General features: G+C 62.5%; 77 protein-coding genes and 2 tRNA genes (2 of these 79 running past the window's edge). 32 read left to right on the top strand and 47 right to left on the bottom strand.

The features are described 5' to 3' along the window. From L6D75_RS12515 to L6D75_RS12615, 22 genes are all read right to left on the bottom strand, one after another. Positions 1-427: the start of a terminase large subunit domain-containing protein gene (locus L6D75_RS12515; protein ID WP_176514381.1), read on the bottom strand. Its footprint begins 860 nt before the window's first position; only the first 427 of its 1,287 coding nucleotides appear in the window; it begins with the start codon at positions 425-427; the stop codon falls past the left edge of the window. Continuing rightward, positions 414-875 (bottom strand): DUF2280 domain-containing protein, encoded by a 462-nt coding sequence (locus tag L6D75_RS12520; protein ID WP_176514379.1) that lies wholly within the window; start codon positions 873-875, stop codon positions 414-416. The genes L6D75_RS12515 and L6D75_RS12520 overlap by 14 nt, the downstream gene beginning before the upstream one ends. Before the next feature lie 31 nt (positions 876-906). Next, positions 907-1,503, bottom strand: coding sequence for a putative metallopeptidase (locus L6D75_RS12525; RefSeq protein WP_176514377.1), 597 nt, complete (start codon positions 1,501-1,503; stop codon positions 907-909). Between the two features lie 8 nt (positions 1,504-1,511). Further along, positions 1,512-1,724: a hypothetical protein gene (locus L6D75_RS12530; protein ID WP_176514375.1), complete on the bottom strand. Its 213-nt coding sequence runs from the start codon at positions 1,722-1,724 to the stop codon at positions 1,512-1,514. Between the two features lie 49 nt (positions 1,725-1,773). Next, positions 1,774-2,085 carry a hypothetical protein gene (locus L6D75_RS12535; RefSeq protein WP_176514373.1) on the bottom strand — a complete coding sequence of 104 codons (312 nt, stop codon included), beginning with the start codon at positions 2,083-2,085 and terminating at the stop codon, positions 1,774-1,776. Beyond that, a complete protein-coding gene (locus L6D75_RS12540) occupies positions 2,082-2,408 on the bottom strand; it encodes an MFS transporter (protein ID WP_176514371.1) in 327 nt (108 codons plus the stop codon). The genes L6D75_RS12535 and L6D75_RS12540 overlap by 4 nt, the downstream gene beginning before the upstream one ends. A 166-nt stretch (positions 2,409-2,574) precedes the next feature. After that, complete coding sequence (locus tag L6D75_RS12545) at positions 2,575-3,165, bottom strand: hypothetical protein (protein WP_176514368.1); 591 nt, start codon at positions 3,163-3,165, stop codon at positions 2,575-2,577. After that, on the bottom strand, positions 3,156-3,287 hold the full coding sequence (locus tag L6D75_RS27315) for a hypothetical protein (protein WP_256671856.1): 132 nt from the start codon (positions 3,285-3,287) through the stop codon (positions 3,156-3,158). Before L6D75_RS27315 ends, L6D75_RS12545 begins: the two co-directional genes overlap by 10 nt. Continuing rightward, positions 3,284-3,643: a RusA family crossover junction endodeoxyribonuclease gene (locus L6D75_RS12550; RefSeq protein ID WP_176514366.1), complete on the bottom strand. Its 360-nt coding sequence runs from the start codon at positions 3,641-3,643 to the stop codon at positions 3,284-3,286. Before L6D75_RS12550 ends, L6D75_RS27315 begins: the two co-directional genes overlap by 4 nt. Next, entirely contained in the window at positions 3,640-3,942 is a 303-nt protein-coding gene (locus L6D75_RS12555; RefSeq protein WP_176514364.1) for a nuclease domain-containing protein, read from the bottom strand. The genes L6D75_RS12550 and L6D75_RS12555 overlap by 4 nt, the downstream gene beginning before the upstream one ends. After that, positions 3,942-4,340, bottom strand: coding sequence for a recombination protein NinB (locus L6D75_RS12560; protein ID WP_176514362.1), 399 nt, complete (start codon positions 4,338-4,340; stop codon positions 3,942-3,944). The genes L6D75_RS12555 and L6D75_RS12560 overlap by 1 nt, the downstream gene beginning before the upstream one ends. Before the next feature lie 99 nt (positions 4,341-4,439). Further along, a complete protein-coding gene (locus L6D75_RS12565) occupies positions 4,440-4,634 on the bottom strand; it encodes a hypothetical protein (protein ID WP_176514360.1) in 195 nt (64 codons plus the stop codon). Next, a complete protein-coding gene (locus tag L6D75_RS12570; RefSeq protein WP_236193555.1) occupies positions 4,634-4,858 on the bottom strand; it encodes a hypothetical protein in 225 nt (74 codons plus the stop codon). Before L6D75_RS12570 ends, L6D75_RS12565 begins: the two co-directional genes overlap by 1 nt. 29 nt (positions 4,859-4,887) lie before the next feature. Next, complete coding sequence (locus tag L6D75_RS12575; protein ID WP_053870490.1) at positions 4,888-5,079, bottom strand: hypothetical protein; 192 nt, start codon at positions 5,077-5,079, stop codon at positions 4,888-4,890. Continuing rightward, positions 5,076-5,321, bottom strand: a complete 246-nt coding sequence (locus tag L6D75_RS12580) for a hypothetical protein (protein WP_176514357.1) — start codon at positions 5,319-5,321, stop codon at positions 5,076-5,078. The genes L6D75_RS12575 and L6D75_RS12580 overlap by 4 nt, the downstream gene beginning before the upstream one ends. Next, on the bottom strand, positions 5,322-6,128 hold the full coding sequence (locus tag L6D75_RS12585) for an ATP-binding protein (protein WP_176514355.1): 807 nt from the start codon (positions 6,126-6,128) through the stop codon (positions 5,322-5,324). Further along, a complete protein-coding gene (locus tag L6D75_RS12590) occupies positions 6,118-6,918 on the bottom strand; it encodes a helix-turn-helix domain-containing protein (RefSeq protein WP_176514352.1) in 801 nt (266 codons plus the stop codon). The genes L6D75_RS12585 and L6D75_RS12590 overlap by 11 nt, the downstream gene beginning before the upstream one ends. Continuing rightward, positions 6,915-7,088, bottom strand: a complete 174-nt coding sequence (locus tag L6D75_RS12595; RefSeq protein WP_176514350.1) for a DUF1382 family protein — start codon at positions 7,086-7,088, stop codon at positions 6,915-6,917. Before L6D75_RS12595 ends, L6D75_RS12590 begins: the two co-directional genes overlap by 4 nt. Further along, positions 7,085-7,495 (bottom strand): DNA translocase FtsK, encoded by a 411-nt coding sequence (locus L6D75_RS12600; RefSeq protein ID WP_176514348.1) that lies wholly within the window; start codon positions 7,493-7,495, stop codon positions 7,085-7,087. Before L6D75_RS12600 ends, L6D75_RS12595 begins: the two co-directional genes overlap by 4 nt. Next, positions 7,492-8,292: a Rha family transcriptional regulator gene (locus L6D75_RS12605; RefSeq protein ID WP_176514346.1), complete on the bottom strand. Its 801-nt coding sequence runs from the start codon at positions 8,290-8,292 to the stop codon at positions 7,492-7,494. The genes L6D75_RS12600 and L6D75_RS12605 overlap by 4 nt, the downstream gene beginning before the upstream one ends. A gap of 285 nt (positions 8,293-8,577) precedes the next feature. Next, positions 8,578-8,766 (bottom strand): hypothetical protein, encoded by a 189-nt coding sequence (locus L6D75_RS12610; protein ID WP_070086158.1) that lies wholly within the window; start codon positions 8,764-8,766, stop codon positions 8,578-8,580. Between the two features lie 33 nt (positions 8,767-8,799). Beyond that, positions 8,800-8,994 carry a Cro/CI family transcriptional regulator gene (locus L6D75_RS12615; protein WP_176514496.1) on the bottom strand — a complete coding sequence of 65 codons (195 nt, stop codon included), beginning with the start codon at positions 8,992-8,994 and terminating at the stop codon, positions 8,800-8,802. A gap of 111 nt (positions 8,995-9,105) precedes the next feature. On the opposite strand from L6D75_RS12615, the gene L6D75_RS12620 reads away from it, so the two are divergent. Together L6D75_RS12620 and L6D75_RS12625 are read left to right on the top strand one after the other, a co-directional pair. Beyond that, complete coding sequence (locus L6D75_RS12620; protein ID WP_176514343.1) at positions 9,106-9,951, top strand: LexA family transcriptional regulator; 846 nt, start codon at positions 9,106-9,108, stop codon at positions 9,949-9,951. A gap of 97 nt (positions 9,952-10,048) precedes the next feature. Further along, entirely contained in the window at positions 10,049-10,450 is a 402-nt protein-coding gene (locus L6D75_RS12625; RefSeq protein WP_176514341.1) for a hypothetical protein, read from the top strand. Positions 10,451-10,502: 52 nt separating this feature from the next. Here L6D75_RS12625 and L6D75_RS12630 read toward each other — a convergent pair whose 3' ends face one another. Continuing rightward, entirely contained in the window at positions 10,503-11,111 is a 609-nt protein-coding gene (locus tag L6D75_RS12630; protein ID WP_176514339.1) for a hypothetical protein, read from the bottom strand. A gap of 477 nt (positions 11,112-11,588) precedes the next feature. Between L6D75_RS12630 and L6D75_RS12635 the strand changes: the two genes are divergently transcribed. The 13 genes from L6D75_RS12635 to L6D75_RS12695 all read left to right on the top strand — a co-directional run bounded on the left by L6D75_RS12635 (position 11,589) and on the right by L6D75_RS12695 (position 18,414). Beyond that, the gene (locus L6D75_RS12635; RefSeq protein WP_176514337.1) at positions 11,589-11,768 is read left to right on the top strand and encodes a hypothetical protein; all 180 of its coding nucleotides are present in this window, start codon (positions 11,589-11,591) and stop codon (positions 11,766-11,768) included. 231 nt (positions 11,769-11,999) lie between these two features. Next, the gene (locus L6D75_RS12640; RefSeq protein ID WP_176509786.1) at positions 12,000-12,203 is read left to right on the top strand and encodes a hypothetical protein; all 204 of its coding nucleotides are present in this window, start codon (positions 12,000-12,002) and stop codon (positions 12,201-12,203) included. A gap of 373 nt (positions 12,204-12,576) precedes the next feature. Further along, a complete protein-coding gene (locus L6D75_RS12645) occupies positions 12,577-12,996 on the top strand; it encodes a hypothetical protein (protein ID WP_176514335.1) in 420 nt (139 codons plus the stop codon). Then, entirely contained in the window at positions 12,993-13,187 is a 195-nt protein-coding gene (locus tag L6D75_RS12650) for a hypothetical protein (RefSeq protein WP_176514333.1), read from the top strand. The genes L6D75_RS12645 and L6D75_RS12650 overlap by 4 nt, the downstream gene beginning before the upstream one ends. After that, positions 13,184-13,354, top strand: a complete 171-nt coding sequence (locus L6D75_RS12655; RefSeq protein ID WP_176514331.1) for a hypothetical protein — start codon at positions 13,184-13,186, stop codon at positions 13,352-13,354. The genes L6D75_RS12650 and L6D75_RS12655 overlap by 4 nt, the downstream gene beginning before the upstream one ends. Before the next feature lie 290 nt (positions 13,355-13,644). Next, positions 13,645-14,769 carry a coiled-coil domain-containing protein gene (locus tag L6D75_RS12660; protein ID WP_176514329.1) on the top strand — a complete coding sequence of 375 codons (1,125 nt, stop codon included), beginning with the start codon at positions 13,645-13,647 and terminating at the stop codon, positions 14,767-14,769. Positions 14,770-14,779: 10 nt separating this feature from the next. Continuing rightward, on the top strand, positions 14,780-15,541 hold the full coding sequence (locus L6D75_RS12665) for an ERF family protein (protein ID WP_176514326.1): 762 nt from the start codon (positions 14,780-14,782) through the stop codon (positions 15,539-15,541). Continuing rightward, the gene (locus L6D75_RS12670; RefSeq protein ID WP_176514324.1) at positions 15,538-16,305 is read left to right on the top strand and encodes a lambda exonuclease family protein; all 768 of its coding nucleotides are present in this window, start codon (positions 15,538-15,540) and stop codon (positions 16,303-16,305) included. Before L6D75_RS12665 ends, L6D75_RS12670 begins: the two co-directional genes overlap by 4 nt. Beyond that, on the top strand, positions 16,302-16,796 hold the full coding sequence (locus tag L6D75_RS12675; protein WP_176514322.1) for a single-stranded DNA-binding protein: 495 nt from the start codon (positions 16,302-16,304) through the stop codon (positions 16,794-16,796). Before L6D75_RS12670 ends, L6D75_RS12675 begins: the two co-directional genes overlap by 4 nt. A 2-nt stretch (positions 16,797-16,798) precedes the next feature. Then, positions 16,799-16,987, top strand: a complete 189-nt coding sequence (locus L6D75_RS12680) for a hypothetical protein (protein WP_176514320.1) — start codon at positions 16,799-16,801, stop codon at positions 16,985-16,987. Between the two features lie 81 nt (positions 16,988-17,068). After that, positions 17,069-17,434, top strand: coding sequence for a DUF7740 domain-containing protein (locus tag L6D75_RS12685; RefSeq protein ID WP_176514318.1), 366 nt, complete (start codon positions 17,069-17,071; stop codon positions 17,432-17,434). Further along, positions 17,409-17,747 (top strand): hypothetical protein, encoded by a 339-nt coding sequence (locus L6D75_RS12690; protein WP_176514316.1) that lies wholly within the window; start codon positions 17,409-17,411, stop codon positions 17,745-17,747. The genes L6D75_RS12685 and L6D75_RS12690 overlap by 26 nt, the downstream gene beginning before the upstream one ends. Positions 17,748-17,808: 61 nt before the next feature. Further along, positions 17,809-18,414 (top strand): hypothetical protein, encoded by a 606-nt coding sequence (locus L6D75_RS12695; RefSeq protein ID WP_236193556.1) that lies wholly within the window; start codon positions 17,809-17,811, stop codon positions 18,412-18,414. 447 nt (positions 18,415-18,861) lie between these two features. Here the strand turns inward: L6D75_RS12695 and L6D75_RS12700 are convergent, their stop codons facing one another. Next, positions 18,862-19,170, bottom strand: coding sequence for a hypothetical protein (locus L6D75_RS12700; protein ID WP_176514312.1), 309 nt, complete (start codon positions 19,168-19,170; stop codon positions 18,862-18,864). A 55-nt stretch (positions 19,171-19,225) separates the two neighbouring features. Here L6D75_RS12700 and L6D75_RS12705 point away from each other — a divergent pair, with 55 nt between their 5' ends. Both L6D75_RS12705 and L6D75_RS12710 read left to right on the top strand, forming a co-directional pair. Continuing rightward, entirely contained in the window at positions 19,226-19,837 is a 612-nt protein-coding gene (locus tag L6D75_RS12705) for a hypothetical protein (RefSeq protein ID WP_236193557.1), read from the top strand. Continuing rightward, positions 19,834-20,211, top strand: a complete 378-nt coding sequence (locus L6D75_RS12710; protein WP_176514310.1) for a hypothetical protein — start codon at positions 19,834-19,836, stop codon at positions 20,209-20,211. The genes L6D75_RS12705 and L6D75_RS12710 overlap by 4 nt, the downstream gene beginning before the upstream one ends. Before the next feature lie 45 nt (positions 20,212-20,256). On the opposite strand, the gene L6D75_RS12715 is transcribed toward L6D75_RS12710, so the two are convergent. After that, entirely contained in the window at positions 20,257-20,556 is a 300-nt protein-coding gene (locus L6D75_RS12715) for a hypothetical protein (RefSeq protein ID WP_176514308.1), read from the bottom strand. 176 nt (positions 20,557-20,732) lie between these two features. Between L6D75_RS12715 and L6D75_RS12720 the strand changes: the two genes are divergently transcribed. The 9 genes from L6D75_RS12720 to L6D75_RS12760 are packed head-to-tail and all read left to right on the top strand — an operon-like array spanning position 20,733 to position 25,158. Further along, positions 20,733-21,062 carry a hypothetical protein gene (locus L6D75_RS12720; RefSeq protein ID WP_176514306.1) on the top strand — a complete coding sequence of 110 codons (330 nt, stop codon included), beginning with the start codon at positions 20,733-20,735 and terminating at the stop codon, positions 21,060-21,062. Further along, on the top strand, positions 21,059-21,412 hold the full coding sequence (locus L6D75_RS12725; protein WP_176514304.1) for a DUF4884 domain-containing protein: 354 nt from the start codon (positions 21,059-21,061) through the stop codon (positions 21,410-21,412). Before L6D75_RS12720 ends, L6D75_RS12725 begins: the two co-directional genes overlap by 4 nt. Further along, entirely contained in the window at positions 21,409-21,804 is a 396-nt protein-coding gene (locus L6D75_RS12730; protein ID WP_176514302.1) for a hypothetical protein, read from the top strand. Before L6D75_RS12725 ends, L6D75_RS12730 begins: the two co-directional genes overlap by 4 nt. After that, complete coding sequence (locus L6D75_RS12735; protein ID WP_176514300.1) at positions 21,801-22,202, top strand: phage protein NinX family protein; 402 nt, start codon at positions 21,801-21,803, stop codon at positions 22,200-22,202. Before L6D75_RS12730 ends, L6D75_RS12735 begins: the two co-directional genes overlap by 4 nt. Beyond that, a complete protein-coding gene (locus L6D75_RS12740) occupies positions 22,192-22,674 on the top strand; it encodes a hypothetical protein (protein WP_236193558.1) in 483 nt (160 codons plus the stop codon). Before L6D75_RS12735 ends, L6D75_RS12740 begins: the two co-directional genes overlap by 11 nt. A 46-nt stretch (positions 22,675-22,720) precedes the next feature. Further along, on the top strand, positions 22,721-23,182 hold the full coding sequence (locus L6D75_RS12745; RefSeq protein WP_176514298.1) for a hypothetical protein: 462 nt from the start codon (positions 22,721-22,723) through the stop codon (positions 23,180-23,182). A 56-nt stretch (positions 23,183-23,238) separates the two neighbouring features. Further along, positions 23,239-23,655 (top strand): hypothetical protein, encoded by a 417-nt coding sequence (locus L6D75_RS12750; RefSeq protein WP_176514296.1) that lies wholly within the window; start codon positions 23,239-23,241, stop codon positions 23,653-23,655. A 37-nt stretch (positions 23,656-23,692) separates the two neighbouring features. Further along, on the top strand, positions 23,693-24,109 hold the full coding sequence (locus L6D75_RS12755) for a hypothetical protein (protein WP_236193561.1): 417 nt from the start codon (positions 23,693-23,695) through the stop codon (positions 24,107-24,109). Then, positions 24,010-25,158 (top strand): tyrosine-type recombinase/integrase, encoded by a 1,149-nt coding sequence (locus tag L6D75_RS12760; protein ID WP_236193570.1) that lies wholly within the window; start codon positions 24,010-24,012, stop codon positions 25,156-25,158. Before L6D75_RS12755 ends, L6D75_RS12760 begins: the two co-directional genes overlap by 100 nt. A gap of 82 nt (positions 25,159-25,240) precedes the next feature. Here the strand turns inward: L6D75_RS12760 and L6D75_RS12765 are convergent. The 9 genes from L6D75_RS12765 to thrS all read right to left on the bottom strand — a co-directional run bounded on the left by L6D75_RS12765 (position 25,241) and on the right by thrS (position 32,727). Beyond that, positions 25,241-25,317 (bottom strand) — tRNA-Pro (locus L6D75_RS12765). A 110-nt stretch (positions 25,318-25,427) separates the two neighbouring features. After that, complete coding sequence (locus tag L6D75_RS12770; protein ID WP_008100384.1) at positions 25,428-25,784, bottom strand: MerR family transcriptional regulator; 357 nt, start codon at positions 25,782-25,784, stop codon at positions 25,428-25,430. Then, entirely contained in the window at positions 25,765-26,067 is a 303-nt protein-coding gene (ihfA, locus tag L6D75_RS12775) for an integration host factor subunit alpha (RefSeq protein WP_003250679.1), read from the bottom strand. Before ihfA ends, L6D75_RS12770 begins: the two co-directional genes overlap by 20 nt. Before the next feature lie 4 nt (positions 26,068-26,071). Continuing rightward, positions 26,072-28,453 carry a phenylalanine--tRNA ligase subunit beta gene (gene pheT / locus L6D75_RS12780; protein ID WP_176514292.1) on the bottom strand — a complete coding sequence of 794 codons (2,382 nt, stop codon included), beginning with the start codon at positions 28,451-28,453 and terminating at the stop codon, positions 26,072-26,074. Positions 28,454-28,486: 33 nt separating this feature from the next. Continuing rightward, positions 28,487-29,503 (bottom strand): phenylalanine--tRNA ligase subunit alpha, encoded by a 1,017-nt coding sequence (gene pheS / locus L6D75_RS12785; RefSeq protein ID WP_176514290.1) that lies wholly within the window; start codon positions 29,501-29,503, stop codon positions 28,487-28,489. 110 nt (positions 29,504-29,613) lie between these two features. Then, the gene (gene rplT / locus L6D75_RS12790; RefSeq protein ID WP_003250671.1) at positions 29,614-29,970 is read right to left on the bottom strand and encodes a 50S ribosomal protein L20; all 357 of its coding nucleotides are present in this window, start codon (positions 29,968-29,970) and stop codon (positions 29,614-29,616) included. A gap of 28 nt (positions 29,971-29,998) precedes the next feature. Continuing rightward, a complete protein-coding gene (gene rpmI / locus L6D75_RS12795; protein ID WP_008100408.1) occupies positions 29,999-30,193 on the bottom strand; it encodes a 50S ribosomal protein L35 in 195 nt (64 codons plus the stop codon). A gap of 60 nt (positions 30,194-30,253) precedes the next feature. Further along, positions 30,254-30,805: a translation initiation factor IF-3 gene (gene infC / locus L6D75_RS12800; RefSeq protein ID WP_012052879.1), complete on the bottom strand. Its 552-nt coding sequence runs from the start codon at positions 30,803-30,805 to the stop codon at positions 30,254-30,256. Continuing rightward, positions 30,805-32,727 carry a threonine--tRNA ligase gene (thrS, locus tag L6D75_RS12805; RefSeq protein ID WP_176514288.1) on the bottom strand — a complete coding sequence of 641 codons (1,923 nt, stop codon included), beginning with the start codon at positions 32,725-32,727 and terminating at the stop codon, positions 30,805-30,807. The genes infC and thrS overlap by 1 nt, the downstream gene beginning before the upstream one ends. 328 nt (positions 32,728-33,055) lie before the next feature. Here thrS and L6D75_RS12810 point away from each other — a divergent pair, with 328 nt between their 5' ends. After that, the gene (locus L6D75_RS12810) at positions 33,056-33,358 is read left to right on the top strand and encodes a hypothetical protein (RefSeq protein ID WP_176514286.1); all 303 of its coding nucleotides are present in this window, start codon (positions 33,056-33,058) and stop codon (positions 33,356-33,358) included. Between the two features lie 162 nt (positions 33,359-33,520). Then, positions 33,521-33,733 (top strand): cold-shock protein, encoded by a 213-nt coding sequence (locus L6D75_RS12815; protein WP_159411216.1) that lies wholly within the window; start codon positions 33,521-33,523, stop codon positions 33,731-33,733. Between the two features lie 57 nt (positions 33,734-33,790). On the opposite strand, the gene L6D75_RS12820 is transcribed toward L6D75_RS12815, so the two are convergent. Next, positions 33,791-34,111: an I78 family peptidase inhibitor gene (locus L6D75_RS12820; RefSeq protein WP_176514284.1), complete on the bottom strand. Its 321-nt coding sequence runs from the start codon at positions 34,109-34,111 to the stop codon at positions 33,791-33,793. Positions 34,112-34,408: 297 nt separating this feature from the next. Here L6D75_RS12820 and L6D75_RS12825 point away from each other — a divergent pair, with 297 nt between their 5' ends. Continuing rightward, complete coding sequence (locus tag L6D75_RS12825) at positions 34,409-34,621, top strand: hypothetical protein (RefSeq protein ID WP_103446789.1); 213 nt, start codon at positions 34,409-34,411, stop codon at positions 34,619-34,621. Here the strand turns inward: L6D75_RS12825 and L6D75_RS12830 are convergent. The 7 genes from L6D75_RS12830 to L6D75_RS12860 form a co-directional block, all read right to left on the bottom strand. Further along, positions 34,593-35,600: a nucleoside hydrolase gene (locus L6D75_RS12830; protein ID WP_176514282.1), complete on the bottom strand. Its 1,008-nt coding sequence runs from the start codon at positions 35,598-35,600 to the stop codon at positions 34,593-34,595. The two genes, L6D75_RS12825 and L6D75_RS12830, sit on opposite strands and share 29 nt — an antisense overlap. A gap of 81 nt (positions 35,601-35,681) precedes the next feature. After that, positions 35,682-36,080, bottom strand: coding sequence for a D-ribose pyranase (gene rbsD / locus L6D75_RS12835; protein ID WP_176514279.1), 399 nt, complete (start codon positions 36,078-36,080; stop codon positions 35,682-35,684). Continuing rightward, positions 36,077-36,985 (bottom strand): ribokinase, encoded by a 909-nt coding sequence (gene rbsK, locus L6D75_RS12840; RefSeq protein ID WP_176514277.1) that lies wholly within the window; start codon positions 36,983-36,985, stop codon positions 36,077-36,079. Before rbsK ends, rbsD begins: the two co-directional genes overlap by 4 nt. Positions 36,986-36,994: 9 nt before the next feature. Next, positions 36,995-38,017, bottom strand: coding sequence for a LacI family DNA-binding transcriptional regulator (locus L6D75_RS12845; protein ID WP_176514275.1), 1,023 nt, complete (start codon positions 38,015-38,017; stop codon positions 36,995-36,997). A gap of 6 nt (positions 38,018-38,023) precedes the next feature. Beyond that, positions 38,024-39,019: an ABC transporter permease gene (locus tag L6D75_RS12850; RefSeq protein ID WP_176514273.1), complete on the bottom strand. Its 996-nt coding sequence runs from the start codon at positions 39,017-39,019 to the stop codon at positions 38,024-38,026. Next, positions 39,016-40,569, bottom strand: a complete 1,554-nt coding sequence (locus L6D75_RS12855) for a sugar ABC transporter ATP-binding protein (RefSeq protein WP_176514271.1) — start codon at positions 40,567-40,569, stop codon at positions 39,016-39,018. The genes L6D75_RS12850 and L6D75_RS12855 overlap by 4 nt, the downstream gene beginning before the upstream one ends. Positions 40,570-40,587: 18 nt before the next feature. Beyond that, positions 40,588-41,544 (bottom strand): sugar ABC transporter substrate-binding protein, encoded by a 957-nt coding sequence (locus L6D75_RS12860; protein WP_176514269.1) that lies wholly within the window; start codon positions 41,542-41,544, stop codon positions 40,588-40,590. A gap of 323 nt (positions 41,545-41,867) precedes the next feature. Here L6D75_RS12860 and L6D75_RS12865 point away from each other — a divergent pair, with 323 nt between their 5' ends. The 3 genes from L6D75_RS12865 (at position 41,868) to L6D75_RS12875 (ending at position 44,008) form a co-directional block, all read left to right on the top strand. Then, positions 41,868-42,956 carry an asparaginase gene (locus L6D75_RS12865; protein WP_176514267.1) on the top strand — a complete coding sequence of 363 codons (1,089 nt, stop codon included), beginning with the start codon at positions 41,868-41,870 and terminating at the stop codon, positions 42,954-42,956. Between the two features lie 110 nt (positions 42,957-43,066). Continuing rightward, positions 43,067-43,309 (top strand): DUF1654 domain-containing protein, encoded by a 243-nt coding sequence (locus L6D75_RS12870; RefSeq protein WP_176514264.1) that lies wholly within the window; start codon positions 43,067-43,069, stop codon positions 43,307-43,309. Between the two features lie 6 nt (positions 43,310-43,315). After that, positions 43,316-44,008, top strand: a complete 693-nt coding sequence (locus L6D75_RS12875) for an endonuclease (RefSeq protein WP_176514263.1) — start codon at positions 43,316-43,318, stop codon at positions 44,006-44,008. Positions 44,009-44,025: 17 nt separating this feature from the next. Here L6D75_RS12875 and L6D75_RS12880 read toward each other — a convergent pair whose 3' ends face one another. The 5 genes from L6D75_RS12880 to L6D75_RS12900 form a co-directional block, all read right to left on the bottom strand. Further along, positions 44,026-44,451: a GTP pyrophosphokinase gene (locus tag L6D75_RS12880; RefSeq protein ID WP_176514261.1), complete on the bottom strand. Its 426-nt coding sequence runs from the start codon at positions 44,449-44,451 to the stop codon at positions 44,026-44,028. A gap of 87 nt (positions 44,452-44,538) precedes the next feature. Then, positions 44,539-45,111 (bottom strand): SPOR domain-containing protein, encoded by a 573-nt coding sequence (locus L6D75_RS12885; protein WP_176514259.1) that lies wholly within the window; start codon positions 45,109-45,111, stop codon positions 44,539-44,541. Positions 45,112-45,254: 143 nt separating this feature from the next. Continuing rightward, a tRNA-Val gene (locus tag L6D75_RS12890) sits at positions 45,255-45,331 on the bottom strand. A gap of 78 nt (positions 45,332-45,409) precedes the next feature. Next, entirely contained in the window at positions 45,410-46,885 is a 1,476-nt protein-coding gene (locus tag L6D75_RS12895; protein WP_176514257.1) for a TolC family protein, read from the bottom strand. A 47-nt stretch (positions 46,886-46,932) separates the two neighbouring features. After that, on the bottom strand, positions 46,933-50,407 hold the 3' portion of the coding sequence (locus L6D75_RS12900; RefSeq protein WP_176514255.1) for a DUF4347 domain-containing protein. The gene runs 7,715 nt beyond the window's last position; the window shows 3,475 of its 11,190 coding nt (coding positions 7,716-11,190); its start codon lies off the right edge, out of view; the stop codon is at positions 46,933-46,935.

A 50,407-nucleotide genomic window follows, 5' to 3' on the forward strand; every position in this document is an offset into this window, starting at 1 on the left:
GCATCCGGGCAATGATCTTGCGCCAGGCGTGTTCGGCCTTGAGCTTGGGCAGTACGTCGAGTTCGTCGACCAGGCCGTGCCCGATCTTGAAGCCGACGATGGTCTGCGGCTTCTCCATCGAGCGGCAGATGGTCGTGCTGCGATACTGGCCACCGCTGTAGAACTCGACCTCTTTGTCGCTCTCCTTCGTCTTGACCTTCAGGCCCCAGTCGAAGGCGACCTCCTCGATGGTCGGGAAGAAGATGTCGCGGATCTGCGGGTAGGTCGGGGCGAAGTAGCCGGAGTTGATCCGGGGCCATTCCCACACATGCTTGCAGATGCCCGCGCAGCCTACCCAGGTCTTGCCAGAGCCGAACCCGGCCACGAAGCCGCGGAACTTGTGTTCCATCTGGAGGAAGCGCGCCTGCGGGACGTTAAGCGTCGGCATCTGGCTTCCTCGCATCTACTACTTCGACCCGGATGCGGGCCGGGATCACGTTGTCCTGCGGAACATCAGCCTTGGTCTGCCGGTTCACATAGACGTCACCGACTTCCTTGGCCGCCTGCTCAAGTAGCTGGGCAGTCAGGGCCATGTTCTTCATGGACTCGGCCTTCTCGGCCATCCTGCCCAGCGCACGGAGCCGGTACGCCCGGTTGGCGATAGGTATCTCGGCCGTCTCTTCGCGGAAGCGCTTGCGGGTGTCTTCGAACAGGGTCACCCAGCGTTTGGCCAGGCCCTTACTGCTTGCCTTGGTGGGGTCGTGACTTTCGACTTGCTGCCGGGTCACCACTTGGCCGAATTCACTCTTGACGGCCTCAACCACTTGAGTGGGTGTGTCGAAGCACGCCAGGGCCTGAACGATGAAGCCCTTCACCTCATTTGTCAGGGCTGCCATATGGTGTCATCCGTCTAGGGCCTGTCTGGAATCAGGCCGACCTCAGTAGACAGGTTCCGCAGGCCCTCGAAATGTTGATCTTGGCCACCTCAGGCGGCCGGCTTGCAGCGTCGATCAGCTGCTGTACGTCGTGGCTTGGGCCATACCGGCGAACCACCCCGACGAACTCTTCGACATCGTGACCGCGCATCTCAAGCTTTGGCATGCCGTCATCGCCGAACGCTGGGGCGCCGTACTTATCGATCTTGTGGCCGATGTGGTACAGCTCGTGTTCTACCAGGGCGCAGAACTCGGCTTCGCTGCACTGGGCGCAGTAGTCGCCAGCCAGCGTGATGAGGAACTCGGGCTCTTCGCCGAACCAGTCCCGCATCTGCTGTTCCTGGCGTGCCTTCTGCCACCCACCTGCGCGGATCATCAGCTGTTCGGTCTGCCCCAGTACTGAGCGCCCCTTCTTGCTGAAGGCAGACGAGGCCCACATCACGCCGACATTGGCGTCGATGAGGTGGGAGTGCTCAGGGTTGTGGATGCTGCCGGTTTCGGCCAGGACCTCTCGCTGTATCCACTCCCACAGTTCGGGAGCAGGCGTGAGGATCAGGAACGGCGATTCGAGCAGGTCGGCCGTCGGCATTGGCCGTGTCATGCCTGCTGCACCGTGACGACCCCGCGAAGCCTGCGGGTGTAGATCTCTTCACGCCCTGGGCGCTTTACCTTCACCGGCCGAGGCGCATACACACACACGCCAGCGGCGGTATCGCACCAGATCACGCAGTCGATCTCGTTGCCATTGACGAACACGAGACGCCGGCCACGGCCGTCACCGGCATGGTGGAAGCTTGATGGCGCAGGCATTTGAACTCCTCGCGCCACGAAACGGCGCATGTCGGTTTTGTGGCGCGGATCACTCGACCGGCTTGCAGCTGTCGCATTCCAGATGGCGGCAGATCCAGCGCTTCACGCGTGGCCAGTAGGTCAGCATGAACATGTGCCGCATACCCGCCAGGGCCAGCGATACCATCAGCGTGGCCCAGGCCGTGTTGGCGGTGATGAACATGCGCTCGGACCGGGCCAGGATGGCGTAGCCGCTGATGGCGATCACCGCGTACAGCACCTTGCCGATCACCCCGTCGCGCACCTTACCGCTCAGCACGCACCAGGTTGCCCAGATGGCGATGAGGCCGGCCGCGATGGCGTTGATGTATTCGTATGTCATGAGCTAGGCCCTCCGAACTTGGACCTGATGACAGACCATAGATCGGCGGCTTTGATCGCTCGGTTGATGGCGGCAATGAGAGAGCCGCCGAAGGTGCCGAGAAGAAAACCCACGCCCGCAACGCTGCGAGGCTCGGTAATACCGAAGTAATTGCTGACCATCCCGGTGAGGTAGTGGGCGCAAGCCATACCGGTGAACAGGAAGAGCAGCCAGGCCTTTCGGTCAGTCAGGTCGTCCTCGTGCCACCGGGTTGCGACCAGGGCCCCCAATAGGCCCGCAATCATCCAGTCGAACTTCTCGAGCAGCCGGTGGAAGAATTCCATGCTCGACCTCTCGCTGTGCATGAACAGAAAACCGACTCGCGGCCGGGACTCTTGAGGCCCTCTTGGGGCAATAAAAAACCCGGCTCATTGGCCGGGTTCAGAGAGATGTTTGCCAAAGGCAAAATTATCAGGATGGCGAAATAGTGCCACCAGCCGGACAATTCCGTCAAGCGGCAGATTTCATGATTTTTATAACCGATGAAACGGGTACAAGCGCAGCCTTGTCGAGATCGTTGCAGGCGTCGAAGCATGCCTGAATGAATCCCTCCCATTCTCTGGTCCATTGCTCCGATGACAGCTCAAGGCCCAGCACGTGCAGAAGCCATGCACGAAATCCTTCCGGCGTCGGGCAAGGGTCAATCCCTTCGCTCTGGCCGCCCTGGTGCATGCGGCGGTATCGGTGGAGCACGCCCTGGGCGACCATGCGGGCCTTGTCGAACTTCTTGGCGTACATCCGAGGGCCGGCGGCGTAGGCCACGCGGAACACCGCTTCGTGCGCCTCCTCGGCGTCGTCATCGGTGGCCAACGGGCTGTACATGTGGTTGCCGAATGCCTTGAGGTGCGCCGGCAGCGTGTCGATCGCCCGCTGGATGTGGGCGGCTACAGCCTGGTGGGCCTGGTGGCCGGCCTTCCGCTGCTGGTCGGTCTTCTGGATCATGCGGCCGAGCAGCCCCATTTCCTGCATCACGGCGCCCTGGCTGTCCCGTGGGGCGTAGAGGGCGTCGTGCCAGGCCTTCCTTGCGCTGCTCAGCTGCATGGGCCGCCCTCCTCGCGCTTGCGCTTGGCCTTGATGACCGCGCCGCGTGCAAGCGCATACCCGCCGAAGATGACCATGGCCAGGATGAGCAGCTGGCCGCTGTCGGTTGGTGTCCAGTTCATGCTGCTGTCTCCTGTGCCTGTATGCGGACGCGCACGGCGCCGCCCTTGATCGTTTCCTTGCTCACCCTGATCTGGGTGGCGAACACGTTGTCGTCGATGCCCAGGGCATCAGCCAGGCCGTCACGGCCGGCCTTGAACATCGCCAGCAGGTTGTCGTCGTCGCGCCGACGGCGATCTGGCGGCACGAACTCGAGCATGAGCAGCGCATCACCTTCCGGCGCCTGGATACCGGCCTGCTTCGCCAGCAGGTGGCAGGCTGCCCGGTAGGACTTGGCTGCCTTGCTCTTCCTGGTCCAATGCACCCGGGCGTTCGGGCTGCATGCGGCCGGTGGCCACGGTAGTGTAAGTTCCATCAAGCAGCCCCTTTCACGGTCAAGATGCCGGCCCGAATCAGGGCCTCATGAGTCTCAGCGATCGCCCGAGGCATGTCGGACCAGTCCACCTCGCCTTTCCCACGACCATCGAGGACGTCGTGGCAGGCGCTGCAGGCGTAGACCGCCACGGTGTCGAAGCCCTTCATGCCCATGCCCTTCTGCCCGCATGGCAGGTGGGCCAGTACGGTGGTCTCGGGGTTGAAATTGCAAACTCCAGGAATGCGGACGGTGCAGTCCTGGCCGCGGGCGCTTTCGCGCACTTTCTTGGATACGACGCGCATTAATACCGCCCTCCCCACCGATCCGGCTCAGTCCAGCGCACACCATGCTCGGCGCCGAAGGCGTGCATCACTTCGAACAGGTCGCTGAACCACTTCTGCGACTGCTTGCGGGTAGACACGCCCAAGACTACGAAGCCACCGTCGATCCCAGGCACCGCATCCTGCTTCTGCACCGCCGCGCTGAAGATGTGCTTCCAGTCCTCGTCGGTGAGCTTGCGGCCGTACCACTCCACCTGCTGGGATACGTCGCGGAGCATTGCCCACATCTTCCGGTTACATACGTCCGGGCGCTTCTCGTCGCGGATAACGATCAGCTTCGGCCTGGTGAAGTCCTGGGCCTGCAGGCGTCCCAGCAGCGCGTTGACGTCGCCCATGCTTCGCATCAGGAACTCAGTCATGGCCCACCTCACAGCGCGCCGCGCAGCTCTCGCCTTGGGCGTCACAGCAGACCTGGCAGCCGGACAGGGCCAGTAGCAGGATCAGGGTCATAGCGGTCTTCATGGCGCCACCTTCCAATAGGTGCCATCCGCAACAACCAGGCCTCGACGCTTAAGGCGCTGGAGTGACCGGCTGACTTCGGATCGCTCGACCTTCAGCGCGCTCGCGCAGTAATGAGCGCATGCGCCCACCCGGCCCTGGTAGTAGGCGAGTACTGCCTGATCGAACTGCTCGCGCATCTTGTTGGTGTCCATCAGTGCTTCTCCAGGTTCAGGCCGGTGCCGTCGCAGGTGTCGCATTTCTCGCTGTCGTAGCCGTCTGGCGTCAGGCCGCCTACTTGACCCTCGCCATGGCACTGCTCGCAGATCAGAGCTGTGCGGTCGTCGATTACGGCGATCCAGCCAGGAGAGATGAAGTCAGTGACCGCTGCGTCGCAGTCGCTGTAGAACTCCTTGAGGGAGTGGGCGATGTTGCGCATCGCGATTACTTGTCGAGTCGTCAAAGGCATCACACCCCCTCCCCGGCCGGCTGCCCGGCACGCTTGAACTCAACGTGATACCCGCGCTTCTGGCTGCCATCGGCCATCACGACGCGGCGGTCGGCGCCCTTGGTCATGCGGACGATTTCACGCCCTTCCACGACCTGCGCGAAGCCCTGGCTCTTGAGCTGGGCGACTGTGATTTCTTGTGCTGGGGTCATGGGCGGGCCTCCTGAATCAGGTAGTGATCGAAGGTGGTTTCACCCTCCTCCAGCCTGAAACCGAACTTCTTGCCAAAGGCTTCGGCATCGAAATCGCAGAGGCAGTCGTTTTCCTCCATGGCTGAACCGCTGATTGTCGGCAGGTCCGATACCTCGCACCCAGCGATGGCCGCCATCTGCGTGGCGTTGTCGACCTCTTCGGGATTCCCGTGGAGCGGTGTCACTTCAAACCAAATGCACATTCAGACGCCCTCCTTGCCGCGATGCGATTCCCATTCGAACGGGACCACGATCATCCCGCCCTCGCGCAGGCGGTCGACGCAGCGCTCGCCCATGGCCACCGGCAACTGCTCGGGCCCCAGGTTGGAGATCACCACCGTGGGCTTCACCTGCTCGTACCGGCCGTTGATGATCGCGAACAGGGTGGTCAGCTCGAAGTCGCTCGGCTGCTCCTTGCTCACGCCGACTTCGTCCAGCACCAGCAGGGAGGGTTCGATCAGGCTGGCCAGGATGCTCGCCTCGGTCGCCTCGCTGGAGCGGTCGTAGGTGGCGCGGATGGCTTGCAGGATCGACCCGACCGTCCGGTACACAGCCGAATGCGACGTGTTGCGCATCAGGTCGTTGGCCATGCCGGCGCCCAGGTGGGTCTTACCGGTGCCAGGCTTGCCCAGCAGCACCATGCAGCGCCCGTTCTCGGCGATCTGGTCGAAGGTCTTCACGTAGTGCCGGCAGAAGCGCAGGGCCTCGGCCTGGCCCTTGTGTTCGGCCTTGTAGTTCGCCAGTGATCGGTCCGCGAAGCGCTTCGGGATCAGCGAATCACCCAACTTGCGGGAGATCGCCAGACGCACGTTGAGGGCCTGCTCAGCCTCGGCGCGCGCCTTACGCTCCTCCTTGGCAATGCGGGCGCATTCAGGGCAGTGGCTGCGCAGTGCCTTGCCGAGCAGCATTGTGACCTTCTGCTCGAAGGGGCCGTGCTTCTCGCACTCGGCTGGCTGGATGCGATCAACAAGGGATGACTGGTTGATCGGGGTGACTTTCTCAGAGCGCATAGCTGCCATCCTCCCGGCGCTTGAGGCCGCTGGTGTAGTCTTTGTCGTTGAAGCCGTGGTGGCGGCTACTGCCGTTCGACTGGGCGCCTGGCAACACCTTCTCAGGGAACAGGCCGGTCCAGCCGTTGCTGATCGACTGGTTGATCACGGCGTCGGGGGCGTGGTGGCCGGCCAGGGTCTTGGCTTGGCGGTCACAGGTGGTCTTGGTCAGGCGCTTGCCGATCTCGCGACGGTGCTGGCACCAGTCCGCCCAAACGGAGGCGCTGACGTTGGCCGGCTTCGCAGTCAACGGGTCGAACTTGGGAGCCTTCTTCGAAGCCGCAGGAGCGTCAGCGACTGGCCCCTTCGGTTCTTTGATGGTTCCTTGATGGTTAATTGATGGATTGGGTGCAGCTCCTGCACCCCGTTCAGTCGTGGTTTGCACCCCGTTGTGTCGTGAGCTGCACCCCGTTGTGTCGTCATTTGCACCCCGTGACGAACCGGGTGCAGCTGGTGCACCCCGTTCTACGCAAAGGTCATAGACGGTCGGGCGACGGTCGTGACGGTCGATGTAGGCACCGGCAATGGCCTGATTCCCAAGGCGAATCACCCCGATCTCCAGCAGGTGGTCGAGCTTGTACTTCACCGTGCGGATGGACAGGCCGGTGTCATCACTGATGCTGGAGGAGGACGGAAAAGCCCCTCGGCCGTTCTTGTCGGCGTAGTTGGCCAGGACCAGCAGCACGTAGCGCGCAGTGGCGTCTACGATGTCGCGCTGCTCCAGGGCCCAGGACATGGATTGGACGCTCATCGCTCGAGCTCCTTGGCCATTCGCTCTAGACGCTCATCCACCTGACGAACCAGGTCGGCCTGATCGGCTTCGTTGAACACAGGCATCGGCACAAACAGAATTCCGTGCTCGGCATAGGTGCGCGCAGCTTCTAGAGCTCGGCGCATTGATACTGGGGTCGCGCGCATCATGGCTTCACCTTCGGCAAGACATGGCGACGACCTTCTGAGTCAATCGAGCTGACAACCCCATCAGCCGCCAGCCTGTCCATGAGGCGGCAGGCCGGGCCGTAGCCGATCTTAAAATTCCGCTGAAGGGCCGAGATCGAGGCGCGACCTGTCTCACGAACGAACGCCTCAGCGAGCAAGGCCTGGCCACGCTCCTCGTCATCAATTCGCTGCATCAGAGCTGCAACCTCTGGGTTGATGTCGGAGATCTGCGCCGAATTGAGGGCCGTTTGCCATGCCCACGCGGCTGCCTTTAGCATCACGGCAGCATCGTCGTTGGCGGTGGCCGTCATCTCGCCGAAGCCGAACTCTGCGCGGAAAGCAGCCAGGAACTCGGATTTCATGCCCTCTGGCATGTCGTGAATGCTCATGCTGTACCCCGCACGGCCTTGTCGTGGGTGTGCAGGCCATCCCAGTTCTTCTTCATGGGTAGCTGGCCGGCCAGGTACAGCTCGTACAGGCGCACAGCACCCTTGCGCAGCAGGATCGGCGTGTAGCTGATGAACGCCTCTTTCCCGTGCGGGGTGATCTCCTGCTGGTGTTCGGTCATGTACTTGTCGCGGGCGTAGGCGCCGACGCGGTACCGGGTGCCGGACTTGCTCTCGTTGTAGAGCCAGTTGCGGCCTTCGAGGAAGTGGCCGACCTGCATCACGTTGACCCCATTGAGCCCCTTGCAGAACTGGACGTGGCTCATGCCTTCCTTGAACAGGTTCTCCAGGTGATCGATCTTCTTGGCCTGGGCTTCGACTTGGACGGTGAGCAGGACGCGGGCCTTCTCCGACTCCAGGGCCATCTGGAGGATTTCCAGCTTGCTGAGGTCGGCGGGTGCGGCGGGCCCGGCCTGGGCTTCGAGTTCACGCCAGCGCTTGATGACGGCCATGCGCATAGCGGCGCTGTAGCCGGTCAGCAAGCAATCAGTGTGCTCACGGTCCAGCAGATACTCGGTCTGCTGGCGGTTCATGCTGTCCAGATAGATGCGCGCAAAACTGCTCACATCCTCCTGTAGGTCATCAGCCATCACATGGATGTCGCGCTTCACGTCCGGGTGACGCTTGCCGGTCAGTTCTGCGATCTCTCGAGAAGACATCGTGCGCGCCACAGAATCGTGGTTCGCATTTTGTGGCGCGGGCCGGATGAGGGCCTGTACACTTGGGGTCTGTGGATGCATAATTGGTCTCACTTTTATGCGTTGCAGAGAGCCGGGCCTTCACCCCCGGCTTTTTTGTGCCCGCAATTCGGGCTTATCAGGGCCTGTTCAGGCCTTGCGCTGGAACGGAAGAACCGCTCCCCTCGCGTTTCGAGGTTTCGTTCGGCTGGCCAGCTCTCGATCAATTAGCTCGGCTGCTAGCGCTTCAGGGGTGATCCCCCGCTTTCGCGCCTCTCGCTCAAGCAGCTCCATCGAGCCCGGGTCCAGACCGAATTGTTCGGTCGGCATAGGGCCTCCTCGCGGCCTTCAGGCTGCGGTTTGATCGCCGGTATTCTCCGAAGCCAGGGCAGCCAGCTGCGCTTCCAGCATTTCTCGGCAGAGCACGGCACGCTGGGTGCGGTGATACACGGCCATCGCCTGGATCAGGTTGAATGTGTCCTCATCGACCCGGACCTTGATCTCGCGGTCGTGCAGGTGCTTGGGGTTGGCGTACATACGGGCTACTGCTCCTTGCGTGGTGGTGAGTTTTTAGGCGGCTGACTTTTGCGACGGGAACGGACGCTGCTCTTGCGCGGTAACCGTTCCGTTGTCATCGACGGTCACGTAAACATCGCGACCGACACGGATTGCTTTGCTGAGGCCGCCTTGCGTGCAGCCGAGCATCTGAGCGGCCTTGGTGTGGCCGTGCTCTTTTGCGAATTCAGAGAGTGGGATTCGGCGCATCGCGGCGTCCTCGAAATTTGGTTCAACGCCACCAGTATGACCGGCGGTATTGTTGCTCGTCAATACCGGCGCTATTGGTGCCAAGAATACCGGTGGTCATAACATTCGCCGATGACGAAAAATTCCCGAAAGGTTCCGCTTGCTGAATGGCAGGTGGAGGACAGTCAGCGCCTGAAAGCGCTTTACAACCAGAAGCGTGCCGAGCTTGGACTGACGCAGGAAAAGATCGCCTCCGAATTGGGAGAAGGCGTTACGCAGGGCGCTGTCAGTCATTTCATGAACGGACGAACGGCCTTGAGCCTTCGCGCAGCAGTCGTATTCGCAAAGGCGCTCAAGGTTCCAGTCTCTGCATTCAGCCCGAGACTGGCGAAAGAGCTTGATTTGATGCGGGCGGTACCTGGTGTAGGCGGAGTGATAGGGGCCGTAATTGGCGCATCAGCAGGAGCTATGTCTGCCCAGCTAGACCAGAAACGTGAGCCAGTGTTAGCCGAAACTCCCTTGCCAGAAGGCTCAGATCACGACGCACTAGACGGCAGGTATGCTTACGTTCCTCAGTACGATGCCAAGGCAGCGGCGGGCCTTGGCAGCGAAAACCCGCATGTAGAGATCAGGTCAACACTGGCTTTTAAACGCGACTGGCTAAAGGTCAAGGGCGCCAGAGCAGAACAGCTAATCGTGATCTATGCAGAAGGCGAAAGCATGTGGCCGACGATCAATGACCGCGATGTGCTCTTAGTTGATCGATCGAAGGTCGATCCAATTGATCGGCAGGTTTTCGTGCTGGCTGGCAGTGACGGTACGATAGTGAAACGACTCATCCAGGGTCCGCTTGGTCAGTGGATTCTGCGGAGCGACAACGAAGACAAGGATAGCCACCCAGATCGGTACTACCTCCGCAGCAACGAGAATGAGCACCGGATCATTGGTCAGGTGATTTGGCGCGGGGGAGACCTGTAGCACCAGCCAGAAGTCCGCACCAACGGCCTCTTTCATGTTTGCGTGATGGCGCAAGGCCACGGTGATAGGATGGCGGTCTTCTTTGGGAGGGAAACCTATGCTTGCTCGGATTCATTATCTACTGATCGCTCTTGCTCTTGCCACCCTGGCCGGCTGCGCTGCCGGCCCAACGCCTCAGGATATCGCCAACGCTGATTATGGCAGCCCAATCTCGCAGGATCAGGCTGAAGAGCGCGTGAAGCAATACTTCAATGGCACGCTGAAAGACCCGTACTCAGCTCAATACCAGTTCTCCCAAGTGGAGAAAGGTTACGTGGTCGGCAGTGCCTTCGATGGGCGAAACCTATACGCCGGCTATCTCATATCGGTGGATGTGAACGCCAAGAATAGCTATGGCGGATACACCGGAAATAAGGGGTATCAGTTCCTATTTCAGAACGGTGCACTGGTCAAAGGCATGTCGCGTAGCCCTAACGGGATGCTAATGCCGCTGTTCTAACGTAAGCTAGCCAAGTGAGCCCGCTATAACAGCGGGCTTTTTTGTGGGCGGCTCAAAGAGATTCTGGATTGATCCCGATTGCCCGAAGGGACTCGGCAAGCGATGGGTCAATAGCCACCTCTCCAGTGGTAGATGCCGCCTGGTTGACGCCTACAGTCCGGTACTTCAAGTTCTGCCCTGAAAGCATCTGCTTCAGGATCTTCTTGGCCTTCTCGCCCCCGGTAACCGTATACGGGCTCATCATCTGAGTGATGTTGAGCATGGCCTGATCCTGCGTCTGTTTGACGAGAGCCGCCTGATCTGGCGGAAGGCTCAGGGCGTATTGCGGCGGCGCTGGCATCATAGCCACCGGGGTTTCTTGCGGCGTGATCGTCCATGCCTCGTTTTGATCGATGCGTATCTGGACTGTTCCTACTGGAATCTTGAAACGACCACCGGACATCAGGCCCACATATATCTCGCCCTCTTCCTTACGCACCACTGGGTAGAAGTGAAGCGACCTGGTGACGATAGAGCCTGAGGAAGGGAACTCACTCGTGGTCACCATCATCGTGGTCTTGTCCGTGAACTCGTCCGTAGTTCCGGTAGCTTGCCACGTAGGCCCTGCCGCACAACCACCCAGAGCCAATGCCGCTACCGCTGCCGCGATGATCCTTTTCATTCGAATCTCCAGAGATTTTGTCGGCGCATTCTAGCAGAGAGCCACCATCGGCCACCCAATCCAGCGTCAGCCGAATTTCATTACCGGGAGAAAAAATATGACCGGAGGTATTGACCATATAAAATACCGGCGGTATTGTTCATTCCATCGAGGCGCTACACAGTCCCTCGGGAGGCCCTCAAGCCTCACCGCTCTTTAACAGTCAGCGCCATGCCCGACTACCCGGCCCAGCCGGTTAGGTCACTCCCGGCTCCATCGGTGGGAGGTCAGTAAACCGATGAACAAAACCGCACTTGCCTCTACCGGCGACCGGCGATCCGACAGGCCCGAAAGCCTGCCCACGCGCAGCCCACTGCGACGGCGGACGAGGTGTTGACCGAACTGAGCGAATGACCTGGTAAGCAGGTGCGGAAGATTTCCTCGATGCCCTTCTCGCGAGGGGTATCAGGGAAATCAACCCAGAGAAAGGAGCTCTTCATGAGCGGATTTACCGAAGGCCAGGCCGTAATCCTCACCAACCCACGCGGCGTCGACAAGGCCGGCAAGTTTGTCGGCGTCAAGAACCTCGGCACCGGGCGCGGTGGCGGCGACTACCTGGTGGTCGACGTGGAAGGCAAGGAACTGAAGGCCCGCGCCAGTAAGGTGCGCGCCGCCTGACGATTCGCTGAAGCACCTGGGCGACCGGGTGCTTTGGGAATCCACTGGAGTATCAGAATGAGCGTTGTCCCAATCAGAGACGCCGACCTTCTTCATGCCTTGTACCGAGCCTATGCGGATCGAGACATGGACACCTATTGGGCGCTTCTCGCTGAGATGGAAAAGCGCGGACTGGCCAAGCCTACAAAAAGCGACGGCTGACGGTAATCAACCGCCCTGGAGGGCAAGACGATGGCCTGGATACTCAACAGTGCCAACAAGCCGGTGGAAGCCGCAATAGGAAGTCCTGAGCAGGTCGCCACCAAGGGTGATTGGTTCCTCACCTACGAACTGGCACTGCAAGCCCAGCGCCAGCGCTGCAAGCACGAAACGAAGCTGGGCCACAGCGGCACGGGCCGGGTGTTCTGTGCTGATTGCCGAAAGCCGTTCAACTGAACAACCAGCGCCACGTCAGACTGACGTTAGCTGCCCGATGCCCTGCTCCCCATCGCAGGCTGTATCGGTGTGCCATCTGCGTCACTGGGTAGGGTAGCGGTTAGCGCTGGCCGCCCTGTAATGGGCCGCACTTGCACTGCGGCACCGCCTAGAGATGGCACACCGATGCAGATGCACGGCCCTGATAGCCAGGGCACCACACCGAATCGGTCCTTACCTACCTCAGTAGGTGTTTCGCCAACGGCCATCTGCATCACCCCTTCCCTTCACATCGACCGCATTAGGCAGGCGCCAGGCCACCTTTCACGGTGGGTTTGGTCACCCGCGCCTGGCTCCTGGCCAATGCGGCCGCACAACCAACCTGGAGGACGCCATGGGCGCACTTCGAGCAGCACAATGGCACTACGACAACCAGTTGCCGCCGGCGGTGAGCGAAAGCTCAGTTGAGGAAGCTGAGGCGCGCTGGATCGACGACGGCATTGCCGAGCTGATGGCGCGCCGCGACTTCGTGTTCCAGCGCAACTTTCGGCAGCGGGGCGTTACCTACGATCGCTTCGCCCAGGCGGTGGATGAGTTCGTGATGGGTCAGCTTGGCCTGTCGGACATCAGCAAATCGGTGCTTGGCCGGCTGGTCCTTGCGGCGCGCTGCAAGATCACCGGTGACGCCGCTGCCGCGGCCGACGAGATCATGTGCGTTCCCAACCCTGACGCCATGCTGCAGGAAATCGCCCGCACGCTGCTCACTCCCTTCGCGAAAGAGGGAGCGCTGGCCCAGGCCGAGGACTCGCGATGAGAAGTCCTCACGTCCTGATCGATGAAGAGCTCGACGCCATGGCCGATCCAGTGACACCCCTATCCTGGCAATCCATGGTCCTCAAGCTCCTCACCGAAATGCTGGCCGACCAGCGCCTCACCATCGAAGAGTTCAACCACTACTGCGGGCGCCTCAACAAGGTTGTTGATGGGCGCAAGGAGGCGGCATGAGCACGGCACCGGTTAAATCCCTGATTGACGAGCAGCTGGAGCAGATCGAGCGCAGCCTGGCCATTATCGGCGCCGGGCTTCCCCGCGAGCTACCTGTCGCTCACCTGCCTCCGAAGCTGGTGGCGGCCATCAAGTCCGGACGCATCGCTGTGAGGCCCCGGCCATGACCGGCTACCAGCGTTCGCGACGCATCGCGACCTGGCGCGGCTCATTCATCACCCTCTTTCTCTGCACTGCCTGGATGCTTGCCAGCGCCTGGGCAGGCTGCATTACCTCCTGACGCAAGACCCCGAGTGCGGCGGGCCCTTCGGGGATAACCGTGCCCGCAAGGGAGCGTAAGCCGGCGAGAGCGCGCAACCATCCCCGGCAGCCAGGGCGCCTGGCCTACATCACGGGCGTGACCTGGCATTTCCCCTATTCCCAATGACGGCGCCGACCTGGCGCGAGGTGTTCACCAATGTCCGCAGAAAAGAAACTGATCGCGATCGAAGAGATCAGCGAAGAGAACGCCCCGGTCATCTACGTGGCCGGTGGCCTGCAGCGGTTCGTCGATCTGGTGAAAGGCCAGGTCCTTACCGAGGTTCCCGATCTCACCACCCGCAAGGGCCGCGAGCGTATCGCCAGCCTGGCAGCGACGGTCAGCAAGTCGAAGAAGGCTGTCGAGAATCCTGGCCGAGACTATCTGCGCCGGCTCAAAGAAATGCCGAAGGTGGTCGAAGAAGAACTGCGGGTTTTCGTGACCACCATGGATAGCCTCCGCGACCAGGTCCGCCAGCCGCTCAACGAGTGGCAGGCTGCCGAGGACGCACGCGTCGACCGCCACAACGACGCCATCGCCCACATGAAGGGGCTTGCCGCCGAGCTGGGCGCTCTGGACGCCGAGCAGCTGCAGGCACGCATCACCGAGCTATCCGCATTCGTCCTGGGCGATTCCTGGGAGGAGTTCGAGGCCGAGGCAGCCCGGGCCAAAGAGGCGTCGATGAATGCCGTGCAGGCCGCCCTGGTCGCCCGCCAGAAGTACGACGCCGAACAGGCCGAGCTGGCCCGCCTGCGCCGCGAGGCAGAAGAGCGCGCCGAGCAGGACCGCATCAGGCTGGCACAAGAGGCCGCCGTCGAGGCTGAGCGCCGGCGCGTGGCCCAGGAGCAGCAGGCCGAACGTGACGCGGCCGCCAAGCGCGAGCAGGACCTGAAAGATCAGGCCGCCGCACAAGAGCGCGCCGCCGAGAATGAACGACTGCAGCTGCAGCTTCAGGCCGAGCAGGCAGAACGCGCCCGGGTACAGGCCGAGGCCGACCGCGTCGCCGCCGAACAGCGTGCCGAGCAGGAGCGCCAGGCCGCCGCCCGCCGGGCGGAGGAAGCAGCTGAGCAGGCTCGCCAGGAAGAACGCCGCCGGGCAGATGCAGCCGCCGCCGAGATCCTTCGCCAGCAAGAGGCCCGCGAACGCGACCAGGCCCACAAGGCAAAAGTCATGGGCGAGGCCAAGACCGCTTTGATGTCACTGAACATCACCGAGGAGTTGGCCAGGGCCATCGTGCTCAAGATCGCCCGGCGCGAAGTCCCGAACATCACCATCAATTTCTGAGGTAGCCGCCATGAGCAGCACCATCATTGTGCCGGATCAGCGCCGCCAGACAGTGGCGGCAGCCGGCCCCGTCGACAACAGCATAATGGCGGTAATCAGTCGGGCAGCTGCTGATCCGACCTGCGACATCGAGAAGATGGAGCGCCTTCTGGCCATGCATGAGCGGATGCAGGCCAAGACCGCCGAGGCAGCGTTCAACGCCGGCATGGCCCAAATGCAGTGCGAGATCCCGACGGTGTTCGAAGCCGCGGTGAACCTCCACACCGGCAACGCCTACGCCACGCTGGACGACATCACCCGGATCATCAAGCCGATCATGCAGCGGCACGGCTTCGCGATCACCTTCAAAGTCGAGAACCTGGAGAAGGCGATCAGCGTCACCGGGATCTTGATGCACCGCGATGGTCACCGGGAGCAGACCACCATGACCCTGCCGGCCGACATCGGCAAGGGCCGGAATGAGGTCCAGGCCGTCGGCTCGTCAACCACCTACGGCAAGCGCTACGTTATGTGTGCGTTGCTGAACATCACCACCAGCGATACCCGGGACGATGACGCGCAGTCCTCGGATGGTTCCGACACGGCCGAAATGCGCGCCAAGGCTGTAGCCGACATCCTCGCCCAAGTAGAAGCCGCCGCATCCCCCGACGAGCTCAAGGATGTATGGCAGGCGTCGCTGAAGGTTATGCAGGCGAGCGGAGACCGGGCCGGGTACGACGCGGTGAAGATCGCCGTGACCAAGCGAAAAGCAATACTGGAGGGTATCCCATGATCATCGTCAATTGCACTCAGGGCTCGCCAGAGTGGCTTCAGGCCCGCGCCGGCGTTATCACCGCCAGCATGTTCAGCGCCGCGCGCTCCAAGGTGAACGGGTTGACCGCCCCGCAGCGAACCTACGTTGACGCCATCAACGCCGGGCATAGTGAAGCCAAGGCCCGCGACCTTGCCGGCTACAAGGCCGCCCCGAAGGCGGAAGTGGTTCAGAAGGCACTGGACGGGGAAAAGGTCGGCGAGCCATCAAGCGCCGCCCTCACCTATGCCTTCGAGCTGGCCGTCGAGCGAATCGGTGGTGCACCGCTAGATGGCGGTTTCGAGACCTGGCAGATGCGCCGGGGTCACGAGCTGGAGCCTGAGGCCAGGATGGAACATGAGATCCAGACCGGCCTCATCGTGACACAGGTCGGCCTGGTCAAGACGGACGACGGCGCGTTCGGCGCCAGCGCGGACGGCTTCATCGGTGAGGACGGCGGCAGCGAGTACAAGTGCTTCCTGGCCCCGGACAAGCTCCGGGCCTTCCACATCAACAACGATGCCAGCGAAGTCATCGACCAGGTGCAGGGCTGCATGTGGATCACCGGCCGCAAGTGGTGGCACATCGGGATGTACTGCCCCCTCCTCAAGCCAGTGGGCCGCCAGCTGTGGTGGCGCGAGTTCAAGCGCGACGATGACTACATCGAGCAGCTGGAGCAGGACCTGTGGGAGTTCAAGCTGCTGGTCGATGGATACGAGAAACAGCTTAGGAGTGAGGCAGCATGAGAGGCGTCAATAAAGTCATCCTGGTCGGCACCTGCGGTCAGGATCCCGAAGTCCGCTATCTGCCGAACGGAAACGCGGTCACCAATTTGAGCCTGGCCACCAGCGAGGCCTGGACAGACAAGCAGACCGGTCAGAAGGTCGAGAAAACCGAGTGGCATCGCGTGGTGCTGTTCGGCAAGGTCGCGGAGATTGCAGGCGAGTACCTGCGCAAGGGTTCGCAATGCTACATCGAGGGCAAGCTCAAGACCCGTGAATGGGAGAAGGACGGCATCAAGCGGTACAGCACCGAAGTGCACGTCGATATTAACGGCACCATGCAGCTGCTTGGCGGCCGACCGGATAGCCAGGGCGGCCAACAGCAACAGCAGCGCCAGCCACAGCAGCAACGACAGCAGCGCCATGCGCCCCAGCAGAACCAGCAGTCCGCGCCGCCGGACAACTTCGACGACGACATCCCGTTCGCCCCGCTCCACCCTCTCGCAGGTGCATAGCCATGCCACTCGCAACCATCCTCGACATGCTCCAGCGCCGGAAGGAACTGGAGCATCACCTGCAGCTGCTGTTCAACCGTAGCTGCCAGTGGAGCCGCGCTGAACGGGTGCGCGGCGCCGCCACCATCGAGAACCTGACCCAGCAGCTGTTCGAGATTACCGAGCAGCTCGAAGCGGCGCGCGCGGCATGAGGCGGGTCAACCACCTGGTCCGCCAGCGCCGGCGGCAAGAACAGTTCCACCTGCCGCCCAGCGGCATCACGGAGCACCGAAATGCAGAAAGCACCTTCTGGAGTGGTAACCCTGCCGGCCTGGATGAATCGGCCGGTGAAGAAGCTGTACAACACGCGCAGCGGCGGCCAATACCGTGCTGATGAGGTCGCCCTGGCCTTTGCGCTGAGCCTACGCTTTCACGACAGCGCCGACCACCTGCGCAGGCTGGCCCGGCGCCTGGTCGACAAGGTCTGCCTGGAGCATCAGCCGAACATGAAGCGGCTGTCCCGCGAGCCGGACGACGCCAAGGTGTTCGACGCCGCGCTCAAGATCATCAACCGGGTGTGCGACCTGCTGGAGTACGCCCCGGGCACCGCGTTCGTGCGCAATGGAGGCGATGATGGCTCTGACGCAGCAGCAGCGTAATGACAACGCTGAGAAGAAGCGGCTCAAGTTCGACGAAAAGGCACTGAGGCATCGGGTCAGGCCCGGTATCCATCAGGCGATGGAGCGTATCTGCCAGCGCGCCGATGACATGCCGATCAACGAAGTGCTGCAGATGGCGATCCTCAAGATGGACGCCATGGCCGATGACGAACTGGCCAAGTTCCTGATGATGCGCCACGAAATCTTACTTAGCGAAGATGTGGTGCAAGCCTTCTATGACGCCAGCGTGCGAAGCATCGTATCAGATCCGGACCAAGACGCTGACGACCAGATTCAACGCCCGGCAGCCTGACCCCACCTATTCCACCATGCCGCATCCGGCCACGGAGGGCGGCGCATGCATGGAGAAAGCCATGATCGAAGCCACCGAGAAGCAGCTCGGCCTGCTCTGGCACACCCTGGGGCTGTCGGCTGAGCGCTCTGACCGCCGAGGCATCACCCGCAACCACTTCCTCACCAGCCCCGGCTACGACGACTCGAACAACCTGGATGTTCTGGTGGCGGCCGGCTTGATGACGCGCGGTAAGGCACCGGCCTTCTGCTCCGAAGGTGAGGTGGTGTATCGCGCAACGGACGAGGGCAAGCAGTTCGCCTTGGACAAGCTGCCGCCGCCCCCTCCGCCGGCCAAGCGCACCAAATTCGATGCCTACCTCGACGAGTGTGAATGCTACGACGGCTTCGCTCACTTCCTCGGCATCAACATGCCGCAGTACCAGCAGCGCGGCGAGTTGGGTGCATGGGAGTACCGGATGGTGCGCTACCCCCGTGGAAGCTCGTATCGACAGTACCGACGCCACTATGACTTCGCCCGGTGGTCACCTTACGAAACGCTCGAAGTAGTCGGCGAGTGGGCTACGACCATGAAGGAAGCCAAGGCGAGCTACAAGTCAGCACTCAAGGAATTCCGCGCCCGGCCAAAGTTCCCGGCCAACGACTTCGATCGCCTCTACTCCGCCTGACCCTCCGGCACTGCCCACCAGACCGTCACTGCATCGACTTGTAGTTTTTCAGCATCGCCTTCGCGCGATTGATAACGCCGGGCGTTAGCACTTCGCCTTGCGGATCTACGAGGACGGGAGTGCATGAGCAGCGACAGCCGCTGCCGTTTCCATCTGCGGCCCACCACTGCAGCATTTGCTCCCCAGTGAACAACTCTCCATGTCGCGCGACATGGGATGGTCGACTGTCTGGCGCCAGCGCGGACATGTGCATGAATCGCACTGGGATGCCCGTTCTTCGAGAATCAGCAATATCCGCTTCGAGCTTTCTGATTCTCATGGCGTGAAGCTCGTCGTCTCGCATTTGCTTCGGCACTTAGCAGCTCCCTTTTCAATCGATTTAACCGCAGAACAGATTACCCCAGGCGCTGCCCGCCAGCGCCTTCCCCTATTCATAGTACTGTCGGCCTAACGAATCCTGCGCAGGTCGTTAAGGGTTCGCCCTGCGCCAGATCGATCATCGATCCCAAACACTGGCTCACCGCTGTCACCTTGAACCACTGTGAGATAGCCAGCAAGCGCTCCGCCAGAGCCCGCATTGATCAGCGTATCGAACTTCGCGCCGGCCAATACCTTTTCAGCGATCCATGATGCGAGCTCGAAACGGTTGCCGCCTTCTATTGGGCTAGAGCCATAGCCCGAATAGCTTGCTAGCTCGAAGTTTAACGGCCGGCCATTGTCATCGAACTGCACCGCCACTATCACGTCATTTGCCATAACGACCCCCTTCCCAATGAGCATTTCAGAATAGCTGACGATGCGAGGTACCTCCATGCCCACAGAAAACCGATCCAGCAACACCGAGATGGTCAGCGTGCCCGAAGGCTACATGCTGGTAGAGCGCAGTATTTGGACCGAGAAACAGGTCGAGGCCGCCACCGCGTGCATCACTCGCCTGAAAGGCGTGCACGGCATGCGCGACCGAGACTTAGCCATGGCGGCATTAGATGCCGCCCAGTGTGCGGCACCCGATATCGCCCTCTCCGATCTGCTGCCAGCCGAGCAGCACCAGGGCGAGCCGATCATGCTCACGGCCGTGGCCACACTGGTAGATGAAGGTGATGGGGGCCTTGAGCCGAGCTGGCTCCTTGAGGGAGGCACCGCCGAGTTGTTCGCCGGCATGACGTTGCTGGTTGCGGAGAATGCGCCCGAGCTGTGCCATGAAGACGGCAGCGCCGAGGTCTACACCCGCGCAGATCCTGGCGAGGTTGAACGGCTGCGTACCGCGCTGAAGTTCTACGCCGACCGCGAGCACTACCACTTCGAAAGCGGGAACTGGGACACGGTGAGCGGCGAGCCGCTGAACATCCTCTGGTGTGGCGATGAGCCTGACTTCATCGAGGACGGTTCAGTCGCTCGCGCTGCCCTGGAGCGCCAGCCATGAGCAGCCACGAGTTCCTGCCTGAGCAGAGTGAAGTCGCGCGCCTGGAGCAGTTGGTCGCCCAGCTTCAGGACGATTTGACCGCACGCGACCAGCGTATCGATCAGCTGGAGAAAGGCGAGCTCGACTGGATGGACCCGCGCCGCGCCAAGGTCTTCGCCGACGGTCGCAACGCAGGCCTGAACGAGGCGTCGGACCTATGCAACCGCATGGGCTGGAATGCGTACTTCCCTCCAGGCACCAGGTACCGGGCATTCGTACCAAAGGGCCGGACCGCCTTGGGCGATCTGCTGATTAAGGCGGCCAACGCAATCGCAGATTTGCCCGACGGCCCATACGAGCGCTTCAAGGCGCGGCAGGCAAAGCAGAAAACCTGATCGGAGCACATTTGTACTCCTCCCCGCGGAAACCCCCTGCCCCCTCTATTTTGAGGCGGCGATGAGATCGGCGGCAGGAGCACCTTCGGAAGCGATGCGACGAGCACGGCCCACACCCCAGGCCAATGCCCTGGTCATCGACTCCCCAGGTCGAGAGTCGAAGGCCTCCTCATGGATGGCCATGCCACTCGGCGCGTACACGCCAATGAACATTTGTGTGTTGCCTGTTCGCGACAGTCGTACCTGAACATCGATGTACATCCCGTCATCGAGCATTTCGTCGTGTGCTCGATGGTGAAGCGTCGGGTCAGCCCAGTCCCAGAAAACATCACCGCGAATTCTCATGCCGCCCTCCTACGACTTTAGTTTTATGTGTATCTGCCACCATAGCCAAAGCCAAACGGGTCGCAACCGCAATTAGTCGGCATGTGAGCTGAATCGGACAATTGGCCTCTAAACCTGTACCCACCCCTTTCCCATGTACAACTTTTTGCCGCGATATGGCGGCCAAGGACGAAGTCATGCCTGAAGAAAAGCAACTCATCCTGCCGCTGCAGGTCGTGCGCGACGAACACGGATTCTGGACACACCCGGCCTGGCCGGACGATGGCGAAGAATGCGCGCTGCCCATCAACTGGTTTTCCGATCAGGGGCTGGAGGTTGGCCTGGTCTCCATGGAGGACGACGGCCCTGAAGAGCTGAATGTGGAGTGGTTCGAAGCCGGAGGGGATTATGATTGCACTCCGTGGCAGCCGGGCAAGCCTGCCGGAGACGGCTGGTTCGCCTTCTCGATCCACGACACCGAGGACGGACCGGTCTGCGTTTGGGTTCGCCACAAGGTGGTTGTATGACCCGCCTCGCCCTCTGCCTCCTGCTGCTGGCCACCCTGGCCGGCTGCCAGAAAGAGGCCGAATCAACCACCCGCGCCGGCTCCGACTTCAACGTCGACCGACTTTTCACCCTGGACGGCTGCACCGTGTACCGGTTCCACGACGGCGGCCGAGCGCGGTACTTCACCAACTGCGCTGGCTCGACCCAATGGGAGGAGAGCTGCGGCAAGAACTGCTCGCAGCAAAGCGGTATTCCCGGCAGCAACCACCAGGCCAGCAACCAGCGCCAGCTCTCCCCGCACGAAACCCAACCCGAACCTGCACCCGCTCTGGCGCCTGGGCGCTGGATTGATGAGAGGTATGAGCTGTGAGTAAAGCCGCCCGCAAAGACGTGCTCGACGAAATGACCAAGGAAGACTTGGTGGACTGGATTAGGTCGCAGCACTTTTTCATGAAGCCCAAGAAGAGTGATGTTCTCTACCTGCGCTGGAATCGGCAATCGGCCGCCGTTATCGATGAGATGGAGAAGAACAACCGCGCACTTGACCACCTCGACTTCAGCGAGCGTGATCGCCTGGCCAAGCAGTTCAACGCCTCGAAAGACCCGAATGAGCGCCTTCGGCTGATCGAGAAGATCGAGCCATATGACAAGGCCTTGAGGGACCATCTCAGCCGGTCCGAGGCGATTAACCGCAAGCAGAAGCGAGTGGATGATCTTTACGAGCAGATCGATGTGGAGCGTCGAAAGGAGCAGCGTGCATGACCGACCTGATCGAAGTGAAGACGGCCAGGCTGATCGGCGCGCCGCTGGACTGGGCGGTGGCCATGGCCGAGGGCTTCAGCTCAGACCCAGGCCAGCGCACGACAATCTGGCGCGCCGAGGACGACCCGACCAGCGTCAGCATCCGTGGTGCCGCCGAAGGCTTCGGCTATCGCCCATCCGCCAACTGGGAGCAAGGCGGCCCGCTGATCGACAAGCACCGCGGCAGCACTCAGCACTCTCCGGGCCTTGCCGACGAGGCCTGCTACAGCGGCGGCCCAGCCGGTGCCGGGATCTGGCTCTACGGCCCCACCGCCCTGGTCGCCTTCTGCCGCGGCCTCGTCCACTACAAGTTAGGCGAAACCATCAAAGTGCCGAAGGAGCTCTGCCATGAGCAGTGACTGCGAAAAATTGAAGGCCTTAGCCGAGGCCACAGGTGGGGTGTCATGGACCTGGTGGACCAGCAACTCCACCCTGCGGCTTACAACGGCGAGGGACGGCAGGCACGGCGCAGACGGCGACGCGCTGAGCGCCCATGGGGACAGCATCAACTGCCCCGAGACCTACCGCGAGTTCATCGCCGCTGCACACCCGGCTGCAGTGCTTGCCCTGCTCGCCGAGAACGAGTCCCTACGCAAGGATGCCGAGCGCAGCAAGCGCATGCTGTTGGATGCCTGCGTCTCCATCGGCAGCATTGGCGAAGCACTCGGCCTGGACATGGATGCCGACGCCGACATGATGATCGGCACAGCACGCGATCTGATCGATGGCCTGAACCGGATCATCAAGGAATGCCCACTTGGGAGCCCTGGCTTTGCCATAGCCACCGAGGTGATGGGAGAGCTTGGGGTACAGCAGGAGGCCCAGTCATGATCCTGCCCCTGATGTACATGGCCTACCTGATCTACAGGGGGCCGCGATGAGTGACGCGCCCATCGAGCCGCAAGAGTGGTCGTTCGGCGTCAAGGTTGTCCAGATCGAAGACATACGCGTGGCGCGCGGCCTCACACGAAGGCCGAAAACGACCTGTCGCCACCGGAAGCTGGTCTATGACGACAAAGAGCGCCGCGTCTGGTGCAGCGACTGCGAGTCAGAGGTCGAACCTTTCGATGCATTCGCCGGCTTGGTCGAGATGTTCAGCGGCGCGCAGTCGCGGATCAACCGCCGTGCTGCGGAGCTGGCCGAAGCAGAGAGGTTTCAGATCCGCAGCCGGGCAGCCAAGGTGATGGATGAGGCCTGGCGCAGCACAAAAACCGCCCCGCTGTGCCCTCACTGCAATAACGCCCTGCTGCCAGATGACGTCGTAGGCGGCCTGGCCAGCGCCAGCAAAGCCCTGGTTGTCGCCGCTCGCAAGCGCAACGAAGCCAACAAGCCGAAGTAACCCCTCCCCCTACTACTCAAGCCCGCCGACATGCGCGGGCATGGAGAGCTATTGCCATGACGAAAGAAGAACTGGCCGCCCAACTGAACGGCCTTGAATACCCGACCCGCATCCCGGGCGCGCTGATCGTCGCAGCGCAGAGCGCCGGCCTGGTGATCCTATGCGGCGCCAGCGACGACCTGATGAAATTCTACGGTGCCCGTCGTGAGGAGATTGGCTGCTACGACGGCGGCACCGCATTCGTCGATGCAGACGGCGTCCTCCCTGATCGCGACTGCCTGGATGGCGACGAGGAGATCGCCGAGTACGTGCAACGCCAGAAGTCGGCCAAGCCGATCGAGGCGCTGTGGTGCAAGGAAGACGGCTACAGCTGGACCTACAAGACCGACATTCCGCACGCGACCTTCGAAGTCGTAGAGGACGAAGAGCCCTACTGCCGCGGGATCGTGTTCTCCCTGGCTGACCTGGCCTGACCACCAACCTGCCGCCACCGGCGGCGTGGAGACCAACATGGCAAATGCCACCGCTGCCGTGCAGCCGGCCCTGCAGCCGAGGTTCCTGCGCGCGAAGGACGCGCCCGGCTACCTCGGCATGTGCAAGGACGAATTCAAGAACACCGTCAGGCCGCATGTCCGTGAGTTCCCGATCGGGAAACAGGGTATCGGCTTCGACCGCCTGGAGCTGGATGCCTGGGCAGACGCCTACATCGAGGCCATGGCCGTTGAAAAGGCGAGCAATCAGGACAACAATCGACCCCGCAGCGTAAGCAAGGCCGGGGAATCCAAGGAGACTCCATGGCCAAAAAGGCAATCACAGGGCTCCAGAAAATGCCCAGCGGCATCTGGAAAATCGACAAGGTCTACAGGGGAGAACGAATTCAAGAAAGCACTGGCACTTGTGATCGGCAGGAAGCCGAGCAGTACCTGATCCACCTGCTGGAGAAGATGCGGCAGCGCAAGGTTTACGGCGTTCGCGAGATCAAGACATTTGCCACGGCCGCGGCGAAGTACCTGGTCGAGAACAAGGAGCAGCCATCCATCAGGCTCACCGCGCTCTATTTGGAGCAGGTGGTCGAGTACATCGGCCACCTTCCATTGACGCACATTGATGACGAGGCCCTGGCCGCCTACGTGCGAGATCGGAAGGCTGATTCGGTAATGCCGGACGGGAAGGTGAAGAAGGGAGTCAGCAACAGGACAGTCAACATCGCGATTGAGCGAGTGATTCGCGTCCTCCAGCTGGCTTGCCGGAAGTGGCGGGATGAAGAGCGCCGCCCCTGGCTCGACAGCGTTCCGCTGCTCACCAAACTGGACGAGAAGAAGTCGAGTCGACAGCCCTATCCCATGTCCTGGGAAGAGCAGTCGATTCTATTTGGGGAGCTGCCCGACCATCTGCAGCGAATGGCCCTGTTCAAGGTGAACACCGGCTGCCGCGAGCAGGAGGTGTGCAAGCTGAGGTGGGACTGGGAGATCTTCGTCCCGGAGCTGGATGCCAGCGTGTTTCTGATACCTGCCGAATTTGGCGGCAGGCATGAGAACTCCGGGGTCAAGAATCGGGAGGAACGCCTGGTAGTGCTGAACAGCGTGGCCAAGTCGATCATCGAGGCACAGCGCGGCATCAGCCGTGAGTGGGTTTTTCCATACAACGGCACCGCGATGCATCGGATGAACGACTCAGCCTGGAAGAAAGCGCGGGTGCGTGCGGCAAAGCTCTGGCAGGAGCAACACTTGCGGCCGGCACACCCTGGGTTCGCTTCCATCAGGGTTCACGACCTGAAGCATACATTCGGACGAAGACTGAAAGCAGCAGCTGTGAGTTTGGAAGATCGGAAGTCGCTACTTGGCCACAAGAGCGGAAGCGTGACCAGTCATTACTCCGGAGCGGAGATCGGTCAGATGATTGAGGCGGCAAACAAGGTATCGGCCACCGACTCGCGCGGGCCGGTACTGACGATCTTGAAGAGGAGAATCGGATGAGGAAAAAGGCGAAGTCACTCGAAAAGTCACTATGCCCAGAAACAACAAAGCCACCCGAAGGTGGCTAAGTCGCTGAAATATATGGTCGGGACGGAGTGATTCGAACACTCGACCCCTTGCACCCCATGCAAGTGCGCTACCGGGCTGCGCTACGCCCCGACTGGGCTTTGAAGCATGTTCTCAATCTTGCCGAGAACGTTGAAGAATGTACCCTAACCTCCTGATAAATGAAAGCTTTTTTTCAAAAATTTCCACTCATCATCAACAGGTCACTTCTTCAACACCACCAGTACATCTTCCAACTCGACAATCATCTGCCGAATCAGCTGCTTGTACTGGCTGGACTCATCCTTCACCTCATCACTGGAGAGCCGCAACCGCGCCCCGCCAATGGTGAACCCCTGATCATAAAGCAGCGCGCGAATCTGGCGGATCATCAGCACGTCTTGGCGCTGGTAATACCGCCGATTGCCCCGCCGCTTCACGGGGTTGAGCTGAGGGAACTCCTGCTCCCAATACCGCAGCACGTGTGGCTTTACGGCACACAATTCGCTCACTTCACCAATGGTGAAGTAGCGTTTGCCCGGTATGGGGGGCAGTTCGTCGTTATGGCTTGGTTCCAGCATAGGCCTCAACCCGGGCCTTCAACTTCTGCCCTGGACGAAAGGTGACGACGCGCCGTGCGGTAATCGGGATTTCTTCCCCTGTCTTGGGGTTGCGGCCCGGCCGCTGGCGTTTGTCGCGAAGGTCGAAGTTGCCGAAACCGGACAACTTGACCTGCTCGTTCTCTTCAAGTGCGTGCCGAATTTCTTCAAAAAACAGCTCGACCAGCTCCTTGGCCTCACGCTTGTTAAGCCCCAGCTCCTCGTACAGCCTTTCGGCCATCTCAGCTTTCGTCAGAGCACCCATGCCGTTATTTCCTTAACGTGGTGTTCAACCTTTGTTCGAGCGAGGTGAGGATGTTTTGCAGGGTAATATTCACCTCATCGTCGTTAAGAGTGCGCGATGGATGCTGCCAGGTCAAGCCGACGGCCAGGCTTTTTCTATCAGGATCAATGCCTTTACCCTGGTAGACGTCAAACAGCCTGAGGTCTGTAAGCCATTCGCCTGCATTGTCACGAATTACTTCAAGCACCGAACTCGAAGCCACATCACGTCCTGCGATCAAAGCCAGGTCGCGACGGGTTTCCGGGAACTTGGAGAGCTCGCTGAACTTCGGCAGGCGGCCTTCGACCACGTCACCCAATACCAACTCGAAGACGAACACCGGGCGGTCCAGGTCCAGGGCTTTGGCAAGCTCTGGATGCAGGGCGCCGATGTAGCCGACTTCCTTGCCATCGCGCTCGATGCGGGCGGTCTGGCCTGGGTGCAGGGCGTGGTGCTTGCCGGCGACGAAGGTGAAGTCGCTCAGGGCGCCGGAGTAACCCAGCAGGGCTTCCACGTCAGCCTTGACGTCGAAGAAGTCGATGCTGTCGCGGCCATTCGCCCAACCTTCCGGCAGGCGGCTGCCGGTGACGACGCCAGCGATCATCGGTTGCTGCTTGAGGTCACCCAGCTGGCCGACGAAGCGCAGGCCGCTTTCGAACAGGCGCACACGGTCTTGCTGGCGGTTGAGGTTGTGCTGCAGCGCCTTGACCAGGCCTGGCCACAGGGACGCACGCATGGCGGCCATGTCGCTGGAGATCGGGTTGGCCAGCAGCAGCGGCTCGACGCCTGGGGTGAACAGCTCGAACAGTTTCGGGTCGATGAAGCTGTAGGTAATGGCTTCCTGGTAGCCGCGGGCAACCAGCAGGCGGCGCAGGTTCGGCAGCTCGCCGCGGGTTTCCGGGCGGGCTTGCGGGGCCAGGCGGGCTTGCGGGTAACGAACCGGCAGGTTGTTGTAGCCGTACAGGCGCGCCAGCTCTTCGATCAGGTCGACTTCCAGGCTGATGTCGAAGCGGTGGCTCGGGACGTTGACGGTCCACTGCCCTGCCCCGTTGGCAGTGGTGGTCAGTTCCAGTGCGTTGAGCATCTGCTCGACCTGGGCGGCGTCCAGCTCCATGCCGAGCATCTGGGTGATGCGTTCGGCGCGCAGGGTTACCGGGGCGACTTGCGGCAGGTGCTGCTGGCTGACGGCTTCGACGATCGGGCCGGCTTCACCGCCGACGATCTCCAGCACCAGGGCGGTGGCGCGCTCCATGGCTTCGCGGGCCAGTTGCGAGTCGACGCCGCGCTCGTAGCGATGCGAGGCATCGGTGTGCAGGCCGTAGGAACGGGCCTTGCCAGCGACGGAAATCGGCTCGAAGAAGGCGCTTTCCAGGAACAGATCGCGGGTTTTCTCGGTGTTGACGCCGCTGTGCTCGCCCCCCATCACGCCGGCAATGGCCAGGGCGCGGGTGTGGTCGGCGATGACCAGGGTGTCGGCGCGCAGGGAGACTTCCTGGCCGTCGAGCAGGACGAGCTTCTCGCCCTCTTCGGCCATGCGCACGCGGATGCCGCCGTTGATTTCGGCGAGGTCGAAGGCGTGCATCGGCTGGCCGAGCTCGAGCATCACGTAGTTGGTGATGTCGACGGCGGCGTCGATGCTGCGCACGTCGCTGCGGCGCAGGCGCTCGACCATCCACAGCGGGGTCGGCTTGGACAGGTCGACGTTGCGGATCACACGGCCCAGGTAGCGTGGGCAGGCCGCCGGGGCAGTCACTTCGACCGGGCGCACTTCGTCGTGGGCAGCCGCTACGGCTGGCACCACGGGGCGGGTGACCGGGACGTTGTACAGGGCGCTGACATCACGGGCCAGGCCCGCCAGGGACAGGCAGTCACCGCGGTTCGGGGTGAGGCCGATCTCGATGCTGGCGTCGTCCAGGTTCAGGTACTGGCGAATGTCCTGGCCCACCGGGGCGTCGGCAGCCAGTTCCAGCAGGCCGTCGTTCTCTTCGCTGATCTGCAGCTCGGCGGCCGAGCACAGCATGCCGAAGGACTCGACGCCGCGCAGCTTGGCCTTCTTGATCTTGAAGTCGCCTGGCAGTTCGGCGCCGATCATGGCGAACGGGATCTTGATGCCGGGGCGTGCGTTTGGCGCGCCGCACACGACCTGGAAGGTTTCCTGGCCGTTGCTGACCTGGCACACGCGCAGTTTGTCGGCGTCGGGGTGTTGTTCGGTGGCGAGGATCTCGCCCACGACGATGCCGCTGAACTGGCCGGCAGCGGGGGTCACGCTGTCGACTTCAAGGCCGGCCATGGACAGGCGGGCGACCAGTTCATCACGGGAGACTTGCGGGTTTACCCAACCGCGCAGCCACTGTTCACTGAATTTCATGCTGTTCTCCTGAAAGTTGCGTCGGGCATTGACCTAGCGGAATTGCGCGAGGAAGCGCAGGTCGTTGTCGAAGAACAGACGCAAATCGTTGACGCCATAGCGCAGCATGGCCAAGCGCTCGGCGCCCATGCCGAAGGCGAAGCCCTGGAATTCTTCAGGGTCGATGCCGGACATGCGCAGCACGTTCGGGTGCACCATGCCGCAGCCCATCACTTCCAGCCAGCCGGTCTGCTTGCACACGCGGCAGCCTTTGCCGGAACACATCACGCACTGGATGTCGACTTCGGCGGACGGCTCGGTGAACGGGAAGAACGACGGGCGGAAGCGCACGGCCAGTTCTTTCTCGAAGAACACCCGCAGGAACTCTTCGATGGTGCCCTTGAGGTCGGCGAAGTTGATGTCGCGATCGATCAGCAGGCCTTCGACCTGGTGGAACATCGGCGAGTGGGTGATATCCGAGTCGCAGCGGTAGACGCGGCCCGGGCAGACAATGCGGATTGGCGGCTGGGTGGACTCCATGGTCCGCACCTGCACCGGCGAGGTGTGGGTGCGCAGCAGCATGTTGGCATTGAAATAGAAGGTGTCGTGCATCGCCCGGGCCGGGTGGTGGCCGGGGATGTTGAGCGCTTCGAAGTTGTGGTAGTCGTCTTCCACCTCTGGGCCTTCGGCGATGCCGTAGCCGATGTGGGTGAAGAACTGCTCGATGCGCTCGAGTGTACGGGTGATCGGGTGCAAGCCACCGGTGGCCTGGCCACGACCTGGCAGGGTCACATCAATGCATTCGGCGGCCAGGCGAGCGCTGAGCTCGGCCTCTTCGAAGCCTGCCTTGCGTGCGTTGAGCACCTCGGTAACGCGCTCTTTGGCGTCGTTGATCAGCGCGCCGACTTTCGGCCGCTCTTCGGCTGGCAGGTTGCCCAGGGTCTTCATCACCTGGGTCAGTTCGCCCTTCTTGCCGAGATACTGAACCCGGATCTGTTCCAGGGCATTGATGTCTTCAGCGCGCTCCACAGCTTCTAGGGCTTGGGAGACCAGCGCATCCAGGTTTTCCATGTACAGACTCCAGATACGAAAATAGGGGAAGAGCTTTGAAGGCTCTTCCCCTATCGATGACGTTTTACACCCGACGGCGCAACGCGCCGCCGGATGATTGTCGTGGGTACTTAAGCCAGAACGGCTTTAGCTTTCTCGACAATTGCAGCAAACGCCGCTTTTTCGTTCACTGCCAGGTCAGCCAGAACCTTACGGTCGATTTCGATCGACGCCTTTTTCAGGCCAGCAATCAGACGGCTGTACGACAGACCGTTGGTGCGGGCACCGGCGTTGATACGAGCGATCCACAGTGCGCGGAACTGACGCTTCTTCTGGCGACGGTCGCGGTAGGCGTATTGGCCTGCCTTGATGACTGCCTGCTTGGCTACGCGGAATACGCGCGAGCGTGCACCGTAGTAACCTTTAGCCAGTTTCAGAATTTTTTTGTGACGCTTACGAGCGATAACGCCGCGCTTTACACGAGCCATGAGTAACTTCCTCTATCTTTGACCAGAATTAACGAACGCGCAGCATGCGCGCGACTTTCGCGACGTCGGACGGGTGCAGCAGGCTGCTACCACGCAGTTGACGCTTACGCTTGGTCGACATTTTGGTCAGGATGTGGCTCTTGAAAGCGTGCTTGTGCTTGAAGCCCGAAGCTGTCTTCAGGAAGCGCTTCGCAGCACCGCTCTTGGTTTTCATTTTTGGCATGTTGGAACTCCGCATTCGATAAAATTACACATAATCATCAGGCCTGCCGTGCCCGGGAGATTACTTCTTTTTCTTGGGGGCGATGACCATCATAAGCTGGCGTCCTTCCATCTTCGGATGCTGCTCAACGGTGCCGTATTCGGCGAGGTCGGCTTCGACCCGCTTCAACAGCTCCATGCCCAGCTCCTGGTGGGCCATCTCACGGCCACGGAATCTCAGAGAGATCTTGGCCTTGTCCCCATCGGTAAGGAAACGTACCAGGTTGCGTAGTTTTACCTGGTAATCCCCATCCTCCGTCCCTGGACGAAACTTGATTTCTTTGATCTGGATCTGCTTCTGGTTTTTCTTGGCTTCGTTAGCCTGCTTCTTCTTCTCGAAGAGGTGCTTGCCGTAGTCCATGACCTTGCAGACCGGCGGTACCGCGTCTGCAGAGATTTCTACCAGATCCAGCTTCGCTTCATCAGCGATACGCAGCGCTTCATCAATCGAGACGATGCCAACCTGCTCGCCGTCTGCGCCAATTAACCGAACCTCGCGGGCCGAGATATTCTCGTTGATCGGGGCCTTCGGTACAGCACGCTTATCGTTTCTCATTTCACGCTTAATAGTCATTACTCCGATTCTTGGCGACCACGCCGGGAAACCGCTTGTGTCAGCAGCTCAGCGAATTGGGCGACGGGCATGGAGCCCAGGTCTGCGCCTTCGCGAGTACGCACAGCGACGGTTTGCGTTTCGACTTCGCGATCCCCTATAACCAAAAGGTACGGGACCTTGAGCAAAGTATGCTCGCGGATTTTAAAGCCGATCTTCTCATTTCTCAAGTCCGACTTGGCACGGAAACCGCTACCGTTCAGAGATTTCTCAACCTCGAGGGCGAAATCGGCCTGTTTGTCGGTGATGTTCATGATCACCGCCTGGGTCGGTGCCAGCCACGCCGGGAACACGCCGGCATAGTGCTCGATGAGCATGCCGATGAAGCGTTCGAACGAGCCGAGGATGGCGCGGTGCAGCATCACCGGGCGCTTGCGCGCGTTGTCTTCGGCGATGTAGCTGGCGTCCAGGCGCTCTGGCAGGTTCGGGTCGTACTGCAGGGTACCGCACTGCCAGTTACGGCCGAGGCAGTCGCGCAGGGTGAACTCGATCTTCGGGCCGTAGAAGGCACCCTCGCCCGGCTGGTATTCCCACTCCAGGCCCGATTCGTTCAGGGCGTCGGCCAGTGCACCTTCGGCACGGTCCCACAGCTCTTCGGAACCGACACGCTTGGCCGGACGGGTGGACAGCTTCATGGCCACGTCGGTGAAGCCGAAGTCGTTGTACACGTCCAGGGTCAGCTTGATGAAGTCGGCGGCTTCCTTCTTCACCTGATCTTCGGTGCAGAAGATGTGCGCGTCGTCCTGCACGAAGCCACGCACGCGCATGATGCCGTGCAGGGCGCCGGACGGCTCGTTACGGTGGCAGGCACCGAACTCGGCCAGGCGCAGCGGCAGGTCGCGGTAGCTCTTCAGGCCTTGGTTGAACACCTGCACGTGGCACGGGCAGTTCATCGGTTTAACCGCGAAATCACGGCTTTCCGACGAAGTGGTGAACATGTTTTCGGCGTAGTTGGACCAGTGGCCGGAGCGCTCCCAGAGGATGCGGTCGACAACTTGCGGGGTCTTGATTTCCTGGTAGCCGTTTTCGCGCTGGATCTTGCGCATGTACTGCTCGAGTACCTGGTAGACGGTCCAGCCGTTGGCGTGCCAGAACACCATGCCCGGGGCTTCTTCCTGCAGGTGGAAGAGGTCGAGCTGCTTGCCGATCTTGCGGTGGTCGCGTTTTTCGGCTTCTTCGATGCGCTGGATGTAGGCCGCCAGCTGCTTCTTGTCAGCCCAGGCGGTGCCGTACACACGTTGCAGCTGCTCGTTCTTGGCATCGCCGCGCCAGTAGGCGCCAGACAGCTTGGTCAGCTTGAATGCCTTGAGGAAGCGGGTGTTCGGCACGTGCGGGCCACGGCACATGTCGACGTATTCTTCGTGGTAGTACAGGCCCATGGCCTGCTCGTCGGGCATGTCCTCGACCAGGCGCAGCTTGTAGTCTTCGCCACGGGTCTTGAACACGTCGATGACTTCGGCGCGCGGGGTCATCTTCTTGACGACGTCGTAGTCCTTCTCGATCAGCTGCTGCATGCGCTTTTCGATGGCGGCCAGATCTTCAGGGGTGAAGGGGCGCTCGTAGGCGATGTCGTAGTAGAAGCCTTCGTCGATGACCGGGCCGATGACCATCTTGGCGGTCGGGTACAGCTGCTTCACCGCGTGGCCGATCAGGTGGGCGCACGAGTGACGGATGATCTCCAGTCCCTCTTCATCTTTAGGGGTGATGATCTGCAGCTTGGCATCGTGGGTGATCAGGTCGCAGGCATCGACCAGCTTGCCATCGACTTTGCCGGCCAGGGTGGCTTTAGCCAGGCCTGCGCCGATCGACGCGGCAACGTCGGCTACGGAAACGGCGTGATCGAACGCGCGTTGGCTGCCATCGGGAAGAGTAATAACGGGCATGGCGCCTCCTCTCCTAGTGGTGACCCCTACCAAAGGTCACGTGGGTTGGGATGAGCCAGTACAAGATCCGACCTGCCTTCCCTTGGGGGAAGCCTGCCTCACAGTGGCAGAAGCCTTTCGGCTTGCCAGGGGGACCTGAGTGACTGGAAGGTAAAAAGATAGCTGCAACTGGATAGCTGCAAGCCGAGCATGCTAGCACGCAGGTTGCGCAGCCGGCAGAAATATTTGGAAATTACACCGCCACGGTGAACTAACGCGGAAAATTTCCTATCAGACTTTGGGAAGCAACCTACTCTTGATGAGACCTTAACCCAAGGAGTGTGTGGTTATGCGAGTACCGTCTCTTCTAGCGCTAGCGGCTGCTGGCGCTCTGTTGATACCCCTGGCCGCGACTGCTGGCAACTTCCCTGCCGGCCAAGAGGCCGGTTACATGTCGCAATGCAAACAAGTTGCCCAGGGCCAAGGCCTTGACGCGGCATCCGCCGACAAACATTGCGCGTGCGGCGCACAAGCGATCAAGAAGAACTTCACTGACGCTGAAATCAAGGATTTGAACAGCACCGACGGCGTCGATGCCAAGCTGATGCAGAAGGCACAGACCGTGGTACAGGCCGCCTGCAAGCCGAAATGACCGGTTCGCAGGGTGTCAGGCACGCATCATTTGGCCTGGATCAATATCCTGCGAAGGTAAAAGGCGCCACATCCGCAGAATTAGACTATGATGTTGTCCGTGCTCCGTAGCCTCGGCCACATTGCACCATCGAAAAAATCAAATGCTCTGGAGATTCACCCCATGTCCAATCGCCAAAACGGCACCGTCAAATGGTTCAATGATGAGAAAGGCTACGGCTTCATCACCCCAGCAGGCGGCGGCGACGACCTGTTCGTACACTTCAAGGCCATCGAATCCGACGGCTTCAAGAGCCTGAAAGAAGGCCAGGCTGTTTCCTTCGTCGCCGAGCGCGGCCAGAAGGGCATGCAGGCTGCACAGGTTCGTCCGGAGTAATTCGGAAGCTGTAAAAAAACCCGCCTTCGTGGCGGGTTTTTTATGCCTGCTGAATAATCAGCCGCAGTTGACGCGGGTTACCACGCCCTGCTCGTTCACATTCAGGTTCAAACGCTCGGAGCGGTATTCCAGGGTCACGACATCATGCGGCTTGAGGATACGCGCCATCTGCGAGCCACTGGCCTTGCGCGCCTGATCGAGCAGCTCGGCACTGCCTTGCTTGCCGATGGCGAAGTCGGCACCACTGGCCTCGCAACGGCCGTCGTTGCCGGCGGGCGCAGCAGGCTCCTTGCCACCACCAGAGTTACCGCCAGTGCTGCAACCAGCCAGCACGGCAGCCACCAGCAAGGTTGCCAGGGAAGCGCGGGTTCGGAACATGAATCCTCCTAAATCAGATCTGGGAACTGCCTGATGGGACAGCGCCACCAGCCATTCGTTGCAAAACGCCCAAGTCTGCCTGAACTCGCCACGTTGGGCGAAAGGCAATCGTCACCGAATTTTGCGGCGTTGCTCACACGCTGCTTGGCTCAAGGCGCTAAGCTTTTTAAGCTGGGAAGCGCAAAGCCATTGACGCAATGTCATGATTTACTTTAAGAAGTGAAGGCACAATGCCTTCTTCGAACACCAGGGTCAGGTGTTCGCCCCTCCGCCCTGGGCCCCCAGTGAGAGCCTTTCATGAGCAGCCATAGCATCGACGCCGACATCAAGGTCAAATGGGCCGAGGGCCAGAGCGCCTACAGCCCCAGCACGCCCGAAGAGCTGCTGCTGATCGCCATCGACCTGCTGGTGCGCGACCGCGGTGGCGAGGCGGCGCGCAGCTTCATCGACCAGGTGTTCGAGCGCTACGCACCGCACACGGCTATTGCAATCGAGCCAGGCGCTCGCTGAGCAGGTCGAAGAAGCCCTGGGCATCACCTTCTGCTACCCACATCACGTTGGCCGGCTGCTTGAGCACGCCGTACCAGTCGGCGACGGTCTGGCCGAAGGTCGGGCCTTCGCGGCTGTCGACGCTCATGTGGATGCGCCGGCCGCTGAACAGCTCGGGCTTGAGCAGGTAGGCGATGACGCTGGCGTCATGCACCGGGCCGCCGGGCAGGCCGTAGAGGTCCATGTCGTGCTTGACGTAGGCATTGAGAATGTCCACCACCAACTGGCTGGCGTGGTTGTTCACCGCGCCAATCTGCTTCAGGCGTGCGTCGCTGGTCAGCATCTTGTGGGTGACATCCAGCGGCAGGTAGGTCAGCGGCACGCCACTGGCCAGCACCACCTCGGCGGCATGCGGGTCGGCGAACAGGTTGAATTCCGCCACCGGGGTGATGTTGCCGCCGTTGAAGTGGGCGCCGCCCATCACGATCACTTCCTTGATGCCTTTGGCGATTTCCGGCTTCTGGATGAGCGCCAGGGCCAGGTTGGTTTGCGGGCCGAGCATGGCCAAAGTGATGCTCTGGGGCTTGGCGGCGCCCAGGGTGTCGACCAGGTATTGCACGGCGCTGCCTTGGGCCAGCGGCTGCTTGGGCTCATGCACCTGGACGCCGGTCAGGCCTTCCTCACCGTGCACTTCGGCGGCATAAATGGGCGTGCGCACCAGCGGGCGCCCTGCCCCGGCGTAGATCGGGATGTCTTCGCGGCCTGCCCATTCACGGGCCAGGCGGGCGTTGCGCGAGGTCTTGTCGAGGCGCACATTGCCCGCCACGGTGGTGATGGCGCGGATGTCCAGCGCTTCAGGGGACGCCATGGCAAGGAACAGCGCGACCACGTCGTCGGCGCCAGGGTCGGTGTCGATGATCAGCTCGCGAGGGGCGGCCTGGAGAGTAGTGGTAGCGGCCGCGGCCATGAGGGTCAGTCCTTGTAGCAGGGGTTTGAGCATGGGGCACTCCTGTTGCCTTGAGGGTGAAGCAAGCCCCTGTGGGAGCCGGCTTGCCGGCGATCGAGGGCGCAGCCCTCGCTTCTAAAAGGTGACGCCAGAGACCAGCGCAATGTTGCTGTAGGGCTGACACTCCCCGGTACGCACCACCGCACGGGCACTGCGCGACAGCACCTTGAATTCGTCGTGGCTCAGCCACTCGCGCTTGCCGAGCTTACCTTTCAAGCGCTCGATCTCGACCAGCGCTGGCGGCACCACCTTCTGCATCTCTTCTGCCAGCACATGCCGCTCCACCTGCAGCTCGCTGAGCACCGCCCGCAACACGCTGGCAAAGTCCGGCACGCCCGCCGTCAACGCCAGGTCGATCAGCTCGACACCCGGCTGCACCGGCAGCCCGGCATCGCCGATCACCAGGATGTCGCCATGGCCCATGCCGGCAATGGTGCGCGACAAGGCCACGTTGAGCAGCGCGGTCTTTTTCATGGGGTCAGCTCCGCCAGATAAGGTATCGAAGGCTGCGCGCCAGCACGGGTCACAGACAGCGCAGCGGCGCGCTGGCCGAAGGCGATCGCCTCGCCCTCCTCCTTGCCCTGCACCAGCGCCGCGGCAAAACCGCCGACGAAGGTATCGCCGGCCGCCGTGGTATCCAGCGGCTTGACCTGCGGCGCCGGGAAATGCCGGCTGCCCTCGGGGCCGACGAACAGCGCCCCTTGTGCGCCCAGGGTGACAATCACCTTGCCCGCCCCCATCTGCAACAGCCGCTCGGCGGCGCGCCGGGCACTGTCCAGGTCGCGCACCGGCTCGCCGGTCAACGCCTCGGCCTCGTGCTCGTTGGGGATCAGGTAATCGATGTTGGCGAACCACTCGGCTGGCAACGGGCCGGTGACCGGCGCCGGGTTCAGAATCACCCGCTTGCCCAGCTCACGCCCCCTGACCAGCACCCAGGCCACGGTGGCGACAGGCACCTCAAGCTGGCAGACGACCACCTCGGCAGCCTGCAGCAGCCCCTCGAAGCGCTGCACCGCCTCGGGCGTCAGCAAGCCATTGCCACCGGGGATGATGACGATGCAGTTCTGGCTGGCGGCATCCACGGTAATCAGCGCCACGCCGCTGGACACACCCTGGCACACGCCCACCGCCTGGCAATCGATGCCCTCCACTTCCAGCGCCTGGCGCAGCTGCAACCCATAGGCGTCATCACCCACGTTGCCGACCATGGCCACACTGCCACCCAGGCGCGCCACCGCCACCGCCTGGTTGGCGCCCTTGCCACCGGGCACGGTAAAGAAGCTTTCGCCCGCCAATGTTTCACCTGGCCGAGGCAGCCGTTCGGCGCGCGCGACCAGGTCCATGTTGAGGCTACCGACCACCAGCACCTTGGCACTCATGACGATTCCTTAGCGGTAATCATTGAACAGATCCGGGCGCGGCCCGGTGGACTCGCGCAGCACAATGCGCGGGGCGACGATGCGCTGCTCGGCACCCTCGCGGCGCGGTGTGGCGATGCGCGACAGCAACAGAGCCGCTGCGTTTTCGCCCAGCTCGCGTATCGACTGGCCGACCGTGGTCAGCGGCGGGTACACGTAGCGGCTCAGCTCGATGTCGTCGAAGCCGATCACCGACAGCTCGCCCGGCACGCTGATATTGCGCTCGGCCGCCGCCCGCAGCACCCCGAAGCCGATCATGTCGTTGCCGGCAAAAATCGCCGTGGGGCGCCGGCCCTCGAGCAATTGCGCGGCAGCCGCGTGGCCGCCGGGGCTGGTGAAGTCGCAGTGCAGCACATTGGCGCTTGGCACCTCGACCTTCGCCTCGGCCAGCGCACGCCGAAAGCCCGCCAGGCGTAACTGGCTGACGCCGGTTTCGGCCGGGCCGCCGATATAGGCGATGTCGCGATGGCCCAGCTCCAGCAGGTGGCAAGTCGCAAGATAGGCGCCATGTTCATGGTCGATGCGCACAAGGTCCGCCTCCACCCCTTCCAGCTCACGGTCGACGATGACCATTGGCGTGCGCACGCAGGCCAGGCTTTGCAGCAGGTCGCTGTCTTCGCCCACCGACGCCACCACCAGCCCGTCGATGCGTTTTTCCAGCAGCACGCGCAGGTAGCTGCGCTGCTTTTGCGGGTTGTCGTCGGAGTTGCACAGGATCACGCAGTAGCCGTTGCGCTCGCAGGCATCCTCAATGCCCCGCGCCAGCTCGGCAAAATAGGGGTTGACGCTGTTGGGCACCAGCAGGCCAATGGTGGCCGTGCTGCGCGCCTTGAGCGAGCGCGCCACGGCGCTGGGTACGTAGTCGAGCTCGGCGATGGCCGCTTCGACCTTGAGCCGTACCTGCTCGCTGACAGGCCGGGTCTTGTTCAGCACATGTGACACGGTGGTGTAGGAAATACCCGCAAGTGCAGCGACGTCTTTGATGGTTGCCATGTTTTTTCAGTTCCGCCGGTTCGAACGCCGGCTGCGATAAGTGTCGAGCACCACGGCGATGACGATGACCGCCCCGGTGATGATGCGTTTGGTGGGTTCCGACGCGCCGATCTGCGCAAGGCCTGCGGCCAGCACGGAGATGATGAGCACGCCGAAGAAGGTGCTGATGACCGAGCCGCGCCCGCCCATCAGGCTGGTGCCGCCGATGACCACCGCGGCGATCACCTGCAATTCGAGGCCGGCGCCGGCATTGGGGTCGGCGGCCTCCAGCCGGGAAATCTGGAACAGCGCAGCCAGGCCGGCCAGCAGGCCCATCAGGGCGAACACCAGTACCTTGTAGGGGCGCGGGTCGATGCCGGCCAGCCGCACGGCTTCTTCGTTGGTGCCGATGCCGATCAGGTAGCGGCCGAACACGGTGCGGGTCAGCACCAGCTGGGCCAGGATGATCACCAGCAAGGCAATGATGAAGGCCGGCGAGATACCGAAGGCAATCGGGTTGGAGAACCAGGCATAGGCATCGCCGATGTAGGCGGTGCGCGAGTCGGTGAACTGGTAGGCCAGGCCCCGGGCCATCTCCAGCACGCCGAGGGAGACGATGAACGACGGGATGCGCCAGGCCACGGTGACCGCGCCGGTGACGCTGCCGGCCAGGGCTGCCGCAGCCATGCCGAGCAAAGCCGCCGGCAGCACGCCCCAGCCCCAGCCGAGGATCGCCACGCTCACCGTGGACGCTGCCAGGGCAAGTACCGAGCCGACCGAGAGGTCGATGCCGCCGATGATCAGCACGAAGGTCATGCCCACGGCCAGCACCATCAGGTCGGGGATCTGGTTGGCCAGGGTGCTGAAGGTGGCATAGGACCAGAAGTGGCTGCTGAGCAACGAGAACAGCACGATCATCGCCAGCAAGGCGCCGGCCAGGCCCAGGTAGGTGCCAAGGCCCAGGTACGTGCCGCTGCGGCGTGCGGGGGTGCTGCCGGAGGTATCGAGAGGTGTGGTTTTCATGCATCCATCCTGGGTGCTGCGTCGTGCAGCAGGGCGTCACGTTTCTGGTAGCCGGCGAAGGCGGCGGCAAGAATCTGGTCCTGGCTCCAATGGTCGCGCTCGAAGGTGTCGATCAGGCGCCCGGCAGAGAGCACGGCGATGCGGTCGCAGATCAGCATCAGCTCGCGCAGGTCGCTGGACACCACCACCAGCGCCTTGCCCTGGCGCGCCAGTTCCGCCAGCAGGCCATAGATGTCGAACTTGGCGCCCACGTCAATGCCGCGGGTCGGCTCGTCGAACAGCAGCACCTGGCAATCGCGCTCCAGCCAGCGGCCGATCACCACCTTTTGCTGGTTGCCGCCCGACAGCTCGCCAACGGCCTGCGCGGCGCCGGCACTGCGAATGCGCATGGCGGCGATCTGCCGATCGGCCAGCGCCCGTTCGGCATCGCCGTCGAGCACCCCGGCGCGGGACACGGCGCCAAGGTTGCCCAGGGCGATGTTGGCGCTGATCGACTGTGACAGCAGCAAGCCTTCGCCCTTGCGGTCCTCGGTGATCAGGGCGATGCCGGCCTTGACCGCGGCCTTGGGCGAGTCGATGGTCACCTCCCTGAGCGGCTGGCCCAGGGCAATGCTGCCGCTGTCGGCGCGGTCGGCGCCGAAGATCAGCCGCAGCAGTTCGGTGCGCCCGGCACCGATCAACCCGGAGATGCCGAAGATCTCCCCTGCCCTGACCTGCAGCGACACATCACGCACCTTGTCGCCACGGCACAGGTGCTCGACCTTGAGCAGCGGCGCGCCAAGGGTGCGCCGGCCCAGGTCGATGTGCTCGCCCAGCTCGCGGCCGACCATCAGGTTGACCAGCTCGCTGCTGCTGTAGCGCTGGATCGGCTCGTCGCACACCAGCTTGCCGTCGCGCAGCACCACGATGCGCTGGGCCACGCGCTGCAATTCTTCGAGGCGATGGGAGATGTAGACGATGGCCACGCCACGCTGGCGCAGGCGTTCGATCTGCACGAACAGCAGCTCCACCTCGCGGGCGGTGAGCATGGCCGTGGGCTCGTCGAAGATCAGCACATGGCAGTCGCCGATCAGGTTGCGGGCGATCTCGACCATCTGCTGGTGGCCGATGCCCAACTCGCCGACCGGGGTATCCGGGTCGATGGCGTCCAGGCCGACCTGGGCCATGGCGGCCTTGGCCAGCTGGCGCAGGCGCTTGTGGCTGATCCAGCCGAAGCGGCTGGGCAGGTTGTCGAGGAACAGGTTCTCGGCCACGGTCAGGGTCGGCAGCAGGTTCAGCTCCTGCATCACCATGCGCACCCCGAGGCGCTCGGCATCGCTGCGGCTGGCCGGGGCGTAAGCCTGGCCGCGGTAGCGCATGTGGCCGGTGGTGGGCGTCTCGAGGCCGCTGATGAGTTTGGACAGGGTGCTCTTGCCCGCGCCGTTCTCGCCGGTCAGGGCCAGTACCTCGCCCGCGCGCAGGGCCAGGCTGACGTCGCCGAGCACCGGCTGGGCATAGCTCTTGCCCAGGCCGGTGGCGATCAGCACCCCTTCATCGGCCGTTGCAGGCATGGCCATCTCTCCTGGGCGTCAAGGCTGGGTGATCAGCGTGACCGGGGTCTGGATGACGTTGTCGGCATCCACGTCCGGTTTTTCTCCCTTGAGCATTTTCAGCGCCGCCTGGATGCCGAACACCGCTTGCTGGCTGGCCGCCTGGTCGAGGGTGGCGAGCACGCGGCCATCCTTGAGCATCGGCTTGATGGCGTTGATGTTGTCGTAGCCCACCACTTGCACCTGGCCGGTCTTGCCAGCGGCGCGCACGGCCGACACAGCGCCCAGGGCCATGCTGTCGTTGCCGGCCAGCAGGGCCTTGAGGTCGGGGTATTCGTTGAGCATGGAGGCGGCAACCGCGTTGCCCTTGTCGATTTCCCAGTTGCCGGACTGGGTCGAGACGATCTTCATCCCTGCGGCGTCCATGGCGTCCTTGAAGCCCGCTGTGCGCTGCTGGGCGTTGGTGGTGGTCGACACGCCTTCGATGATGCCGACCTGGTCACCGGCCTTGAGCTTTTCCTTGGCCAGGTAGTCGCCGACCATGCGCGCGCCCTTGCGGTTGTCGGGGCCGACGAAGGGCACGCTGATCTGCTTGCTCTTGAGCACGTCGGGGTCGAGGCGGTTGTCGATGTTGACCACGGTGATGCCGGCGTCCATGGCTTTCTTCACCACCGGCACCAGCGCCTTGGAGTCGGCCGGGGCAAGGATGATGGCCTTGGCGCCGGTGGCGATCATCTGCTCGACGATGCGGATCTGGTTGCCGGTATCGGTTTCGTCCTTGATGCCGTTGGCCACCAGCTCGAAGTCATCGGCATGGGCTTTCTGGTAGTCCTTGGCGCCATCTTCCATGGTGCGGAAGAACTCGTTGGCCAGGGACTTCATCACCAGCGCGACCTTGGGCTTGTCTTCGGCGTGGGCAGCGGAAAACGGCATGGCCAGGGACAGGGAAGACATGACGGCGAGCGCCAGCAGACGACCAGGGAACGGCAGCTTCATGGGAAATGACTCCGGATCTTGTGATTTTTATCGGGTCGCAAACGTTTGCGTTAACTAACTATGGAAACAGGTTGCCCTTTTGTCAAATCCGTTTCGCTTTCGGGGTTTCGCCGCTCTGGCGCAGATTATCGGGGATTTTACGGAAAACCGAACAGGTTTTCCTATTCTTGTTCGGGGTTCCGAACGAACGGGCATCTGCCGGCCTCGCCGGAGCCTTGTTATGACGGCGCTTGCGGCCGATTACGCGCGGGTGGTACGAAAACTGCGTGGCAGGCGCTGCGTCACAACAAAAAATCTCATTAGGAAGAGAGAGAACAATAACCATGAACGCTGCACTTAAAACCTTTGCCCCCAGCGCCCTTGCGCTGCTGCTGATCCTGCCGTCCATGGCCTTGGCCAAGGAAGTCGAGAACCAGCAGAAGCTGGCCAACGTGGTGATCCTCGCCACCGGCGGCACCATCGCCGGCGCTGGCGCCAGCGCGGCCAACAGCGCCACCTACCAGGCTGCCAAGGTTGGCGTCGACAAGCTGATTGCCGGCGTGCCGGAACTGGCCGACCTGGCCAATGTGCGCGGCGAGCAGGTGATGCAGATCGCCTCCGAAAGCATCACCAACGACGACCTGCTCAAGCTGGGCAAGCGCGTGGCCGAGCTGGCCGACAGCAATGACGTCGATGGCATCGTCATCACCCACGGCACCGATACCCTGGAAGAAACCGCCTACTTCCTGAACCTCGTGGAAAAGACCGACAAGCCGATCGTCGTGGTCGGTTCCATGCGCCCCGGCACCGCCATGTCCGCCGACGGCATGCTGAACCTGTACAACGCCGTGGCCGTGGCCAGCAACAAGGACTCGCGCGGCAAGGGCGTGCTGGTGACCATGAACGACGAGATCCAGTCCGGGCGTGACGTGAGCAAGTCGATCAACATCAAGACCGAAGCCTTCAAGAGCGCCTGGGGCCCGCTGGGCATGGTGGTGGAAGGCAAGTCGTACTGGTTCCGCCTGCCGGCCAAGCGCCACACGGTCAACTCCGAGTTCGACATCAAGCAGATCAGCAGCCTGCCCCAGGTGGACATCGCCTACAGCTATGGCAACGTCACCGACACGGCCTACAAGGCCCTGGCACAGAACGGCGCCAAGGCGCTGATCCATGCCGGCACCGGCAATGGCTCGGTGTCGTCGCGGGTGGTGCCAGCCCTGCAGGAGCTGCGCAAGAACGGCGTGCAGATCATTCGTTCGTCCCACGTCAACCAGGGCGGTTTCGTGCTGCGTAACGCCGAGCAGCCCGACGACAAGAACGACTGGGTCGTGGCCCACGACCTGAACCCGCAGAAGGCCCGCATCCTGGCGATGGTGGCAATGACCAAGACCCAGGACAGCAAGGAGCTGCAGCGCATCTTCTGGGAATACTGATAACGCAAGCAGCACCCCAGTGCCGCGGGGCTTTTCACCTGACAGGCTGTTGCGAAAAAGACTACAGTGAAATACTGTATGCGCATACAGCAAAAACAAGGAAAAGCCCCGTGGCCAGTACCGCCTCCGCAACGCCGAGCAGCTATGAACAACTGGGTGTGCGCATCCAGAAGATCATCAACAGCCCCATCGCCCAACGCAGCCGCGCCGCCCTGATCTTCCGCCTGGACCACGAGTCGCCGGACGATTGGGAAACCTTGCTCGAGGAAATCGCCGAAAACGACAACGTCACCCTCGCCCACCGCGACGATGGCGGCGTGCAGATTTTCTGGACGGTGCCGAAGGAAGACTGATCGCGCATGAGAGTTTCGCTTTTCGCCGCGACCTGCCTGTTGCTTGCCACCCCGTTTGCCCATGCCGATGCACCGCGCACCTTCCAGGAGGCCAAGAAGGTCGCCTGGAAGCTGTACGCGCCGCAATCGACGGAGTTTTACTGCGGCTGCAAGTACAAGGGCAACAAGGTCGACCTGGCCTCCTGCGGCTATGCACCGCGCAAGAATGCCCAGCGCGCCTCGCGCATCGAATGGGAACACATCGTGCCGGCCTGGCAGATCGGCCATCAGCGCCAATGCTGGCAAGAAGGCGGGCGCAAGCTTTGCTCGCGCCGCGACGAAGTCTACAAGCGTGCCGAAGCCGACCTGCACAACCTGGTGCCGAGCATCGGCGAGGTCAACGGCGACCGTAGCAATTTCAGTTTCGGCTGGCTGCCTCAGCAGCAGGGCCAGTATGGCCTCTGCCTGACCCAGGTCGACTTCAAGGCCAAGAAGGTCATGCCGCGCCCCTCGATCCGCGGCATGATCGCGCGCACCTATTTCTACATGAGCAAGCAGTACAACCTGCGCTTGTCGAAACAGGACCGGCAACTGTTCGAGGCCTGGAACAAGACCTACCCGCCACAAGCCTGGGAACGCCAGCGCAACCAGCAGGTGGCCTGCGTGATGGGCCGCGGCAACGACTTTGTCGGGCCGGTGAACCTCAAGGCCTGCGGCTGAGGTTCAGGGCGATGAGTTCAGGGCAGTGTCTGCAGGTAGGCGCTGGCTTCGCGGTAGCGGGCCAGGCGCGCCAGGTCGGCAGGGCCGGGGCAGGCGATGCGCGAGAGGTCGCTGTTGTCTGCAAGGTCTGCCAGCTTCACGGTGCGGGCCAGCGGGTCGACGCCCAGGCGCACCACGAAATCCTCGTAGCTCTCGCCCTGGCGCCGGCTCAGGGCCAGCAAGGCAGCGAGAATCTTCAGCGCGAAGCCCTCGCGCGCAAGGTCGGACAGTGTAAGCGAAGTGTCTTCGATGACATCGTGCAGCACGGCGACGATGCGTTGCTCGGGCGTGGACACCCGCATCATCACCCGCAAGGGGTGGAGGATATACGCCGCCCCACCCTTGTCGTATTGCCCTTCATGCGCTCTGGCGGCCACAACGATGGCCCGCTCCAGTGTAGACATGAGCCCCTCCCCGTTCAGCCATCTCCCAAGGCAAGCATAGCCGGCCTGGAAGGCAGATGACAGGGCGCCTGCGCCGAGCTTTTGGCGTCAGCGTTGGGCGCCGTGCTGGATCACCACCGAGTCGGTGCCGAGCTTGGCCATGACCTCGGCCTTGCGCGCCTCGGCCTCTTCGCGGCTCGGGAACGGCCCCATCAGCACCACCGGCTTGCCTTCACGGTATTCGACCGAAGACGGGATGCCCTTCTCGATCAGGCGCGCGGTCATGTCGCTCAGTGCGCCCATGTTCGCGCCCTGGATCACTTCCACGTCCCAGCCTTCTGGTGCCGGCTGGTCGGCCAGGGCTTCGGCGCGGCGCTGCAGGTCGGCGCCGCCGCACATCTCGCGGATGCGCAGGTTGTTGCCGGTGTCGTCGACGATGATCTGGTACTGGCCATCGGCACCCTTGATGGCTACGTAGCTGCGGTAGGCTTCGTACTGCCCGGCATCGTCCTTGCCGCGCACCTGGCCGCAGATGGTGCCTTTGGTGTCGATTCGCACGTTGCCGAACTTGGCGGTCTTGGGGTTGTTCAGGTGCTCGGCGACCTGCTTGTGCACGCCTTCCACCTCGTTTTCACAGCCCGCCAGGGCCAGCACTGCCATTACCACTGCCAGTTTGCGCACGCGTGTACCTCCAGATTCGAAGGCGCGGATTCTAGCATGGCGACCCCTGACCCGGACCGCGACCATACGTTACACCTTGCAACAGAGCTTTTTTCGCGCGCATGCAAAAAGGGCGACCCTTGCGGATCGCCCCTTCTGATGTTTGGTAGGCACAATTGGACTCGAACCAACGACCCCCACCATGTCAAGGTGGTGCTCTAACCAACTGAGCTATGTGCCTGTCGTGTGGGGCGCATATTAGACACCAAGCCCTTACCTGTAAAGCGTTTTTTTCAAAAAAATCAAAAACTTTGCGGCCTCAACGGTTCCAGTTGGCCTCGCTGGCCTGCAAGGCCGAGGCAATGGTCTGCAGGTTGCGGTCTGGCAAGCTGTCCGGTAGCAGGTCGGTGCCGGCGCTCACATACAACTGCGCGTAAGCGTTGCGTACCTCGGCGTAGGACAGGTCGCGCTTGAGCTGCGTCTGCAGGTTGTTCAGCTCGCCCTGGATCAGCTCCAACTCGCCAATGTTCTGGGTCTGGTAGCGGTTGCGCAGCTGCTCGGCGATCTGCCCGTCGAGTTCGGCCAGCTCTTCACTGGTACGGAACTGGCGCACCGCCTCGTTGTAGTTGGCGTTGGCCACGTACAGCTGGGCCAGCACCGCCATCGACATCGCCTGGCGACGGGCCGCCGCCACTTCTTCGCCCGCCTCGGCCACCTTGATCGCCGCAGGCCCGGACAGCACGTTGAACAGGTTCCAGGTCACCTTCACGCCATAGTCGGCCCAGCTCTGGTTGACCAGGAACGAGTTGCTGTCGTAGTGCCCGCCAGCAGAAAACTCCAGCCCCGGCAACAGCCGCAGCATGGCCTTGCGGGTTTCTGCCGCGCTGATGCGCGCCTGGTAGTCCTGCTCGCGCAGTTCGGGCCGGCTGGCCAGGGCCTGCTGTTCGAGCTCGGCGAGGTTGCCCTTGAATTCGGGCACCACATAGCCCTCCTCCGGGGCCAGGTTGAAGTCGGTGTTCAGCGGCAGGTTGATCAACGCCGCCAGTTCGGTCTTGGCCAGCGACAGCGCGCGGCGCTGCTCTTCCAGCTGGCGCGTGGCCTCGATCAGCGCACGCTGGTAGCTCAGTGACTGCACCGGGTCGCCGACCCGCTCGGTGGCCATGCGCTGGCTGTTGTCGCGGGCCTGGTGGATGCGCACCATGAGGTTGTCGATGCGGGTCAGCAAGCGCTGCGCCGCCACCGCCCGCCAATAGGCAGAGCGCACATCCTGGGTGATGGTATGGATGACCTTGCGCTTGCGCTCTTCAAGAATCAGGCGTTGGTCGGCCTGCTGCTTGGCGCTGACATAGCTGACACCGAAGTCCAGCACGTTCCACACCATGGTCAGGTCGGCCACATCGCGGTCGCGGTCCTGGGAGGTCGACGGTTCCAGGGACTGGGTACCGGTGCGCACGCTCTGGCTGCTGGAGGCGCTGACGTTGTCACGCCCGGCATAGCCGGCTTCCACGGCCATGCGCGGCAGCATGTCGAACTGCGCCAGCTCCACCTGCCGCTTGGACAGGGCCTCCTCCATCACCTTCAGGCGCGCCTCGAGGTTGTACTTCACCGCACGGGCCATGGCCTGGTGCAGGGTCAATGGGCCGTTGAGCGGTTCCTGGTCCTTGAACATGCTGGCCAGGTCGGTGCGGGCGCGTTGCTCGCTGGCGCTGCGGTCGATGGGCTGGCTGGTGACAGCACAACCGCTGATGGCCAGCGCCAGCAAGCTGGCACCGAACAGTTTCTGGCTTTTCTTCATCCTTGCGCCGCCCCCTGCGGCCTGATCGCGTAAGTGTGTGCTGAGAGTCATGCCGAAGTACCGATCTGTGTCGGCTGAGCCAACGCCTGGGCCATTTCGCGCACCTGGCGCTGGTCGGCGTCGTTTATCCGTTGCAGTTGCTGGCCGAGCGTCGGCGCACCGAACACCCCGCGCAGCCCTTGGTTGAGTTCGCTCTGGCGCCACTGGCTGCCGTTGAACACGTTCATCTCGCTGACACCTGGCACCTCGCGGCTGAAGAGGGTGGCAAAGGTGCTGCTGGCGAACACACCGCCATCGCCGCCGCCAAAGCCGAGGAAGCCGCCCTGCCCGCCGATGCCGGCAGCGCTGCTGGCGAACACCTGGGCGATGAAGCTTGGCGCGCTGCCGGCCTGGCCAAGGAAGATGGTGCCCAGTGGCTGCAAATCGCCGCCCACCGTGCGCACTTCGAACAAGGCTGGCGCTGCCAATGGCGAAACGCTGTCGGCCGTTGGTACAACAGGCGACTGCAGGCCCAATGGCTGGATCTGCGCGATACCGCCAGTTGCCGGCGGGTCGAGCCGGTACTGCAGGTCGCCGACATCCTGGGTGGCGATGGCCTGGGCCTGCCCCAGCAGGGATGCCGCCAACAGGTTGCCGGCCTGGTCCTGAATACCGCTGCCCAGGGCGTTCAGGCTCAAGGCCAGGCTCCCCTGCCCGCGCAGGTCGCCGACCACCACGCGGTACGTCTGTGCATCGATCCGCTGCACCGACTGCACCACGGCGCTGGCACTGCCGGTGCCCAGCACCGAGAAATCGCCGGCGTCCACACCACTGACCGCCTCGTCGAAGCGGAGGGTGAAACTCAAGGTGCGATCGGTTGGCAGCACCGGGCCATCGACCACGATGCTGCTCGGCCGTGGCGCCTGGGCGTCGACCTGAATGGCGGCGGTGTCGCCGACCTGGTTGAGGCTGGTGTTGGCGTCGTTGCCGCGCGCATCGCGCAGGGTGCCGCCATTGAGGTCGATGGCCGCGCCCACGGCAAAGGTGCTGTTGCCGGACATGCCGCTGGTGACGGCGAGGCGGAACACCAGGGCAGTACTGCCCGAGCCGGACAGGTAGTCGGCATACACCACCCGGCCATTGTCCAGGGTGATGGCCAGCCGAGGGTTGCCATCGCCACTGTCCACCAGCACCGCTTCATCGGTGTTGACGGTGAAATCCAGCACCTGCCCGGCCACATAGGTGCCATTGGCCGGCACCGTGACGCTGGTGACCGCAGGCGCGGTGCGGTCGATGCTGTAGCTGCTGCCCTGCAGGCCGCCGGCAAGCGGGTTGCCCGCCACGTCGACGATGCCGGTGGCGCTGGCATTGAGGTCCAGGCGCACGTCGCCGGCGCCTGACAGGTTGTCGACGAGGACGCTGTAGGTGCACCCGTCAAGCTGCACCACCGAGGCAATACGGCCACTGGCCGACCCGCTGAACACCAGGCTGAAGTCCGCAGCATCGACGCCGCTGACGCCCTCGTCGAAGGTCACGGTGTAGCGCACGGCGCCAGCATTGGTCGGGGTCACGTCGACATTGGCGATCAGGCTGGCCCGGGGCGCTACGGTATCGATGACGATGCCGCTGTCGCCTGCGGGCAAACCCAGAGCCAACGCCATGTCGTTGCCTGCGGCATCGCGCAAGGTGCCGCCATTGAGCTCGAGGTTGGCGCCCAGGGTGACACCGTTGCTGTTGTTGCCGGGTTCGACGGTGTACTCGAACACCAGGGTGTCGCTGCCGCTGCCGGAGACAAAGGCGGCGTAGCGGGTAACGCCGCCGATGTTCAGGACCAGGCGCGGCGTACCGGTAGTGGTGTCGACGATGACCTTCTCGCTGGCTGCGACCGTGAAGCGCAGTACATCGCCCGCGTTGTAGGCGCCCGGCGCTGGGAGCTCGACGCTGGACACCTGCGGCACGATGGCATCGACCAGCACCTGGCGTGTGTCGCCCACCCCATTGAGTGCAATGAGAGCATCGTTGCCGACACTGTCACGCAAGGTGGCGCCGTTGAGCTGGAGACTGCTGGCGACGCTGATGCCATTGCTGTCCATCTGGCCGCTGGTGACGGTCAGGCGGAATACCAGGGCATTACTGCCGGCGCCGGACAGGTAGCTGGCATAGGCTTTGGCGCCATTATCCAGGGTGATTTCCAGGCGCGGGGTGCCGCCGCTGGTGTCCAATTGCACCGCTTCGTCGAAGTGCACGGTGAAGTCCAGGTTTTGCCCGGCCACGTAGCTGCCGTTGGCCGGCACATCGACGTGGGTGACGCTCGGCGCTACCCGGTCGATGCTGTAGCTGGCCCCGGCCAGGCCACCGGCAAGCAGGTTGCCCGCCGCATCGGCGATGCCGGTGCCGCTGGCGTTGAGGTCCAGGCGCAAGCTGCCGGTGCCGCTCAGGTTGCTGACCTTGACCACATAGGTGCGCCCGTCCACCGCCGTGACGCTTTCGATGCTGCCGGCGGCGTCACCGCCGAACACCAGGCTGAAGTCGCTGGCATCGACACCACTGACATCCTCGCTGAAGGTCACGTTGTAGCTGACCGAAGCACTGTTGCTTGGGGTCGCGTCGGCCCGGCTGATCTGCGCCGGGGTCGGCAACACGGTGTCGATCAGCACGTTGGCGGTGCTGCCCAGGCCGTTGAGTTGCAGGCCCAGCGGGTTGCCTGCAGGGTCGCGCACGCTGCCACCATTGAGGTCCAGGGTGTTGCCTACGCCCAGTCCGCTGGCCGTGTTGTCGCCGCCCTGCACGATGTACTGGAACACCAGCGCACCGCTGGCAGCACCTGAAACATAGGCGGCATACCGCTGCACGCCGCCGATATCGAGCAACAGGCGCGGCGTGCCGGTGGTGGTGTCAACCACCACGCCTTCGCTGGTGTGGACGGTGAAGCTCAGCACATCGCCTGCTTTATAGTTGCCGTCGGCCGGCACACTTACCGAACCAACCAGCGGCACTACGGCGTCGATCAATACGCCACTGGTGCTGCCGACGCCATTGAGGGCCAGGTTGCCCGAATTGCCGACCGCGTCGCGCAAGGTGGCGCCGTTGAGCTGGAGATTATTGGCGACGCTGATGCCATCGCTGTCCATCTGGCCGCTGGTGACGGTCAGGCGGAATACCAGGGCATTACTGCCGGCGCCGGACAGGTAGCTGGCATAGGCTTTGGCGCCATTATCCAGGGTGATTTCCAGGCGCGGGGTGCCGCCGCTGGTGTCCAATTGCACCGCTTCGTCGAAGTGCACGGTGAAGTCCAGGTTTTGCCCGGCCACGTAGCTGCCGTTGGCCGGCACATCGACGTGGGTGACGCTCGGCGCTACCCGGTCGATGCTGTAGCTAGCCCCGGCCAGGCCACCGGCAAGCAGGTTGCCCGCCGCATCGGCAATGCCGGTGCCGCTGGCGTTGAGGTCCAGGCGCAAGCTGCCGGTGCCGCTCAGGTTGCTGACCTTGACCACATAGGTGCGCCCGTCCACCGCCGTGACGCTTTCGATGCTGCCGGTGGCG

Origin of the sequence: Pseudomonas faucium (assembly GCF_021602585.1) — a bacterium.
Classification (GTDB): Bacteria; Pseudomonadota; Gammaproteobacteria; order Pseudomonadales; family Pseudomonadaceae; genus Aquipseudomonas; species Aquipseudomonas faucium.

Coding starts and splice junctions, on each gene's coding strand:
- L6D75_RS12520 (WP_176514379.1), bottom strand. CDS start 875: ATGGCAGCCCTGACAAATGAGGTGAAGGGCTTCATCGTTCAGGCCCTG.
- L6D75_RS12525 (WP_176514377.1), bottom strand. CDS start 1,503: ATGCCGACGGCCGACCTGCTCGAATCGCCGTTCCTGATCCTCACGCCT.
- L6D75_RS12530 (WP_176514375.1), bottom strand. CDS start 1,724: ATGCCTGCGCCATCAAGCTTCCACCATGCCGGTGACGGCCGTGGCCGG.
- L6D75_RS12535 (WP_176514373.1), bottom strand. CDS start 2,085: ATGACATACGAATACATCAACGCCATCGCGGCCGGCCTCATCGCCATC.
- L6D75_RS12540 (WP_176514371.1), bottom strand. CDS start 2,408: ATGGAATTCTTCCACCGGCTGCTCGAGAAGTTCGACTGGATGATTGCG.
- L6D75_RS12545 (WP_176514368.1), bottom strand. CDS start 3,165: ATGCAGCTGAGCAGCGCAAGGAAGGCCTGGCACGACGCCCTCTACGCC.
- L6D75_RS27315 (WP_256671856.1), bottom strand. CDS start 3,287: ATGAACTGGACACCAACCGACAGCGGCCAGCTGCTCATCCTGGCCATG.
- L6D75_RS12555 (WP_176514364.1), bottom strand. CDS start 3,942: ATGCGCGTCGTATCCAAGAAAGTGCGCGAAAGCGCCCGCGGCCAGGAC.
- L6D75_RS12560 (WP_176514362.1), bottom strand. CDS start 4,340: ATGACTGAGTTCCTGATGCGAAGCATGGGCGACGTCAACGCGCTGCTG.
- L6D75_RS12565 (WP_176514360.1), bottom strand. CDS start 4,634: ATGGACACCAACAAGATGCGCGAGCAGTTCGATCAGGCAGTACTCGCC.
- L6D75_RS12570 (WP_236193555.1), bottom strand. CDS start 4,858: ATGCGCAACATCGCCCACTCCCTCAAGGAGTTCTACAGCGACTGCGAC.
- L6D75_RS12575 (WP_053870490.1), bottom strand. CDS start 5,079: ATGACCCCAGCACAAGAAATCACAGTCGCCCAGCTCAAGAGCCAGGGC.
- L6D75_RS12580 (WP_176514357.1), bottom strand. CDS start 5,321: ATGTGCATTTGGTTTGAAGTGACACCGCTCCACGGGAATCCCGAAGAG.
- L6D75_RS12585 (WP_176514355.1), bottom strand. CDS start 6,128: ATGCGCTCTGAGAAAGTCACCCCGATCAACCAGTCATCCCTTGTTGAT.
- L6D75_RS12590 (WP_176514352.1), bottom strand. CDS start 6,918: ATGAGCGTCCAATCCATGTCCTGGGCCCTGGAGCAGCGCGACATCGTA.
- L6D75_RS12595 (WP_176514350.1), bottom strand. CDS start 7,088: ATGATGCGCGCGACCCCAGTATCAATGCGCCGAGCTCTAGAAGCTGCG.
- L6D75_RS12600 (WP_176514348.1), bottom strand. CDS start 7,495: ATGAGCATTCACGACATGCCAGAGGGCATGAAATCCGAGTTCCTGGCT.
- L6D75_RS12605 (WP_176514346.1), bottom strand. CDS start 8,292: ATGCATCCACAGACCCCAAGTGTACAGGCCCTCATCCGGCCCGCGCCA.
- L6D75_RS12610 (WP_070086158.1), bottom strand. CDS start 8,766: ATGTACGCCAACCCCAAGCACCTGCACGACCGCGAGATCAAGGTCCGG.
- L6D75_RS12615 (WP_176514496.1), bottom strand. CDS start 8,994: ATGCGCCGAATCCCACTCTCTGAATTCGCAAAAGAGCACGGCCACACC.
- L6D75_RS12620 (WP_176514343.1), top strand. CDS start 9,106: ATGACGAAAAATTCCCGAAAGGTTCCGCTTGCTGAATGGCAGGTGGAG.
- L6D75_RS12625 (WP_176514341.1), top strand. CDS start 10,049: ATGCTTGCTCGGATTCATTATCTACTGATCGCTCTTGCTCTTGCCACC.
- L6D75_RS12630 (WP_176514339.1), bottom strand. CDS start 11,111: ATGAAAAGGATCATCGCGGCAGCGGTAGCGGCATTGGCTCTGGGTGGT.
- L6D75_RS12635 (WP_176514337.1), top strand. CDS start 11,589: ATGAGCGGATTTACCGAAGGCCAGGCCGTAATCCTCACCAACCCACGC.
- L6D75_RS12640 (WP_176509786.1), top strand. CDS start 12,000: ATGGCCTGGATACTCAACAGTGCCAACAAGCCGGTGGAAGCCGCAATA.
- L6D75_RS12645 (WP_176514335.1), top strand. CDS start 12,577: ATGGGCGCACTTCGAGCAGCACAATGGCACTACGACAACCAGTTGCCG.
- L6D75_RS12650 (WP_176514333.1), top strand. CDS start 12,993: ATGAGAAGTCCTCACGTCCTGATCGATGAAGAGCTCGACGCCATGGCC.
- L6D75_RS12655 (WP_176514331.1), top strand. CDS start 13,184: ATGAGCACGGCACCGGTTAAATCCCTGATTGACGAGCAGCTGGAGCAG.
- L6D75_RS12660 (WP_176514329.1), top strand. CDS start 13,645: ATGTCCGCAGAAAAGAAACTGATCGCGATCGAAGAGATCAGCGAAGAG.
- L6D75_RS12665 (WP_176514326.1), top strand. CDS start 14,780: ATGAGCAGCACCATCATTGTGCCGGATCAGCGCCGCCAGACAGTGGCG.
- L6D75_RS12670 (WP_176514324.1), top strand. CDS start 15,538: ATGATCATCGTCAATTGCACTCAGGGCTCGCCAGAGTGGCTTCAGGCC.
- L6D75_RS12675 (WP_176514322.1), top strand. CDS start 16,302: ATGAGAGGCGTCAATAAAGTCATCCTGGTCGGCACCTGCGGTCAGGAT.
- L6D75_RS12680 (WP_176514320.1), top strand. CDS start 16,799: ATGCCACTCGCAACCATCCTCGACATGCTCCAGCGCCGGAAGGAACTG.
- L6D75_RS12685 (WP_176514318.1), top strand. CDS start 17,069: ATGCAGAAAGCACCTTCTGGAGTGGTAACCCTGCCGGCCTGGATGAAT.
- L6D75_RS12690 (WP_176514316.1), top strand. CDS start 17,409: ATGGCTCTGACGCAGCAGCAGCGTAATGACAACGCTGAGAAGAAGCGG.
- L6D75_RS12695 (WP_236193556.1), top strand. CDS start 17,809: ATGATCGAAGCCACCGAGAAGCAGCTCGGCCTGCTCTGGCACACCCTG.
- L6D75_RS12700 (WP_176514312.1), bottom strand. CDS start 19,170: ATGGCAAATGACGTGATAGTGGCGGTGCAGTTCGATGACAATGGCCGG.
- L6D75_RS12705 (WP_236193557.1), top strand. CDS start 19,226: ATGCCCACAGAAAACCGATCCAGCAACACCGAGATGGTCAGCGTGCCC.
- L6D75_RS12710 (WP_176514310.1), top strand. CDS start 19,834: ATGAGCAGCCACGAGTTCCTGCCTGAGCAGAGTGAAGTCGCGCGCCTG.
- L6D75_RS12715 (WP_176514308.1), bottom strand. CDS start 20,556: ATGAGAATTCGCGGTGATGTTTTCTGGGACTGGGCTGACCCGACGCTT.
- L6D75_RS12720 (WP_176514306.1), top strand. CDS start 20,733: ATGCCTGAAGAAAAGCAACTCATCCTGCCGCTGCAGGTCGTGCGCGAC.
- L6D75_RS12725 (WP_176514304.1), top strand. CDS start 21,059: ATGACCCGCCTCGCCCTCTGCCTCCTGCTGCTGGCCACCCTGGCCGGC.
- L6D75_RS12735 (WP_176514300.1), top strand. CDS start 21,801: ATGACCGACCTGATCGAAGTGAAGACGGCCAGGCTGATCGGCGCGCCG.
- L6D75_RS12740 (WP_236193558.1), top strand. CDS start 22,192: ATGAGCAGTGACTGCGAAAAATTGAAGGCCTTAGCCGAGGCCACAGGT.
- L6D75_RS12745 (WP_176514298.1), top strand. CDS start 22,721: ATGAGTGACGCGCCCATCGAGCCGCAAGAGTGGTCGTTCGGCGTCAAG.
- L6D75_RS12750 (WP_176514296.1), top strand. CDS start 23,239: ATGACGAAAGAAGAACTGGCCGCCCAACTGAACGGCCTTGAATACCCG.
- L6D75_RS12755 (WP_236193561.1), top strand. CDS start 23,693: ATGGCAAATGCCACCGCTGCCGTGCAGCCGGCCCTGCAGCCGAGGTTC.
- L6D75_RS12760 (WP_236193570.1), top strand. CDS start 24,010: ATGCCCAGCGGCATCTGGAAAATCGACAAGGTCTACAGGGGAGAACGA.
- L6D75_RS12770 (WP_008100384.1), bottom strand. CDS start 25,784: ATGCTGGAACCAAGCCATAACGACGAACTGCCCCCCATACCGGGCAAA.
- ihfA (WP_003250679.1), bottom strand. CDS start 26,067: ATGGGTGCTCTGACGAAAGCTGAGATGGCCGAAAGGCTGTACGAGGAG.
- pheT (WP_176514292.1), bottom strand. CDS start 28,453: ATGAAATTCAGTGAACAGTGGCTGCGCGGTTGGGTAAACCCGCAAGTC.
- pheS (WP_176514290.1), bottom strand. CDS start 29,503: ATGGAAAACCTGGATGCGCTGGTCTCCCAAGCCCTAGAAGCTGTGGAG.
- rplT (WP_003250671.1), bottom strand. CDS start 29,970: ATGGCTCGTGTAAAGCGCGGCGTTATCGCTCGTAAGCGTCACAAAAAA.
- rpmI (WP_008100408.1), bottom strand. CDS start 30,193: ATGCCAAAAATGAAAACCAAGAGCGGTGCTGCGAAGCGCTTCCTGAAG.
- infC (WP_012052879.1), bottom strand. CDS start 30,805: ATGACTATTAAGCGTGAAATGAGAAACGATAAGCGTGCTGTACCGAAG.
- thrS (WP_176514288.1), bottom strand. CDS start 32,727: ATGCCCGTTATTACTCTTCCCGATGGCAGCCAACGCGCGTTCGATCAC.
- L6D75_RS12810 (WP_176514286.1), top strand. CDS start 33,056: ATGCGAGTACCGTCTCTTCTAGCGCTAGCGGCTGCTGGCGCTCTGTTG.
- L6D75_RS12815 (WP_159411216.1), top strand. CDS start 33,521: ATGTCCAATCGCCAAAACGGCACCGTCAAATGGTTCAATGATGAGAAA.
- L6D75_RS12820 (WP_176514284.1), bottom strand. CDS start 34,111: ATGTTCCGAACCCGCGCTTCCCTGGCAACCTTGCTGGTGGCTGCCGTG.
- L6D75_RS12825 (WP_103446789.1), top strand. CDS start 34,409: ATGAGCAGCCATAGCATCGACGCCGACATCAAGGTCAAATGGGCCGAG.
- L6D75_RS12830 (WP_176514282.1), bottom strand. CDS start 35,600: ATGCTCAAACCCCTGCTACAAGGACTGACCCTCATGGCCGCGGCCGCT.
- rbsD (WP_176514279.1), bottom strand. CDS start 36,080: ATGAAAAAGACCGCGCTGCTCAACGTGGCCTTGTCGCGCACCATTGCC.
- rbsK (WP_176514277.1), bottom strand. CDS start 36,985: ATGAGTGCCAAGGTGCTGGTGGTCGGTAGCCTCAACATGGACCTGGTC.
- L6D75_RS12845 (WP_176514275.1), bottom strand. CDS start 38,017: ATGGCAACCATCAAAGACGTCGCTGCACTTGCGGGTATTTCCTACACC.
- L6D75_RS12850 (WP_176514273.1), bottom strand. CDS start 39,019: ATGAAAACCACACCTCTCGATACCTCCGGCAGCACCCCCGCACGCCGC.
- L6D75_RS12855 (WP_176514271.1), bottom strand. CDS start 40,569: ATGCCTGCAACGGCCGATGAAGGGGTGCTGATCGCCACCGGCCTGGGC.
- L6D75_RS12860 (WP_176514269.1), bottom strand. CDS start 41,544: ATGAAGCTGCCGTTCCCTGGTCGTCTGCTGGCGCTCGCCGTCATGTCT.
- L6D75_RS12865 (WP_176514267.1), top strand. CDS start 41,868: ATGAACGCTGCACTTAAAACCTTTGCCCCCAGCGCCCTTGCGCTGCTG.
- L6D75_RS12875 (WP_176514263.1), top strand. CDS start 43,316: ATGAGAGTTTCGCTTTTCGCCGCGACCTGCCTGTTGCTTGCCACCCCG.
- L6D75_RS12880 (WP_176514261.1), bottom strand. CDS start 44,451: ATGTCTACACTGGAGCGGGCCATCGTTGTGGCCGCCAGAGCGCATGAA.
- L6D75_RS12895 (WP_176514257.1), bottom strand. CDS start 46,885: ATGAAGAAAAGCCAGAAACTGTTCGGTGCCAGCTTGCTGGCGCTGGCC.